Annotated in this window: 50 protein-coding genes and 1 riboswitch (2 of these 51 running past the window's edge); of the genes, 32 read left to right on the forward strand and 18 right to left on the reverse strand. The window is 46.6% G+C overall.

The window, feature by feature from the left end:
- The 5 genes from LEPBO_RS0134900 to LEPBO_RS39515 form a co-directional block, all read left to right on the forward strand.
- Positions 1 to 1,571, forward strand: partial view of an efflux RND transporter permease subunit gene (locus tag LEPBO_RS0134900; RefSeq protein ID WP_017292234.1) — the 3' portion only. It extends 1,558 nt beyond the left edge of the window; only the last 1,571 of its 3,129 coding nucleotides appear in the window; the start codon falls outside the window, past its left edge; its stop codon occupies positions 1,569 to 1,571.
- 15 nt (positions 1,572 to 1,586) lie between these two features.
- The gene (locus tag LEPBO_RS0134905; protein WP_017292235.1) at positions 1,587 to 2,069 is read left to right on the forward strand and encodes a hypothetical protein; all 483 of its coding nucleotides are present in this window, start codon (positions 1,587 to 1,589) and stop codon (positions 2,067 to 2,069) included.
- 109 nt (positions 2,070 to 2,178) lie between these two features.
- Positions 2,179 to 2,994: a C39 family peptidase gene (locus tag LEPBO_RS0134910; RefSeq protein WP_017292236.1), complete on the forward strand. Its 816-nt coding sequence runs from the start codon at positions 2,179 to 2,181 to the stop codon at positions 2,992 to 2,994.
- 138 nt (positions 2,995 to 3,132) lie between these two features.
- Complete coding sequence (locus LEPBO_RS0134915; RefSeq protein ID WP_017292237.1) at positions 3,133 to 4,056, forward strand: hypothetical protein; 924 nt, start codon at positions 3,133 to 3,135, stop codon at positions 4,054 to 4,056.
- Positions 4,057 to 4,188: 132 nt separating this feature from the next.
- Entirely contained in the window at positions 4,189 to 4,989 is an 801-nt protein-coding gene (locus LEPBO_RS39515) for a hypothetical protein (protein ID WP_017292238.1), read from the forward strand.
- A 10-nt stretch (positions 4,990 to 4,999) separates the two neighbouring features.
- On the opposite strand, the gene LEPBO_RS0134925 is transcribed toward LEPBO_RS39515, so the two are convergent.
- Positions 5,000 to 6,244 carry a hypothetical protein gene (locus tag LEPBO_RS0134925; protein ID WP_017292239.1) on the reverse strand — a complete coding sequence of 415 codons (1,245 nt, stop codon included), beginning with the start codon at positions 6,242 to 6,244 and terminating at the stop codon, positions 5,000 to 5,002.
- A gap of 142 nt (positions 6,245 to 6,386) precedes the next feature.
- On the reverse strand, positions 6,387 to 8,516 hold the full coding sequence (locus LEPBO_RS0134930; protein WP_017292240.1) for a heavy metal translocating P-type ATPase: 2,130 nt from the start codon (positions 8,514 to 8,516) through the stop codon (positions 6,387 to 6,389).
- Positions 8,517 to 8,871: 355 nt separating this feature from the next.
- Between LEPBO_RS0134930 and LEPBO_RS0134935 the strand changes: the two genes are divergently transcribed.
- The 5 genes from LEPBO_RS0134935 to LEPBO_RS0134955 all read left to right on the forward strand — a co-directional run bounded on the left by LEPBO_RS0134935 (position 8,872) and on the right by LEPBO_RS0134955 (position 15,934).
- The gene (locus LEPBO_RS0134935) at positions 8,872 to 9,855 is read left to right on the forward strand and encodes a helix-turn-helix transcriptional regulator (protein ID WP_071596277.1); all 984 of its coding nucleotides are present in this window, start codon (positions 8,872 to 8,874) and stop codon (positions 9,853 to 9,855) included.
- Positions 9,856 to 9,995: 140 nt separating this feature from the next.
- Complete coding sequence (locus LEPBO_RS0134940; RefSeq protein ID WP_017292242.1) at positions 9,996 to 12,533, forward strand: TonB-dependent receptor; 2,538 nt, start codon at positions 9,996 to 9,998, stop codon at positions 12,531 to 12,533.
- An 18-nt stretch (positions 12,534 to 12,551) separates the two neighbouring features.
- Positions 12,552 to 13,655 carry a PepSY-associated TM helix domain-containing protein gene (locus tag LEPBO_RS0134945; protein ID WP_026149154.1) on the forward strand — a complete coding sequence of 368 codons (1,104 nt, stop codon included), beginning with the start codon at positions 12,552 to 12,554 and terminating at the stop codon, positions 13,653 to 13,655.
- A 105-nt stretch (positions 13,656 to 13,760) separates the two neighbouring features.
- The gene (locus tag LEPBO_RS39520; protein ID WP_017292244.1) at positions 13,761 to 14,540 is read left to right on the forward strand and encodes an alpha/beta fold hydrolase; all 780 of its coding nucleotides are present in this window, start codon (positions 13,761 to 13,763) and stop codon (positions 14,538 to 14,540) included.
- Positions 14,483 to 15,934, forward strand: a complete 1,452-nt coding sequence (locus tag LEPBO_RS0134955; protein ID WP_017292245.1) for an IS1182 family transposase — start codon at positions 14,483 to 14,485, stop codon at positions 15,932 to 15,934. The genes LEPBO_RS39520 and LEPBO_RS0134955 overlap by 58 nt, the downstream gene beginning before the upstream one ends.
- A 352-nt stretch (positions 15,935 to 16,286) precedes the next feature.
- Here the strand turns inward: LEPBO_RS0134955 and LEPBO_RS39525 are convergent, their stop codons facing one another.
- The 3 genes from LEPBO_RS39525 to LEPBO_RS0134970 form a co-directional block, all read right to left on the reverse strand.
- The gene (locus LEPBO_RS39525) at positions 16,287 to 16,532 is read right to left on the reverse strand and encodes a hypothetical protein (protein WP_051077917.1); all 246 of its coding nucleotides are present in this window, start codon (positions 16,530 to 16,532) and stop codon (positions 16,287 to 16,289) included.
- 190 nt (positions 16,533 to 16,722) lie between these two features.
- Positions 16,723 to 18,072 (reverse strand): hypothetical protein, encoded by a 1,350-nt coding sequence (locus LEPBO_RS0134965; protein WP_017292246.1) that lies wholly within the window; start codon positions 18,070 to 18,072, stop codon positions 16,723 to 16,725.
- A complete protein-coding gene (locus tag LEPBO_RS0134970) occupies positions 18,069 to 19,187 on the reverse strand; it encodes a cysteine synthase family protein (RefSeq protein WP_144056479.1) in 1,119 nt (372 codons plus the stop codon). The genes LEPBO_RS0134965 and LEPBO_RS0134970 overlap by 4 nt, the downstream gene beginning before the upstream one ends.
- Before the next feature lie 550 nt (positions 19,188 to 19,737).
- Between LEPBO_RS0134970 and LEPBO_RS43810 the strand changes: the two genes are divergently transcribed.
- Together LEPBO_RS43810 and LEPBO_RS0134990 are read left to right on the forward strand one after the other, a co-directional pair.
- The gene (locus LEPBO_RS43810) at positions 19,738 to 19,836 is read left to right on the forward strand and encodes a helix-turn-helix domain-containing protein (RefSeq protein ID WP_199326377.1); all 99 of its coding nucleotides are present in this window, start codon (positions 19,738 to 19,740) and stop codon (positions 19,834 to 19,836) included.
- Between the two features lie 184 nt (positions 19,837 to 20,020).
- Entirely contained in the window at positions 20,021 to 20,521 is a 501-nt protein-coding gene (locus LEPBO_RS0134990; protein ID WP_017292250.1) for a transposase, read from the forward strand.
- Positions 20,522 to 20,573: 52 nt separating this feature from the next.
- Here the strand turns inward: LEPBO_RS0134990 and LEPBO_RS0134995 are convergent, their stop codons facing one another.
- From LEPBO_RS0134995 to LEPBO_RS0135005, 3 genes are all read right to left on the reverse strand, one after another.
- Positions 20,574 to 21,032 carry a hypothetical protein gene (locus LEPBO_RS0134995; RefSeq protein ID WP_017292251.1) on the reverse strand — a complete coding sequence of 153 codons (459 nt, stop codon included), beginning with the start codon at positions 21,030 to 21,032 and terminating at the stop codon, positions 20,574 to 20,576.
- A 76-nt stretch (positions 21,033 to 21,108) separates the two neighbouring features.
- Positions 21,109 to 22,137, reverse strand: coding sequence for a F510_1955 family glycosylhydrolase (locus LEPBO_RS0135000; RefSeq protein ID WP_026149155.1), 1,029 nt, complete (start codon positions 22,135 to 22,137; stop codon positions 21,109 to 21,111).
- Between the two features lie 30 nt (positions 22,138 to 22,167).
- Entirely contained in the window at positions 22,168 to 22,512 is a 345-nt protein-coding gene (locus LEPBO_RS0135005) for a hypothetical protein (RefSeq protein ID WP_017292253.1), read from the reverse strand.
- Between the two features lie 376 nt (positions 22,513 to 22,888).
- Between LEPBO_RS0135005 and LEPBO_RS0135015 the strand changes: the two genes are divergently transcribed.
- The 5 genes from LEPBO_RS0135015 (at position 22,889) to LEPBO_RS39540 (ending at position 26,376) form a co-directional block, all read left to right on the forward strand.
- Positions 22,889 to 23,212: a hypothetical protein gene (locus LEPBO_RS0135015; protein ID WP_036047179.1), complete on the forward strand. Its 324-nt coding sequence runs from the start codon at positions 22,889 to 22,891 to the stop codon at positions 23,210 to 23,212.
- 223 nt (positions 23,213 to 23,435) lie between these two features.
- The gene (locus LEPBO_RS0135020) at positions 23,436 to 23,918 is read left to right on the forward strand and encodes a DUF2808 domain-containing protein (protein ID WP_017292256.1); all 483 of its coding nucleotides are present in this window, start codon (positions 23,436 to 23,438) and stop codon (positions 23,916 to 23,918) included.
- Between the two features lie 273 nt (positions 23,919 to 24,191).
- Complete coding sequence (locus LEPBO_RS40680; RefSeq protein ID WP_017292258.1) at positions 24,192 to 24,671, forward strand: DUF2808 domain-containing protein; 480 nt, start codon at positions 24,192 to 24,194, stop codon at positions 24,669 to 24,671.
- An 8-nt stretch (positions 24,672 to 24,679) separates the two neighbouring features.
- On the forward strand, positions 24,680 to 25,375 hold the full coding sequence (gene rppA / locus LEPBO_RS0135035; RefSeq protein ID WP_017292259.1) for a two-component system response regulator RppA: 696 nt from the start codon (positions 24,680 to 24,682) through the stop codon (positions 25,373 to 25,375).
- 137 nt (positions 25,376 to 25,512) lie between these two features.
- The gene (locus LEPBO_RS39540; protein WP_190711076.1) at positions 25,513 to 26,376 is read left to right on the forward strand and encodes an FkbM family methyltransferase; all 864 of its coding nucleotides are present in this window, start codon (positions 25,513 to 25,515) and stop codon (positions 26,374 to 26,376) included.
- Between the two features lie 266 nt (positions 26,377 to 26,642).
- On the opposite strand, the gene LEPBO_RS0135045 is transcribed toward LEPBO_RS39540, so the two are convergent.
- Positions 26,643 to 27,578: an RNA polymerase sigma factor, RpoD/SigA family gene (locus LEPBO_RS0135045; RefSeq protein WP_017292261.1), complete on the reverse strand. Its 936-nt coding sequence runs from the start codon at positions 27,576 to 27,578 to the stop codon at positions 26,643 to 26,645.
- Between the two features lie 394 nt (positions 27,579 to 27,972).
- On the opposite strand from LEPBO_RS0135045, the gene LEPBO_RS0135050 reads away from it, so the two are divergent.
- The 4 genes from LEPBO_RS0135050 to LEPBO_RS0135065 all read left to right on the forward strand — a co-directional run bounded on the left by LEPBO_RS0135050 (position 27,973) and on the right by LEPBO_RS0135065 (position 32,413).
- Positions 27,973 to 28,911 (forward strand): NAD-dependent epimerase/dehydratase family protein, encoded by a 939-nt coding sequence (locus tag LEPBO_RS0135050; protein ID WP_144056480.1) that lies wholly within the window; start codon positions 27,973 to 27,975, stop codon positions 28,909 to 28,911.
- Positions 28,912 to 29,028: 117 nt separating this feature from the next.
- Entirely contained in the window at positions 29,029 to 30,546 is a 1,518-nt protein-coding gene (gene rppB, locus LEPBO_RS0135055; protein ID WP_242049424.1) for a two-component system sensor histidine kinase RppB, read from the forward strand.
- A 311-nt stretch (positions 30,547 to 30,857) separates the two neighbouring features.
- Positions 30,858 to 31,008, forward strand: a riboswitch (cobalamin riboswitch).
- Between the two features lie 21 nt (positions 31,009 to 31,029).
- Complete coding sequence (locus tag LEPBO_RS41470; protein ID WP_071596271.1) at positions 31,030 to 31,221, forward strand: CbtB-domain containing protein; 192 nt, start codon at positions 31,030 to 31,032, stop codon at positions 31,219 to 31,221.
- Positions 31,222 to 31,240: 19 nt separating this feature from the next.
- Positions 31,241 to 32,413 (forward strand): hypothetical protein, encoded by a 1,173-nt coding sequence (locus LEPBO_RS0135065; RefSeq protein WP_026149158.1) that lies wholly within the window; start codon positions 31,241 to 31,243, stop codon positions 32,411 to 32,413.
- 193 nt (positions 32,414 to 32,606) lie between these two features.
- On the opposite strand, the gene LEPBO_RS0135070 is transcribed toward LEPBO_RS0135065, so the two are convergent.
- Entirely contained in the window at positions 32,607 to 35,045 is a 2,439-nt protein-coding gene (locus LEPBO_RS0135070) for a heavy metal translocating P-type ATPase (protein ID WP_017292266.1), read from the reverse strand.
- Positions 35,046 to 35,189: 144 nt separating this feature from the next.
- Here LEPBO_RS0135070 and LEPBO_RS39545 point away from each other — a divergent pair, with 144 nt between their 5' ends.
- The 3 genes from LEPBO_RS39545 to LEPBO_RS0135090 all read left to right on the forward strand — a co-directional run bounded on the left by LEPBO_RS39545 (position 35,190) and on the right by LEPBO_RS0135090 (position 38,222).
- Complete coding sequence (locus LEPBO_RS39545) at positions 35,190 to 35,552, forward strand: ArsR/SmtB family transcription factor (RefSeq protein WP_017292267.1); 363 nt, start codon at positions 35,190 to 35,192, stop codon at positions 35,550 to 35,552.
- A 430-nt stretch (positions 35,553 to 35,982) separates the two neighbouring features.
- Positions 35,983 to 37,071, forward strand: coding sequence for a multicopper oxidase domain-containing protein (locus LEPBO_RS0135085; RefSeq protein ID WP_017292269.1), 1,089 nt, complete (start codon positions 35,983 to 35,985; stop codon positions 37,069 to 37,071).
- Positions 37,068 to 38,222: a ZIP family metal transporter gene (locus LEPBO_RS0135090; protein WP_017292270.1), complete on the forward strand. Its 1,155-nt coding sequence runs from the start codon at positions 37,068 to 37,070 to the stop codon at positions 38,220 to 38,222. Before LEPBO_RS0135085 ends, LEPBO_RS0135090 begins: the two co-directional genes overlap by 4 nt.
- A 324-nt stretch (positions 38,223 to 38,546) precedes the next feature.
- On the opposite strand, the gene mrdA is transcribed toward LEPBO_RS0135090, so the two are convergent.
- From mrdA to LEPBO_RS0135120, 6 genes are all read right to left on the reverse strand, one after another.
- A complete protein-coding gene (gene mrdA / locus LEPBO_RS0135095) occupies positions 38,547 to 40,373 on the reverse strand; it encodes a penicillin-binding protein 2 (RefSeq protein ID WP_017292271.1) in 1,827 nt (608 codons plus the stop codon).
- 77 nt (positions 40,374 to 40,450) lie between these two features.
- Positions 40,451 to 41,278, reverse strand: coding sequence for a CPBP family intramembrane glutamic endopeptidase (locus LEPBO_RS0135100; protein WP_017292272.1), 828 nt, complete (start codon positions 41,276 to 41,278; stop codon positions 40,451 to 40,453).
- 23 nt (positions 41,279 to 41,301) lie between these two features.
- Positions 41,302 to 41,946, reverse strand: coding sequence for a cation diffusion facilitator family transporter (locus LEPBO_RS0135105; RefSeq protein ID WP_017292273.1), 645 nt, complete (start codon positions 41,944 to 41,946; stop codon positions 41,302 to 41,304).
- 8 nt (positions 41,947 to 41,954) lie between these two features.
- Positions 41,955 to 42,887 (reverse strand): vitamin K epoxide reductase family protein, encoded by a 933-nt coding sequence (locus LEPBO_RS0135110; RefSeq protein ID WP_017292274.1) that lies wholly within the window; start codon positions 42,885 to 42,887, stop codon positions 41,955 to 41,957.
- A 75-nt stretch (positions 42,888 to 42,962) separates the two neighbouring features.
- Entirely contained in the window at positions 42,963 to 44,987 is a 2,025-nt protein-coding gene (locus tag LEPBO_RS0135115; RefSeq protein ID WP_017292275.1) for a heavy metal translocating P-type ATPase, read from the reverse strand.
- A 72-nt stretch (positions 44,988 to 45,059) separates the two neighbouring features.
- Positions 45,060 to 45,440, reverse strand: a complete 381-nt coding sequence (locus LEPBO_RS0135120) for an ArsR/SmtB family transcription factor (protein ID WP_017292276.1) — start codon at positions 45,438 to 45,440, stop codon at positions 45,060 to 45,062.
- A 382-nt stretch (positions 45,441 to 45,822) separates the two neighbouring features.
- Here LEPBO_RS0135120 and LEPBO_RS0135125 point away from each other — a divergent pair, with 382 nt between their 5' ends.
- Positions 45,823 to 46,551 (forward strand): ZIP family metal transporter, encoded by a 729-nt coding sequence (locus LEPBO_RS0135125; protein WP_026149160.1) that lies wholly within the window; start codon positions 45,823 to 45,825, stop codon positions 46,549 to 46,551.
- Between the two features lie 20 nt (positions 46,552 to 46,571).
- Here LEPBO_RS0135125 and LEPBO_RS39550 read toward each other — a convergent pair whose 3' ends face one another.
- Both LEPBO_RS39550 and LEPBO_RS0135135 read right to left on the reverse strand, forming a co-directional pair.
- Entirely contained in the window at positions 46,572 to 47,390 is an 819-nt protein-coding gene (locus LEPBO_RS39550; RefSeq protein WP_017292278.1) for a C39 family peptidase, read from the reverse strand.
- A gap of 14 nt (positions 47,391 to 47,404) precedes the next feature.
- Positions 47,405 to 48,226 carry a C39 family peptidase gene (locus LEPBO_RS0135135; RefSeq protein WP_036047277.1) on the reverse strand — a complete coding sequence of 274 codons (822 nt, stop codon included), beginning with the start codon at positions 48,224 to 48,226 and terminating at the stop codon, positions 47,405 to 47,407.
- A gap of 204 nt (positions 48,227 to 48,430) precedes the next feature.
- Between LEPBO_RS0135135 and LEPBO_RS0135140 the strand changes: the two genes are divergently transcribed.
- The 7 genes from LEPBO_RS0135140 to LEPBO_RS0135170 all read left to right on the forward strand — a co-directional run.
- Positions 48,431 to 49,333: a cation diffusion facilitator family transporter gene (locus tag LEPBO_RS0135140; RefSeq protein WP_026149162.1), complete on the forward strand. Its 903-nt coding sequence runs from the start codon at positions 48,431 to 48,433 to the stop codon at positions 49,331 to 49,333.
- A 248-nt stretch (positions 49,334 to 49,581) separates the two neighbouring features.
- Positions 49,582 to 49,911, forward strand: a complete 330-nt coding sequence (locus tag LEPBO_RS0135145) for a hypothetical protein (RefSeq protein WP_144056481.1) — start codon at positions 49,582 to 49,584, stop codon at positions 49,909 to 49,911.
- 55 nt (positions 49,912 to 49,966) lie between these two features.
- The gene (locus tag LEPBO_RS0135150; protein WP_026149163.1) at positions 49,967 to 50,440 is read left to right on the forward strand and encodes a DUF2808 domain-containing protein; all 474 of its coding nucleotides are present in this window, start codon (positions 49,967 to 49,969) and stop codon (positions 50,438 to 50,440) included.
- 174 nt (positions 50,441 to 50,614) lie between these two features.
- A complete protein-coding gene (locus tag LEPBO_RS0135155) occupies positions 50,615 to 51,568 on the forward strand; it encodes a sigma-70 family RNA polymerase sigma factor (protein WP_017292283.1) in 954 nt (317 codons plus the stop codon).
- A 162-nt stretch (positions 51,569 to 51,730) separates the two neighbouring features.
- Positions 51,731 to 53,392, forward strand: a complete 1,662-nt coding sequence (locus tag LEPBO_RS39555; RefSeq protein ID WP_144056482.1) for an efflux RND transporter periplasmic adaptor subunit — start codon at positions 51,731 to 51,733, stop codon at positions 53,390 to 53,392.
- Positions 53,393 to 53,427: 35 nt separating this feature from the next.
- Positions 53,428 to 56,565: an efflux RND transporter permease subunit gene (locus LEPBO_RS0135165; RefSeq protein ID WP_017292285.1), complete on the forward strand. Its 3,138-nt coding sequence runs from the start codon at positions 53,428 to 53,430 to the stop codon at positions 56,563 to 56,565.
- On the forward strand, positions 56,558 to 57,671 hold the beginning of the coding sequence (locus LEPBO_RS0135170) for a CusA/CzcA family heavy metal efflux RND transporter (protein WP_017292286.1). Its footprint extends 2,027 nt past the window's final position; only the first 1,114 of its 3,141 coding nucleotides appear in the window; it begins with the start codon at positions 56,558 to 56,560; its stop codon lies off the right edge, out of view. Before LEPBO_RS0135165 ends, LEPBO_RS0135170 begins: the two co-directional genes overlap by 8 nt.

The following is a 57,671-nucleotide window of genomic DNA, read 5'->3' on the forward strand; positions in this document are numbered from 1 at the left end:
CTTTAAGATTTTCGATTCGTCGTCCTAAAGTCGTTTTAACGGCTGCGATCGCAGGTTTCATCGCGTCTCTGATCATCCTGCCGACTTTGGGCAGCGTCTTTTTACCTGAATTTCAAGATCGTCAGTTAGTCAATGCGGTGATTCTATTTCCGGGAGAGTCGCTAGAAGCAACCAATCAAGCGGCTCTCGACTTTGAGGAGGTATTTAAAGACGATAAGCGAATTGAGTCAATCCAGTTTCGGTCTGGCTTTGCTCAGGGTGATCCGGATGTTGCAGGCGTGAACTTTGGCGAATTAGACGTTGAAATCAGTGAAGAAGGCGCGAAAGAACGAGAAAAAGTGATTGAGGCATTGCGAAAAGAAGGTGAGAAGATTCCGGGCGTTGTGATTAACATTGGTGGATTTATTTCTCACCGGATGGATGAGATTTTGTCAGGAGTAAGAAGCGCGATCGCCGTCAAAATCTACGGGGCTGAACTCGATCAGCTTCGGACGGTCGGGCAGGAAGTTCAATCTGCCATGAGCAGCATTCCAGGCTTGGTCGATTTACAGCTTGAACCTCAAGTTCCAGTCAAACAGGTGCAAATTCAATTTGATCGTGAAGCGGCAGCCCGATACGGACTCAGCATTGGAGAACTTGCAGAAACGATCGAAACTGGACTGAATGGGCGGACTGTTTCACAAGTCTTAGAGAAGCAACAAACCTTTAACCTGGTGGTCTGGTTGCAAGAGCAATATCGGAATAACTTGGATGTGATTGGCAATTTGCTAATTGATACGCCGAATAACCAAAAGATTCCGCTTTCTCAAGTGGCAAAAGTTGTCTATGGCGAAGGACCCAGTACAATCAATCGAGAAAACGTCTCGCGCTTAATTGTCGTTTCTGCGAATGTGTCAGGGCGAGATTTAGGATCAGTGATCAAAGATGTACGTGATCGTGTGAAACAAGTCAAACTCCCTAGCGGCTACTATGTCGAATTTGGGGGACAGTTCCAGGCACAAGAACAAGCCACTCAAACCCTAATCATTGCTGGGCTTGCCGCATTTGCGATCATTTCAGTCCTGCTCTACTTCGCTGTGAAATCAATTCCAGCAACCTTGATGATTATGATCAACTTGCCATTAGCATTGATTGGAGGTGTGATTTCTGTTGCGGTCAGTGGCGGAATTATCTCGGTCGCATCAATGGTCGGATTTATTACGCTGTTTGGGGTCGCAACTCGAAATGGTTTACTGTTAGTCGATAACTACAACCAGCAATTAGCTCAAGGCATTCCGCTTAAGCAAGTGATTGTGGAAGGCTCAATGGAGCGATTAGTTGCTATCCTATTAACCGCACTTGCATCAGCATTAGGCATGGTTCCACTGGTCATTGGATCGGGTGCAGGCAAAGAGATTTTGCAGCCGCTCGCCGTAGTTGTTCTAGGAGGACTATTCACGTCTACTGCATTAACACTGCTGGTGCTTCCCGCTTTGTATTCGCTCTTTGGAAAGTTTATGATGCCAAAACAGTCCGACGCGATCGCTGAAAATGACGATCGTGTTTCTCATCTCAATGTTGCAGAATCTTAAATTCAGGAGATAACCATGAAAACGCTGAAATCCTTTTTGATTGTTGCTGGTAGCGCAGGTCTACTGTTTCTCGGTGCGTGTAGCAGTGGTGGCAACCAAGCGAGTGCGCCAGCCAATAGTCCTGCTGTAAGTAATAGTCCTGCTGCAAGCTCTTCTCCTTCAGCCAATCATGATGCTGACCATAAAGCGGGGGGCGGAATTGTGGTTGAGTCTGGTGCTTACCATTTGGAACTCAAGCCTGAAAAGGAAGGAAATGAAACTCACCTAGATTTATTTGTGCAGAAAGGCGACAATCACGAAACGATTCCAAACGCGAAAGTCACTGCACAGGTACAACTTCCCGATGGAAGCCAACAATCCGTTCCCATGACTTACGACGCAGATGGAAAGCACTATACAGCTAAACTACCTAGTGCTGCGGCAGGAGAATATAAAGTCGCTGTGCAGTCTGAGATTGGTAGCGAGAAAGTGAATGCTCGGTATGCCTTCAAGCTGTAAGGCTGACAGCTTGAATCCCGCTATTTAGAAACATCTGTAAAGCAAGCGCGTTGTTAGAGGCTGGCTTTACAGATGTTTTTGATGCAACATTGCATGATTTGGAGTATCTATGAAACTAAAAGTTAGCCAAACAACCTTTTTTAAGCAATCTACCTTGGATTCATCGAAGCTGTCTGCTCAAGACAAAGTAAGCGTGAATGCAGGGAGAGTCTTTGAAATTCATTCTTGGAAAGAGATCGACAAAAATCATCTTAAGGTTGCACTATTCAACGACTTCTTGGGCAATCCACCGCGAAATACTTGGTACGTTTATCAGCCTCATATTCAATTGATTAACAGTCAGGGTCAGATAACACAACCTGAGTCACCTAAAATCACCCTTCCTTCAATCTTTTATCGATTACCAAAAACAAAAAGGCTAAATATTCCGCACAAGAGTCAGATGGATAATGCGTTGAATCCTAGAGGAGCCTGCAACGTCACATCTTACGCAATGGTGATGGATTATTTTAAGATTCCACAACGCACTAACGCAGTTCAGTTTGAAGATGAACTGTATCGGTTTTTAGAAAATAAGGGTTTGTCTCGCTGGGACCCTTACGATCTAGCGCAAATGGGTGAGGCTTATGGGCTAAAGGTAGACTTTACCACACGAGCAAGATTATGGGACATTCGCAAAGCGATCGCAGAAGGCTATGCCTGTATTATTCACGGTTACTTTACGAGCTTTGGTCATATTATGGTCGTTCGAGGCTATGATTCGGCTGGATTTTTTGTGAACGATCCGTTTGGTGAGTGGTTTGAGTCGGGTTATCGCAATGATTTTTCAGGTGAGAATTTGCATTACTCGAACGAACTCATCAAAGCGAAGTGTTCGCCTGAAGGTGAAAACTACTTGTGGCTGCATCGCATTACAAAGGCATGACTTTTTTGCACTTCGTAGCTTATTTCATTCTGTTTTCATGTTCATTGTTTAATCTAAGAAATAGTTCGTCTCACACACGAGCAGCAGTGGGTGACTTTGTTCACCCACAGCGATTGATTTGATTAGTGGTACTCTCTCATGACTCAGCGATCGATGAGCAAGAAAATGCGTCGTTACGGTGTGATTGGTCTTATGACTGCCGCAACAGTTGCCACAATTGCAGTAACACGTAATTCAGTAGGAAACCAACCTGCTACCGCAGATAGTGAGCATTCCTCTCATGCTCAGATGAACGGAATGGAGCATTCATCAATGCCGGGAATGTCTCATGACGATGCTCACGGTGAACACGGATCGAATGCAAACGCAGTTACAACCCAAGCCACGCTTACAACAAGCGGAAACTTGACCGTTAATCAACCAAGCAGACTGACGATCGCAGTTCAAGATGCTCAAGGCAAAGCAATCTCAAAATTCGACACGTTCCAAGAAAAGCTGATGCACTTGATCGTCGTCAGCAACGATTTACAGGTCTTTCAACACCTTCATCCGACGTACAAAGGCAACGGGCTGTTTGAAGTCGAAACCGCCTTACCGCAAGCAGGTAGCTACACGCTGATTAGTGACTATAAACCTGCTGGAAAAGCCGAAGCCGTTTCGGTGATGAAGACTCAAGTTCCCGGAACACCACCCGCAACACCAGCAATTAATCTAGAGCGCAGTAAAACGATCGATACGACCAAAGTTGATCTCTCGCTCTCGACTCCAACCGTTAAAGCAGGGCAGGAGGTGACGCTCGCATTTAATCTTCAAGACAAAAACAATCAGCCGATTCAAGACCTCCAGCCCTATTTAGGTGAGCAGGGACATCTGGTGATTCTCAAGCAGTCTCAAGACCTCAGCAGAGCAGATTATATTCATGCTCATGCAATGAAGAGAGCACCGCAAGGACAAGTAGCATTTATGACCACGTTTCCGCAGCCTGGAAAGTATAAGCTATGGGGACAATTTAATCGGGGTGGCAAAATCGTTGTCTCGGATTTCTGGATTGACGTTCAGTAACTTCAGCAAAGCCGCGATCGTAAGAGTTAACGCGATCGCATCTTTACCTGATCTCCAGCAACATAACCAGAGTTCATGAGAGCGGTTGTCTTCTCCAGAACTCTTAGGAAAGGTTAGCAACGCAGTAATACGATGAAGAAATCAGGGGACACTTCCCGAAAACAAGAGAAGCGAAATTTTTGGAGTAAACTACAACAATTTAATTTCAGCAGCGAATCAAAAGTTACAGCAGCATTTCAAGTATCTCGGAATCAAACAATTTCTGCTCTTCGCTACATTTTATTGCTGTTGCTGATTCCATTACTTGTGAACCAAGCGACCAAAACGCTAGTCGTTGAACCATTGTCTCAATATTTCGAGAACTATCAACAAGTAGAATCTCGACTTGAAGGATTTCAAGAAGAGCGAATTCTTCAAGAACTGCAAAACTATAAAAACCGTCTCCGCTTTGAGTCGCTTTTGCAAGGTGTGTCAGAAAACTCTACATCGATTATGGAAGCAAAACTGCAAAATAAAGTAGTGGATTTAGCAGAAGAGTACCGTAAAGGAAACACAGAAGTTATTAAGAATCTTACGGCGGATTTTCTAGCTTTGACTGTTTTTCTTATTCTCATCCTGAAAAGTCAATCTCAGCTTAAAAATTTGAAGCGATTCTTAGGTCAATTACTTGCTGGCTTGAGCGATTCTGCAAAAGCGTTTTTGATTATTTTATTTACAGATATTTTTGTAGGTTTTCATTCATCTTACGGTTGGGATGTAGCTCTAAACAGCGTTTTAAGCCACTATGGGCTACCTGAGAATAAGCAGTTTGTTGGGATATTCATTGCTACGTTTCCAGTGACGCTTGATGCGATCGGCAAGTATTGGATTTTTCGCTATCTCAATCGACTATCACCTTCTGCTGTAGTCACCTATCGCACGATGAATGAATAGCATAGATGCTTCATGCAACCTTGGCAATTTTGGTCATCGCGTTGTGATCTGTACCAAACTTACAAATTGCATCGCAATGCTGGCGAAGCTCCGAGAAGAGAATGTATTGAATCGGTACGTTTTGCTGTTTAATTGACGGGCGTTTAAGCTGAAGAATGACTTCTTTCTCGCGCTGATTCGGAACGACTAAAAAGAGCGTTCTCAAATTGTGTGGAAATGAGACAGCAAGATCACTCAGTCTTAGGATTCCAGAGTAGATTGAGGTACTTTTCTCAACTTCAAACGCGCTCACAACCCGGTTTGTTCCTTTTTCTAGCCACAACACATCAATTAAACCAATGGTGTTAAATGTGTCTTGATCTGCCTCCATTTTTGGTAAACAAGGAATGCAGAGAAATGAAAACTTGCTGTCCTGATAGGCTTTAGAACGATCGTTACTGGCAACAACCACGTCATACCCCAAAGCATGACCAATTTTCACAAGATGGTACTGCATTTCTGTGTGTAAATCCTCTTCCTGCTGCTCTGACAAAACCTCTGCATGTCGCTTTTTGAGCAACTTCTCAACCTTAGTTTTTTGTGTATCGTCTAGTGCTGCGCTACTTTCAATCAGAAGTTTATTTGCGCCAATCTCGAAGAGTAAACCTGCGATCGCACCTAAATCCGTTGATAGCTCGGTTCGATACTGAGCATTTGTGTGCAAAATCACTTCTCGCATTTTCAAATAACTTGTCCACGAACCAAGTTTCTGCTTTTCGTTGAAGAGTAGATTAAATCCGTTGACGATCGCAGTATTGAAAGGCGGAATCAGGGTCGGGTGCAGAAAATAGAGGATACTAGCAACCGCAGGACCTAACCCCTTAATATTTCTCTCTGATAATTTGATGATTTGCTTAACAAGCTGCTCTTCTTTAGTTGCACTTAAACAAGTTTCAAGAAACTGACCAAAGGCAACTTTATTAGCTTCATTCTCGTAGATGTCAGGAATGCGAAGTTTCGGCTTCCAATAGAACGGATGGGCTGCTCCTTCAAAAACTTGCTTTTGCTCGGTAATGCAGGTCAACACAAATTCTAGTGAGGAGCCTTTGAAATCATTCCCGAAGCTTCCAGTTTTGATATCCTGAACCACAGTCAGAACGCCACGACGAATCGATCGAAACGCTTTCAATCGATCCTCGTTGTTGATAAACCAAGTGCTGTAAACAGATTCCGGGTCTTGTTTATACTGACGAACGACATTCAACAATTCAGTCATCAATTTTGCAACCTTGCATAAAGAAGCAGAATGCTCAATCTACTAGAGGCATTCTTGCTCTTATTATGACTCAGAAAATTTCAGGAGATAAACCTAATTCCGAGTAACTTATGCTACCTAGTTTAGTGGTATTCTACTCTATTCAATCATCCAAACGAAGACGGCGTAACAGCATTGCATTAATCGAAACAACAACGGTCGAAACACTCATGAAGATTGCGCCGACTGCTGGCGATAATAGAATGCCAAACGGAGCCGCAATCCCTGCCGCTAAGGGAATGCCGATCACATTATATCCGGTCGCCCAAAACAAGTTCTGAGTCATTTTGTTATAGGTCGCTTTTGCAAGCTTCAGCGCGTAAGTTGCATCAAGCGGATCGCTTTTCACTAAGACTAGATCAGCCGACTCGATCGCGACATTGGTTCCGGCTCCGATCGCAAGTCCCAAATCTGCTTCAAACAAAGCAGGGGCATCATTGATCCCATCACCAACAAACGCTGTGGGCTTCTCAGCTTTTAATCGTCGAATCAGCGCAGCTTTGTCTTGCGGTAGCACACGAGCATAGTAGCGATCGATATTTAATTCCGCTGCAACCGTTTTTGCAACTGCTTCCGCATCTCCGGTGATCATCACCGTCTCAACTTCCATCTCATGCAAGCGTTGTATCGCCTGTTTTGCTCGTTCTCGCACCTGATCTGCTAACCCAAATAGTGCAAGAACTTGTTGATCATTCAGGAGGACGATCGCGCTTTCACCACGAGATTCGCTCTCTTGCAGTGCTTTTTGTAGTGTTGAAGGAAATCGCAGTTTTAACTCCTCAACCCATTCTGGTCTTCCAACCCGATAACGCTGACCGTTCACAATGCCTTCAACTCCCTGACCGGGTACTGCTTTAAAATCATTCGTTTTAGCAAGCTGCATCTTGCGGTTGTTTGCTTCTTGCACGATCGATTGTCCGAGCGGATGTTCTGACAAGGATTCTAAAGAGGCAGCAATTAACAAAGCTTGTAGCTCATCAATGCCATCAGCATAGACTCTTTGTACTCCAAACCGCCCTTCTGTCAAGGTTCCCGTCTTATCGAAAGCGATCCTCTGAATGCCTCGCGCTCGTTCAAACGCTTCTCGGTTTCGCACTAAAATACCGTTCTTAGCAGACATCGCTGTTGCGTTGACGATCACCAAAGGAATTGCTAATCCCAAGGCATGAGGACAGGCAATGACTAACACTGTCACTGCTCGATTAATCGCAAATGTTAATCCTCCTGTTCCGATCGATAACCAAAGAACGAATGTTAGCGTTGCAACTGCGATCGCAATCAAAGTCAGCCAGTAAGCAAGCTGGTCGGCGAGTGTTTGATATCGACTTTTAGATGCCTGTGCTTCCTCAACTAAGCGCATAATCTGGCTCAGCGTTGTTTTATCTCCGGTGCGAGTGACTGTAATCGTCAAAGCTCCTTCTCCATTGACGGCTCCAGCGACAACCTCATCATTCGCTTTTTTAACGACTGGGCGCGATTCTCCGGTTAAAAACGCTTCGTTGACGCTAGAGTTTCCGTCTATAACTTCACCATCGATCGGCACTTGTTCACCGGGACGAATCAGAATTTGATCTCCCTCAGTTAGTGAGCTAACGGGTACATCTTGTATACGTCCGTCTACCTGTTTGTGAGCGACAGACGGAACTAGATTTGCGAGATGCTCTAGAGCGCGGCTGGCTCCTTGAACAGAAGCCATTTCAATCCAGTGACCGAGTAGCATGATGTCAACTAAGGTTGCGAGTTCCCAGTAGAAAGAATCTCCGGGCAATCCAAGAGATACTGCCACACTGTAAACATACGCGACGGTGATGGCTAGAGCGATCAGCGTCATCATGCCAATTTTGCTGCGGAGTTCATACCAAGCTCCACGCAGAAAAACCCAGCCACCGTAAAAATAGATAATTGTCGAAAGAACGGGCGTAACCCAATTTACACCTGGAAACTGAAGCGCTTGATAGTTAAACCAATCCTGAAACATTGGCGCAAAATAGAGAACAGGCAACGTTAGCACCAGGCAAATGAAGAAGCGGCGCTTAAAGATTTCTGGGCTATGTCCAGCGTGTTTATCGTGCGCTCCGTGTTGATCATGGCTAGGATGCTTACCGTGACCTCCCTGGTCGCCCTGTGGGTCGGGATCAGGCAGGTTTCTTTCTAATTGCTTTTCGTGTTCAAAGTGCCCAACATACCCTGGATCGGGTTGGTTTGGTTCCTGATGACGATGATCGTGGTTCACAGATGATCCTCCTGGTTTGCGTGATGCTTTGATGAGCGAAACTGGAGTGCAATGTTAGAGACTTGCTAAGCTGCTACGACGCAGAATGCTCACGAAGTTGGGCGTAGTGTTAGCAGTATGGGAGCTTATAATAGGGTAAGCGATCGCAATCCTGAATCAACCTTTCTGAATACTTTTATTCAAGTTTTTCGATTCTACTAACTGCTAACGCCATTGGTTTTACGTTCACTCATTTCGCTCAAAGTAAATGCGATGAATGCCTTTGAAGAGAGCTGCGTCATCGATTCTGTTCAATCCCTTACTGATACAATTTTTTAATGCTGATCCAGAGTTTTTGCGGTCAGGAGTTGCAGATATGAAAATTTCTGAACAAGACTACATTGCATTATTTCAGGATGTAGAGCAAAATCAGACAACTGATACTCAAAGTGGTTATTCTGAAACTGTGTTTCGGTATCCAGCAGTATTGGCTGAAGGGCAAGAAATTGACATTGAACTCCGTCAAGGATTCTTACTTCAGATTGCTAATTATCAATTTCATCGACCTGTTAGCCTTGCGTTATCTGAGTGCGAGCATCCCTTAGAGTTTGGCTTTCAGCTTGCTGGGAGTGGGCAAACTCAATATAAATCGTTTCATCCAGGTGAAACGATCATCTGTGGGTGCGGTATGGCTCCGAGTTTGCTATGTGAACCTGCGCCCGATGAACAACAGCAAGAAGTTGTGGTGCATATTGAGCCAGAAGTTTTCAAGGCATTCGTTGGAATTCATTCTGATGAAATTCCAAGCTCAATGCAGCACTTGTTTAGAAGATACGATCAAAAATACTTTACTCGCGCTGGGATCATCACATCACAAATGCAAACGGCATTGCAACAGATTTTGCAATGTCCGTTTGAAGGCTTAATTAAGCGGATGTATTTAGAAAGCAAAGTCCTGGAACTGATGGCGCTGCAATTGCAACAGGGAGTTGAAGCAGAGTCATTTCCTAAACCCATCAATGGATTAGAACGAGAGATTCGCGATCGCGTTCAGCAAGCGAAAGAAATCCTAGAGAAGCAGCTTGATCATCCCCCTTCAGAACTGATGCTCGCAGAACTGGTTGGATTGAGTCATTACCAATTAAAACAAGGATTTCGTAAAGCGTTTGGCGTAACGCCCTTTCAATATCTGCATCAATATCGGATGGAACAGGCAAGGTTGTTGCTCAGTGATGGCAAAAAGCGGGTGTCGGAGGTCGCGATTGCGGTGGGCTATTCGCATTTTGGGCAGTTTGCGGCGACGTTCAAGCGACGGTTTGGGATTACACCGAGCGAGTGTTTGAAAGGAAAAAAGCCGTAAATTGAATCGTGATTCGCCGTTTTGGGATAGTCTACCTTCATTTTTAGATAGTTTTTGGTGTCAAAACTACTTAAACTCTTCACACAGATGTTGAGATTAATTCTCAGCAAGACGTTCTACAAGAGATGTGTGGGGAGAGAATGGATCGATTTTTTGGAGTTCTAGTCGTTACGTCTAGTTTGCTGATTGCGATTCCTGGATGGGCAGAAGAGCGCGATCGAACGGAACCGATTCGAGGAATTCGAGAAATCCCGCGAGCAGCAACTTCGGTCAAAGAATGGTTAGGGCAAGTTCCTGATACAACTTCCCCGATTGCACCGATTCAAATTACAAGTGTTCGACTAAATCGAACCACTTCTGGAACCGAAGTAATTTTAGAGACTGCAACAGGTGCAACCCTGCAAGCAGAAACTCAGGAAGATGGGAAAACGCTCGTTGCTGCCATTGAGAATGCAGTGTTGGCACTCCCAAACGCCAACTCATTTGCGAGTAAAGACCCGATCGCGGGGATTACCAGCATCACGGTCACTCAGCAGCCTGAAAATCGAGTCGAAATCAGAGTGACAGGCGATCGAGAAGTTCCGACTATTAGCGTCAAACCTAGCTCCAATGGAGCCGTGCTAGCCGTAACCGCCTCGGATTCAGGAGATGAAGAAGAAATTACCGTGACGGGTCGATCGAGTCCTTACCGGGTTCCGAGCGCCTCAACTGCAACGCGAACCGATACTCCTCTGCGCGACATTCCTCAATCGATTCAGGTGGTTCCACAACAGGTTTTAGAAGACCAGAAAACGGTGCGACTAAACGATGCACTGCGGAATGTGAGTGGCGTATTTACGGGGAATCTCTTTGGTGGAACGCAGGAAAACTTTAACATTCGTGGGTTTAATGATGCGACAACGCTGACCGATGGAATCAGAGACAGCTATGCAGGAAGTGGGCTAACGTTGCGGGACTTTGCCAATATTGAGCAACTTGAAGTTTTGAAGGGTCCAGCTTCAGTTCTCTACGGCAATGTTGAGCCGGGAGGCGTGATCAATATTGTGACGAAGCAACCGTTGTCAACGCCTTTCTACAGTGCAGATCTATTAATCGGCAGCTACAGTTTTTACCGTCCTAGCTTTGATTTTTCTGGTCCGCTAACCCCAGATAAAGCGGTGCGCTATCGCTTGAATGCTGCCTATGAAAATGCAGGTAGCTTTCGTGATTTCGTCAATAGTGAGCATGTTTTCGTCGCTCCGGTTCTGAGTTGGAAGATTGGCGATCGTACCGATCTATCAATCAATTCTAGCTACCTCTACGATCGTCGCACCTTCGATCGTGGCATTCCTGCCTTTGGAGCAGGCGTTGCAGATATTCCAATTAACCGTTTTTTGGGCGAACGGGGCGACTTTCGAGATGTGAACCAGTTCAGAATTGGCTATCAGTTACAGCATCGGTTTAACGACAACCTCAGAATTCGGAATGCCTTTAGATTTTTAGACACCTACGAAGTTGTGAAAAGTGCAACTGCGATCGGGCTAGATGAAACAACCGGAGAACTATCACGGGCTTATTTCGACAATGCCAACCGATTTAAAGTCTTTTTGATGCAAACCGATCTAGTCAGTAACTTCAAAACTGGCTCGATCAATCATCAGCTATTGTTAGGATTTGATTTGCAGCGCGACACATTGGAAGGATTATTTGCCACACCGCCCGATGCCTTTGATGCTACGTTTGTCGATCGCTTCACGCCCAACATCAACATTTTCAACCCAATTTACAACACACGTCCTCGTCCGTCCCGCTCAGAGCTAGAGTTGCGACGAGACGATGCGACGACAACCGATGGACTCGGAATTTTTCTGCAAGATCAGATTGCTTTAACCGATAATCTCAAACTGCTAGTAGGTGGACGATTTGACACAATTTCTCAACGATTGCGAGACAAATTAACAAATAGTGAAACAAGGCAAGCAGACCAAGCCTTTAGTCCTCGAATTGGGCTTGTCTATCAACCGATTCGACCGATATCGCTTTACGCAAGCTACAGTCGATCGTTTGCACCCAACAGCGGTGTTCAAGCAGATGGCTCACTCCTCGAATCCACACGCGGAACGCAATATGAAGTTGGTGTTCGAGCCGAACTCAATCAGCAATTTACCGCAACGCTTGCAGCTTACCAAATCACTAAAACAAATGTAGCAACCACTGATCCAAACGATCAAGCCTTCAGTCTTGCGATCGGAGAACAGCGCAGTCGAGGAATTGAGTTAGATGTTGCAGGCACGCTGATCCCTGGCTGGAACGTGATTGCATCTTATAGCTATACCAATGCCGAAATTACAAGAAGCAATGATCTACCCGTTGGCAACACGATCAACAATGTTCCACGCCACAAAGCCAGTTTATGGACAACCTATGAACTCCAAAGTAGTGGATTGAAGGGACTAGGATTCGGACTCGGCTTGTTTTATGTTGGCGATCGAGCAGGTGATTTAGACAACAGCTTTGAATTGCCCAGCTACCTCCGCACAGATGCTGCAATCTTCTATCGACAAAGAAACTGGCGGGCTGGAATTAACTTCCAGAATTTATTCAATACTCGCTATTTTGAAACCAGTGAAATTGGCAGAACCACTGTTACTCCTGGTGCACCGCTTACGGTTGTCGGTTCGTTCTCGCTCACTTTTTGATTCTAGAAGATCATCAATATGCAGCCTATACGTCTCCGCAAATTAGTGTTTACTCTGCATCGCTATGTTGGGCTTGCCGTTGGATTGATTCTAGTTGTAATTGGGCTAACGGGCAGCTTGCTCGTCTTTGAACCTGAACTCGATCGCGCTTTGATTCATGCTCAGTTTGGCAACATTGTGCCGCAGTCGCAGCAGGTTTCGATTCCATCGGTCGTAGATAAAATCAAATCTGCTAAACCCGATTGGGCGGTTCGTGGCATCGACACCCCCATCACACCTGATGACGCAATGCGAGTCACAATCGAGTCCCCCAACAAACCCGATCTAGAAGTGCTAGTCAATCCTTACACTGGACAGATTATCGGAGAGCGAATTCGCGATCGCACGCTGACCGGGTTTCTTTTGATGTTTCACTATACTTTAGCGGCAGGAGATGCAGGAATCGCGATCGCGGGCATTGCTGCATTGTTGTTGTTTATTCTGAGCCTGACTGGAATCTGCTTGTGGTCGGGTTGGCGCAAACTGATTTCAGGCTTCAAGATTAAATGGAATGGGCATATCAAGCGCGTCAACTTTGATATTCACAAAGTTATCGGAATAGTTGCGGCAATCTTTTTAGCTTTGACTGGAATTACAGGCTTTGGATGGAACTTCTATCCTCAAGTCGATCCACTCATTTATGCCGCTACTTTTACCCCTCAACCAATCGAGGCAACATCTAAATTCATCCCCAATACCCCGACCGTAACGCTAACGCAGGTTCTACAGCGTGCAGATGCTGCACTCCCCGGAACTAAAACTACCTACGTCAACTTACCCGCTACTTCCGATGGTGTGTTTCAAATCAACAAACAATTTCCAGAGGAGCGCGACTTATTTCGTAGCCGAGTGTACATCGATCGCTATACAGGCGAAGTAGTACAAGTGAGAGATTCGCGCCATCTTCGCCTCGGCGATCAGGTTGTAGACGCTTTCACACCTCTCCATTTCGGCACTTTTGGTGGGCTACCCACTCGGATTATTTATGTTTTTGTTGGCTTAGCTCCCACTATTCTATTAGCCACAGGTTTCGTTATGTGGAGATGTCGTAAGCCTCGGTACAAAACAAAAGCTTGCAAGTGAGAGAAGGAAAGAGTTTCATAAAAATGCTTGGTGTACGATAAAACTCGATGTCTGAAATTATCTATCGCTTAAAATTTAGTGGCACACAAACGAATTGCTAATGTAATGATCGAACCTAGTCGTGATCTCTATTTCCTGGCTCCTCATCCCTCAAACTCAAAGCATCCATTGCTGGTTTTTTTACCTGGAATGGATGAAACAGGCAAAGAGTTGCTTTCTCTTGAAACCAAAAGTTTGGCAGCGGGCTTCGATGTTCGTTGTCTTGTGATTCCACCTGAAAATTTTATGCCCTGGGAGGAACTGACAGAAAGCACGATCGCATTGATTCAAGCAGAGTTAGAAACAGTATCGCGACAGTCCGTTTATCTATGTGGTGAATCATTAGGAGGCTGTCTTGCCTTGAAATTGATCGAACGCGCTCCGCATTTAGTGAAACGCTTGATTCTGGTTAACTGTGCTTCTTCGTTTCATCGGGTTGCTTGGCTGAAGCAAAGTCCACGCCTGATGGCTTGGACACCACCACTGCTTTACAGGTTGTCTCCGATCGTCATCCTATGGTTAACCTCCGCGCTCATCCGCATTCCACTGGCAAGGCTGCGAATCCTTTGGAAAGCTGCCCAAGTTGCACCGAAAAAAACGGCTGAGTATCGACTATCACAGTTAATTGAGTTTCGGATTGATCAAACTCTCCTCGATCGCTTCACCCAGCCTGTTTTACTGATTGCGAGTCAGGCGGATCGACTGCTGCCATCAGTTAGACTGTGTGAAAACTCTAGAAAAAGTACAAATGAGCTACCTTGGAACAGTGTTTTCGACGAGTCAACCCGATGCCTCATATTCAAGGGCAAAATCGGCACAGCGAAGTGCAATTTCCGCCGACTTTAGATGAATACATCGATGCTGAAAATCCCGTGCGCTTTCTCGATGCGTTCGTGGATCAACTGGACTTAGCCGCCTTAGGGTTTGAACGAGCCACAGCAGCGGTGGAAGGGAGACCCGGTTATCATCCTGGCGATCTGCTCAAGCTCTACCTGTATGGCTACCTCAATCGCATCCGCTCGAGTCGAGGCTTGGAGCGAGAAACGCATCGGAACGTGGAATTGATGTGGCTGCTGAAGCAATTGCGCCCCGACCACAAAACGATTGCAGATTTCCGCAAAGTTCACAGCGATGCCCTGCGCGGAGTGTGCCGGGAGTTTACGAAGCTATGCAAAGAATTGGAATTGTTCGGGGGTGAGTTGGTTGCCATCGATGGCAGCAAGTTTGTGGCAGTCAACAGTCGAGACCGCAACTTTGGTATGGCAAAACTTCAAGCCATTCTCAAGGGCGTAGATGAAGAGATTGAGCGCTACTTGAAAGATCTGGAGCAACAGGATGCCGAAATGGCAGCCGTACAGCCTGAAAAAACGGAGCGACTCCACCACAAACTCGAGCGACTCAGAAAACGCAAAGCGACGCACGAAGCGATTCAAGCCGAGATGATTGCACAAGGAGAGACCCAAATCTCGCTCACCGACTCGGACAGCCGTTACATGGTCGGAGGAACGGGTACAGTGGTCGGGTATAACGTGCAGACCGTCGTGGATGCAAAGCACAAGCTGATTGTGGCGCATGAGGTAACGAATGATGTGACGGATCAATTGTGGCTTGCAGCTATGGCATTGCAAGCTCAGGAAGCGATGGAGGTTGAGGAAATCGAAGCCGTCGCAGATCGGGGCTACTATGATGCTCAGAATGTGAAGCAATGCGTCGATGCTGGGATGACTCCCTATGTTGCCAAGCCTCCGACCTCGAAGAATGGTCCGCTCGGACGCTTTACCAAAGAAGCCTTTACCTATCATGCTCAAGCAGACGAGTATGAGTGTCCCGCAGGCGAACGATTGACCTTTCGGTATGAGTCGGTCGAAAAAGGGCGACTGAAGCGACACTACAAGCGGTCGGCTTCAGTATGCCGAGCCTGCGAACTGAGAGAACACTGCACAGCGAACCCAGCAGGACGCAAGATTTCGCGTTGGATAGATGAGCATTTACTGGAGGAGATGCGGGAGCGATTGAAAGCGAATCCGCAAATCATGCGACAGCGACGGGAGATGAGTGAACATCCGTTTGGAACGCTGAAACGAGGAATGAATCAGGGCTACTTCTTGTGTCGTGGGCTAACCAAGGTTAGGGGCGAGATGAGTTTATCGATTTTGAGCTACAACTTGAAACGAGTGTTCAACATTTTAGGAGTTGAAGCGATGCTTGCCGGGTTAGCAAGAAAAAAGAACGGTAAATGAGTAGGATTCGTAATGGGAGATCCCTGATCTCAGACCGCTAGGAATAATTGTTGATGGGGAAATGTCATCGAGTCTCACCAAGAAAAGAAAAATTCCGATTGGCGCAGCTTTCTGAGTTTTCACACAGTCTGATCAGTTGCAGAAGCTCAACGTCTAAACAAAATTTTTCCTGCTGCTCAAGTGGTTGTCTTGCCGCGCAGTGGACATACCTGCTTGGTTGAGCCAAAGGTTAATTTGTACCAGATTCTACAAGCCGAACGCTTTACGACTTAGGCAATGAGACAAAGCTAGGTAAAAATTTTACTCGTGCTCCTCTGTTTAAGCTCAGACAGTTGACGCTTGACGAACCAAATCACGATCGGCGGCAGCACTTCCACTGAAGTAGCGGCAACAGCCCAGTTCCCAGAAATGGAAGTGTTGGCATTGAAGTACCATATTTCCATCTGTTGAGCGCTCCGGTTGCCAAAGCTTCAAAGATAATTGCAATCACAATGCCGACTAGGATAAAGCTGCTAATTTGCCAGCGATTCGGTTGATGGAACACGAGATTTTGAAATTCCCACGACTGTCCAAAAAGCCGCGATCGAAATGCCGACATCGTCAACGGTCGCAAGCGTACAGTTTCTAATGATATCTAAGTGGGAGAACTCAGCCGGAATTCGATAAGATAGAGGATGGAATTAGGTAATATGAAGGCTCTCATTTGAATGAAAAAGCCTGAAAATAGTTAATCTCAGAAATTTCAGGCTTTTTACTCTGTTATTAGTCGTACTCAGCGTTCAGTGCGACTAAATTAGCTGCTTCCGCTTGAGTAGAAGGCAAGAGACTTCGATCAGCATTGCGACCACCATTGCGATCGCAGCTGCCATTGCTCCACCCATGCCCGACTGCACTGCAACTGTTGCAACTGCTAACAATGCTCCTGTTCCGATCCAAGTCACGAGGTTCAGCGTCCCAGTGCGCCCTTCTCCCACCAGAAAACCTTGTGTGGCATTTTGCAATGCAACGAGGAGTGGAATTCCAGAACAAAACAGTAATACAGGCTTGATGCGATCCACGAGCGCGCGATCGCTGCCAATAAAGCTTTGAATCATTTGATCACCGATGGCTGTTGTACTCATCAACAGCAACACGCCCGAACAGACTCCACCCACAGTCAGCGCAAAGGTCAAGAGACGACGATCACTCACTTTTCCCCGATGTTTAATGATCATTTGCTGTACCATTCGAGTTGAATTCGCAATCACCAACACCAATCCCCAAGCGGCAGACCAGGCTGCGATCGCGAGAGTCGAATCCTGAGCACGGGCGATGATACTAATTAACAAAGCCCGCCCACCCCAAACCACAAGCATCGAATTCGCCAGTGGATAGTAGAATTTCCAAACTTGCGGCAAAGTCGCTGGTAACGCAATAGGTCTTGTTACAGGTTCATTGTTTGGTGGTCGCAGCACACCACGCCGCTTTGCCGCAACGGTCACTGAAATCGCTTCGACAATCACGCCCAGCATTAACGCTGACCCTGCTAATACTGCTCCAGGCAATTTCAGCATGAATCCAGTAACCAAGATTAAGCCGACTGCTCCCAGACGCAGTAAGCTTGCCTGTGCTACTGCTTGAGTGTGTCCTGCGTGGATGAGCAAACCTTGGAAATAGCGTCGCCACGCGATCGCGAAAGCCCATCCCCCCATGAGTAATAAAACTTGGCGAACTAATGGAGAGAGTTCACTGGGTACTCCTAAGAGGCGATCGCCTACTGCCTCAAATACGATCGGCACTCCCAGCAGGGTTAACAACACGCTCAATCCGCCGCCAGACACCAAAACAAATTGCCACAATGCCCTGCGAGAGGCTTGAGTCGGCGCTAAGACGTTGGAGGCATGGAGGATCATGATGATGGGACTTTCAAAAAACACCGCTAGGGCTTTTGCAATTCCCACAGCCGCTAGATTATTCCGAGCATCCGGCAAGTGAGCCAGCGTGGTTGTAATCAGCGGATCGCCACATGCCATAGTCACATCACTGAGCGAAAGCGGCAAAAACTCCCGCCAGAGTTGAGCCATCGTGATTTCAGAATGACTTGAAGCCTGTGAACTGGCAGGATTCAAAAATTTGCTAAACCGTAACCGAGACTTCATGCAACCTCGCTCCGGCGCACAACTGTTAAAGGAATCGACTGGAGGGACTGAATGGTTTGAGTGAGTTCAGTTCCCTGTAAGAGTGTAATGCTTTGTTGCATTAACCAATCTGTGTTGTACATCGTTTCTAAGTAGCGATCGCCTCGATCCGGATTGAGCAGTAGCATCCGTTGTGGAGTCGCAAACTGTTGAGCATCGGCTAATGCTGCTGCAACAATGGCTCCGGTTGAAGCACCGAGTAATAAGCCCTCTTGCCGAGCTAAGGTATGACACACTGAAAAAGCAATTTGATCGGTGATGCAGTAAGCCGCATCAAGCATCTGTGGGTCAAAGTTCGGTGGGATGAAGGATAGCCCCAACCCCGTCATTTTGTAAGGATGACGGGGTGTACCAAAGATTGCTGATCCAGCAACATCTACCCCAATCACGCGCGTTTTAGGATAGCGCTGCTTAAAGAATCGTCCGATGCCGCTGAGTTGTCCGGCTGTGCTGATACCAATGACGATCGCATCCGGCGCACCCTGGAATGCAGCTTCAATTTCTCGTGCGGTGAAGCAGGCATGAGCATTTGGGTTAGTCGGGTTTTGATGCTGGCAGGGATACCAAGCACCCGGAATCTCAGAAGCCAGTGCTTGCGCCTTTTGCATTCGTGCGACTTGCATCGATCCTTGAGCATCGGCTGCACTTAACGGAACCTCGACTAATTCTGCTCCATAAGCTTGCAGCATTCGCCGAATTGTGGGTGACGTTTTGGTATCAATCACAATCATGACGCGATAGCCACGAGCAGCGCCAACGATCGCGAGTCCAATCCCAAAATTGCCCGAACTCGATTCAACGATCGTCCCGCCAGGATGCAGCAGTCCTTGCTGTTCTGCGTCACGAATTAAGTAAGCTGCATTTTTCTCTTTGATGCTGCCGCCAGGATTACAAGACTCCAGTTTGAGATAGAAATCATGCTGCTGGCACAAAGAATGCATCCGATTCAAACGAACAATGGGAACCATACCGAGGGCATCTGTCACATCTGGAAAGAGAGGAGATGGAACAAGAAAAGAACGGTTAGGTGGCAAGGTCTTTGAGGGTTGAGAAGTAAAGAGATGTGTCTGAGTCATCAGCATTTCGTAACGTTGTAACGTTTCCTTTTGCTATCTTGACAAACGAAAATGAAATGGTGATGAAAAAGTTAGAGCAATTAACCCTGAAGATATTTCCCTTTCTTTGGTAACTTAGTACAATACTTCGGACAGTTTTCGAGGCGCTCGACAAAAAAACTATTCGTCCGTTAAGATGCTAGTGCAGAAAAGCGAAAAGAAATCCTCAGTTTTGTGAGTTGTTTTTGACGTTTTGGTAGTGTGAAAAGGTCAGTCTCAATTGATCTACCATGCTAACCCAAAAGCCAGTGTGATTGTTCTAAGTACGATGCAACAGCAAGTGTTAGTACAAATCGTGCGACAAACGACAAATCCCTATCGGTTAGTGCGCCGAGCGCAACTGGTTCTCTCGGCAGCGCGGGGCTGAACGAACAGTGAGAGCACTCAGCTATTGAACTTAGATCGTGGCAAGTGCGCCACTGGCGACAGCGCTGGCTTGAGCACCAAGCTCAGATAAGTAAAACCGAAGTCTTCAGAGGACGCAGAACCAGCCCTGCGAGCCGTCATTCTTGTGATGTTTCAGGACGAAGCCCGACCTGGAACCCCTGCTCAATTTAATCTGGAGCAGGTGGTGCAAATTGTGGCTTTAGCATGTGAAGACCCGCAATAGGTCAAAGCAGTCTGCCAGTTGTATGAACACGCTTCAGGATTCGCGGCACACGGCAATCATCTGGTGAGTACTGATGAGATGACTGGGATTCAAGCCTTGGAGCGCTCAGTCCCCACTCAACCGATGCGTCAAGCGAAAACTGAAACTCCGAGAGTTTGATTACACTCAACATGGAACCCTGAGTTTGATTACAAATTGGCAGAATGCTCAGGGCGGCATTAGACAAGTTTCAATCGGAGCAACTCGCAATGAATTCGACTTTGCCAACCATCTTGCCAACACGATTGAGATAAACCCAGAAGCCAGTTGGATTTTTGTCCTGGATCAACTCAACACCCATCAATCCGCTTCATTAGTCCGACTGGTGGCAGCCTGTTGCCAGTTAGACCTGGATTTGGGCATCAAGGGCAAGTCTGGCATTCTGCACTCGATGGCTTCGCAATCTGCTTTCTTGAGCGATTCAACTTATCGCATTCGCTTGGTCTATGTGCCTAAACATATCTCTTGGCTGAATCAAATTGAATGTTGGTTTAGCATCTTAGTCAGACGGCTCATTCGACGTGGCAACTTTACCTCAACCGAGGATCTCAAGCATCAGATTCAAGCCTTCATTCGTTACTTCAATTGCACGATGGCAAAGCCGTTCAACTGGAAGTTTCGGGGCTTTGCGCCTCAGCCACATTAAGTTGCTGCCTTATTTTTGCCAGACTACACCAGTTTTAAACCACGCCCTAGCTTCAGTGACTATGTTTAGGCTCAGAGAGTTGACGCTTGATAAACCAGACTACAAGCGGCGGCAGCAGCACCCACTGAAATAGCGGCAGCAGTCCAGTTCCGAGGAATGGAAGTGTTGGCATCGAAGTACCATATTTCCATCTGTTAAGCACTCCGGTCGCTAGAGCTTCAAAGATAATTGTGATCACAACGCCAACTAGAATGAAGCTGCTAATTTGCCAGCGCCTTGATCGATGAACCCACTGGCGCGATTTTGAGATTCCTGCCACTGTCCAAAAAGCCACGATCGAAATGCCGACATCGCCAACGGTCGCAAGCGTACATCCGTTGATCATATCTAAATGAGAGAACTCAGCCGGAATCTGATAAAACGGCATTTGTTGAATCTCCCAAACAAAATTCAGCAGAAATGAGAAGATACCAACATTCCACTCTGGTAAGTTGAACCAACGATTTAGCATACGACAATTAATGGCAATCTAGCATTTTGACCGTCGTTGAGAACTTGCCTCTGATCCTGTGTTTTCACAAACGATACTAGCCTAATCGTGTCCACGTTTTAGCACCATCCTGGGATTGAAACACTACGTTATTTTCATTAACAGCATAAATGATTTGGGAATTACTAGGCGCGATCGCCACCTGCAATATTAGTCCTTCAGTGCCCGCTCCTAATTTCTCCCAGGTTTTGCCATTATCGTTACTTCGGTACAAACCCGGATCGGATTGAACTACACGATAGCCGATCATCACGGTGTTGTTTGAATTTAACAGCGCTAACCCTGCGATCGGCGCATTTTGAGTACTAGCGATCGCGCTCCAAGTCTCACCGCGATCGCGACTTTCATACAAACCTGCGCGAGTAGTTGCAAACACATGGTCAGCGTTACGCGGATCAACGTGTAAACCAAAAGGAGCCGCTTCTAGCCCTTTCATCTGGGTCTGTACCCAAGTTTTGCCACCATCGGTTGAGTGGTGTATTCCTTCGGCACCAGAAGCGGGAAATCCATAAAAGACATTGGGGTTACTGGGAGCAATGGCTAAAGCATGAAAGTCTACGCCGGGCAGAGCAATTTGTTGCCAATCTTCCCCTTGATTGTCACTGAGTTGAAATCCTAAATTGCCTCCGGTTGGAGGATGCCCACTGGAGTAAAAACGGTTCTCGTTGGTTGGGTCAGCCGTAAAGCCCATGTAGTCTGCCCGTTGCTTGCCCATCCAGAACCATTGCCCTGCTTCGGAGCGCTGCAACAATCCATTATGTGTAGCAACATAGAGAATTTTGGGATTCTTCGGATTCACTGCTAAACCATGAACATGATTGTCCGCTTGCCAATTCTCTGCGGGTTGCAGGGACACACCTGATTTTGTCGTACTCGGTTGAGATTGAGGCGGATTTTGTGCTGAATTCGTGGAGATTGGAGAAGTCGATTGCTGAGTAGAACGACCGAGGAGTACGCCCAACCCGCCACCGAGAGACAGCGCGATCGCAATCGGAATCGCGCAACAAGCAATCATTGCGATCGTCATCCACTTCATGGAGCGTTCCGGGGATTTTGGCTGGCTCATTGTCTTAACTTCTCCTAACCTTACTTTCAACTAAAACTGCTGTTCCTGATGATGAATTCTCGCCTGCATCATCGAGCCGCAATGACCTTTGACAAAGGGCACATAGCCCGCCGACAGCGTCCCAAAACCCAGCACAACACCGAGACCAATCAACCCCGCTTTCAGCCCTTGCTGCCACTGACAAGTTTGAGTCTGTTTCGCTTGAATCTGCTGCACTGCCTGTTGAATAAACTCTGGCTGAATGTTTGCTTCTGCGCCAATTTGGGTTAGCTCTGACAAAGAATACTGCTGCTGCCGCTGCGCCTGTAGCCGAGCCGCCAACGCAAACACTTCTGGAAACTGGTCTGGAGAAATTTGGGGTTCTAAGTCTTTCATTGTAGGACTCCAGTTGAAATTAGCTTCCCTTTACGTTAACGATTTTTCAGTGTCTCTGCTCATGCTAAAGCTTCAAGTTAACTTTAGAGTCAAGAACTTTGTTGCACTTTGTAATATCCCTGACAATACTGGGCTTGATGGCGGAATGAGCGACCTGCAAAAAACATACAAGTACTCTCAGCAACTCTATCCTGTCGCAATGCTAACGCGGTTTGATAAAGCCTGTAAAAATTCGTTCCATCTTCTGGATGCTCCTTTTCATCACAATTTCACAATCGCCTGTCAGGATGTTAATAGGACTCAAACGAGAAGTAGCAAAGTGACGAGCACTACCTAAGCACTGCTACTTCAGACACGATTATTTAGGAGAATGGTGATGAAGACATTAGTTTTTGGATCTGCATTTATGCTGACGATCGCTTCGATTGGTTCTGCTGCTTATGCGAAAGAACCTGTTCCAGCAAATGGGACAACAGGAGAATCAGCAACGCGGCGCTTGGAAGTGATTCAGCAGCACAACCGAGGCGGAGAGCAACCTGCGCCACAACCCCCTACCTCTAACAATTCGCAGGGTTTGATCGAACAGCGATCGACCTCAGAATTCACTCGCTCAACCTGTCTGTTGAAACCTGTTACTGCTGGTGCAATGGCGCAAAGAGCATTTGCAGAGCAACAAATTTGTGAGGGAGGAATGCGGTAGTCGATCGTTCAACGAACTATAGGTAGCATAAAGTAACGCTTCAGCTTAGCAAGTGTTTCATTGGCGATGTCACAAGCATCGCTTTTTTGTCTTTTTTCTATAAAACTACTGATTTTTTTAGTATTAATTATCTTTTCATCATGTTTTCATTTTCACTTGCCAAACTGTAAACAGATGAATCACTTACCAACGATTCTAAAGGCTTTAAACTAGGAGAACACTCATGAAAAAACTGATGTATGCTGGCGCTCTGGTATTAGCGTCTGTTGCATTTGCCCCCACTGCTCAAGCCGCAGGAATTGCCGGAAACACCAGAGTTCCCCACGTCGTTAGCGCGGCAGGAAGCATGAACAATGCAAGATTTCAGCCTAAAAGCTATGCTCTCAAACTTCACGTTATGGGTCGAGCATTGTCGGCGCTAACAATCGATGCACCTGAACAGTTGCGCCTTAGTCAGCAAATCACTGTGAAAGACCAAGCAGGCAAACCATTAGATGTAACTCTCACGATGAATGGGCAGAAAGCGACGATCGCGTTTGCTCAACCTGTTGAACCCGATACGACAATTCAAATCAACATGAGCAATGTTCATGCCCTGACTGATTCCCGAATTTGGCTATTTGGGCTAGAGAGTAGACTTGTCGGACTCAATGCAGATATTCCACTCGGCGTGATTCGGATTGATGACTTTGGCACCCGACTTTAGCAACTGATTCTCAAAGGTAGACATCACTGAAGTCCTTTCATACTGGCTTCACTTTCGGCTGATATTTTTAGCTTTAGTGGCACTGATTACTTCAGGGAACAGAATCACGTTAGTAACACACCATAGACAATGTGCCTGAAGTCACCCCTAGATGCAGGGGCTTCAGGCTTTTCTTTCAAATCAGCATCGTCATATTTCATCCTCGTTTCATTTTCGAGTGCCATTCTAGAAAATAGAAACAGTTAAGTTTCTACGATCGCTTGGAGAGCACAAATGCAACGACTCACCTTGACCGCAGCAGTCACAGTACTGCTTACCGCCACCATTTCCTCTGCACTCGCGCAGATGCCAATCTCAAAAGAAAAGACCGTGATTCACAGCGTTGCGTATCCAAATCGCGTCAAAGTCACTCGTGCAATTTATCATATCGGTGTTCAAGTCGGAGCCATTCCATTATCTGAGATTCGTGTCAAGGTTCCTGAGAATGCACCTGCACAAATTCGATTTGGTCAAGCAACAGTCACTGATACAACTGGAAAAACGCTGAATGCGAATACCTCATTGAGTGAGAAAGAGGTTGCGATCGCATTTGCACCATCCATCGCCGCTGGAGAAACGATCGAAATTGATCTAAACAACGTTAGAACTTCTGATTTAATCGGACGTACTTGGCTATTTCCAATCTATGGTAAAACGATTGGGTCTGCTCAAGAAATTCCTCTCGGAACAGCACGAATTCAAACTTACCAATAATCAAGGCGATGCGGATTTTGCTTGTCGAAGATGAACCCGATTTAGGCAGGGCGATCGAGAAAACGCTCACTCGCAATCGCTACATCGTCGATTGGACACAAGACGGTAGAGAGGCTTGGAGCTATCTAACACAGCCCCAAATGCAGTATACAGTAGCAGTGATTGACTGGATGCTACCGGGACTGTCTGGAATCGAGCTATGTAAACGGCTCCGCGCTCAAGGCAGTTCGCTTCCTGTGTTGATGTTAACGGCACGAGATAGTTTGAACGATCGCGTCACCGGACTCGATGCGGGAGCCGATGACTATCTGGTCAAACCCTTCGGTATGGTTGAACTGCTTGCCCGATTACGAGCATTACAACGTCGATCGCCCCAGATTCAACCGCAAAATCTGCAAGTCGGTTCGCTGATGCTCGATTATGGTTCATCAACCTTAGTACTACAGTCACAAGAAACTGCAACGAGAGTGATTTTGACTGCGAAGGAATTTCAGTTGCTGGAATATCTGATGAAACACGCGAATCAGATTGTCAGCACCGAGCAGATTCGTAATCATCTATGGACAGTGAACTCAGAATCTTCCAGTAACGTGGTCGCAGCCCAAATGCGATTACTGCGACGTAAGCTGGCAGATCAAGGCGTGAATGGTGCGATCGAGACCGTCTATGGACTCGGCTACCGTTTGAATGCTGAGAGCAATTAACGACCTAGACGGGAAATCCGGTGATGTTCTAGACCGATAAAGGCAACAGATTTTGTCGATCTTGTCAAAATACGGTTGCATACTGCCTTGATCTGTGTATCCGCTCAATTCTAATGACTAATCAGGAGGAAGCAGCAATGTTGACACACGAAGCTCGAATGAGAGCATATAAACTGCTAGAACAAGGTTCAAGCTCATGGCTAGACAGTTTTTTGCGTAAGATTGACATATTTTACTGTGTCTTTAAATTAACAGGACTACGTGGATTGCTGTTGTACAAGCCTCTGCCTGCACCAATACTAACCTTACTTAAGCGACTTGGATTAAATCTCAAAGACAAGTTCGCAAAATTGCACCTGAGAGGCTACTCTGCTCCCGTTTTTCTGAGATACGGATCAACTGATCATCAAGTGTTTCACCAGATTTTCCTCCTAGAGGAATATGCTTGTTTAACAGAGATTGATCCACCCGCTTTGATTTTTGATTGTGGCGCGAATGTCGGCTATTCATCACTTTATTTGCTTAATCAGTATCCAAACGCTCGTATTGTCGCAGTCGAACCAGATTCAGAAAATTTTCGACTCTGTAAGAAGAATCTTGCACCTTACAAGGGATCAGTCTCGCTAATTCAATCGGGGGTCTGGTCTCATGCGACGGGTCTAAAAGTTTGTCCCAGTCCAGAAGGCGAATGGGCTGTGCAGGTCGAGGAGTGTCAAGCTGATCAATTGCCAGATTTATATGCGGTCAGCATTGAAGATCTTTTACATCAATCTGGAGCGAGTCAAATTGATCTGCTTAAAGTAGACATCGAAGGATCAGAGGCAGTTGTGTTCTCAACGAACACAGAGGGCTGGCTACCAACTGTCAAGAATATTGTAATTGAGTTGCATGGCGAGGCGTGTGAAGCTGAATTTTTCAGAGCGATGGAAAACTATCGTTATTTACAATCTACATTCGGAGAGTTAACGGTCTGCAGATCCATCACCTCACGAATGAAGTAGAATTTGGAACGTTGAATCGAAAAAAGCTAGGCGTAGATTCAACCCAGTCAAAAGACTGATTCAATAGTTTAACCCAAGCAGTTCAAGAGCTTGCGACCAGAACATAGTTTGGACAGTAGACAGGCTCAAGCACTGTACAAACAAGAGTAGCGAACAATCACTTTTGTTCTTGCATGAAATACACAGGTCTAGAACATGCCTTTTTGCTGTCCCCGGAACCCTTTGCAATAGAACTTATTGACTCCACTATTTTGTTTAATGTCTCACTAAGGTTGAGAACTTACACACTGTCGTAAGACTACCAGCGCTTGACGTTCTAGTTGTCGAACACGCTCTTTGCTCAACTGCAAACGCAGACCAACTTGAGACAAAGAGAGTGCTTGACCATCCTCTAATCCGAATCGTAAGCTTAGAATTTTACGCTGTTGTAGAGGTAGTTGCTTTAACAGATCAATGACTTCCTCACACAGCGCTATTTCAGTCACGTAGTCATCGGGTGAGATTCTCTCGTCAGGCAATAGTTCTTGTCGCTCGACCTCCTTTGCTTCTCCGACTCCAATTACCTGATTGAGCGAGGCAGGTTGACGGGCAAATGCCAGATATTCTCGAATTTGAGCGGAAGATAAACCCACAACCTGAGCAATTTCAAGCAGAGTTGCTGTTCGTCCCAGTTGCTGACCTAATTCGTGTTGTGCCTTCTTAATTTTGTTGAGTTTTTCAGTTACATGACTGGGTAAGCGAATCGTTCGTGACTGAGATGCGATCGCCCGTGTAATTCCCTGACGAATCCACCAGTACGCATAAGTAGAAAACTTATAGCCTCGACTCGGATCGAACTTAATTACGCCGCGCTCTAGACCGAGCGTTCCTTCTTGAATCAAGTCAAGCAAATCCATGTGACGCTTCTGGTAGCGTTTTGCAACAGCAACCACTAATCGAAGATTCGCCTCAATCATTTTTCGCTTGGCAGATTCACCTTCGATCAGAATCTGGTCTAACTGTTGGCTGCTAGAAAGTTGAGCAGCACGTATCCATTCCTCCATAGTAGGATTTCGGTGAAGACGCTGTATGAAATCTTCTCGAACTTGCTGAAGCTTGACAAGCAGTTGCACTTGTTTCCCATATTCCACTTCCTGTGTAGGTGTCAGCAGGGGAACACGACCAATTTCTTGTAGATAAAGGTCAATTGAATTCAGAGCCATCTTACTCATAAAAACTTCACTCGAACTAGCCGTCTAAATCAGCAATGCAATTAACTTTCAGTCCATATTCTGATAGATCGAGATGAAACGAGGATGAAAAACCCGATCGTGCTTTAGAAGAGAACCATTCACTTTGAGTGCCAATTTTGTTTTCTCTATTTCATCCAAGATCAAGAACAGTAAATTAGGCGCAAGCTCTTTTTCCTCCTATATTTCATCTTATTTTCATTTTGATCTTCTAAGCTAAGACTTAGTGGGGTAGCTCAGAAACAGACTACTTCGTTACGATCGCATCTCAAAGCTTTTAAATTTAGCTGTGTTGCAGTCTACTTTTTTGGGCTGCTCACTGGCTCTAACAGCGAAATTTCAAGCTCCTCTTTCTTTGAATCCTTCTATGTTTAATTCATCAATCCCTCTCTCAGGCGCAAAGGTTTTAGTAACTGGGGCAAGTGGCTTTATTGGTCGGCATCTCTGTCAGAGACTTCAGGCGTATCAAGTAGAAGTTTACGGTGTCTCTCGCGTTGAACAATCTTCCAGTTCTGCAATTCGGTGGTTACAGGGAGATGTCGCGAACTTCGAGGATATGCGGCGAATTATTACCCAGGTAAAACCGGATGCTATTTTTCATTTAGCAGGTCATGTCACTGGCGCACGCGGAGTTGATGCGGTCGTTTCTACATTGCAAAGCCATCTTGTTAGTACAGTAAACTTGTTGACGCTAATGGCTGAATTTAGCGGACGGAGAATTGTGTTAGCAGGATCGTTAGAAGAACCCGATGCAGGGGAAGATCCGATTCCGTCCTCGCCTTATGCTGCTGCAAAATGGTCAAGCAGTGCTTATGCTCAAATGTTTCAGCATTTGTATCAGTTACCGATCGTCAGAACGCGCGTGTTTCTAGTGTATGGACCTGCACAAATGAATTTTGACAAGTTAATTCCCTATGTTACACTCTCTTTGCTAAAAGGAGAAGCCCCGAAGCTCAGTAGCGGTCAACGCCAGATCGATTGGATTTACGTCGAGGATGTAGTTGAAGGTCTGATTGCAGCAGCACAAGCGCCAGGGGTAGAAGGCGATATGTTTGATCTTGGCTCTGGAACATTAACGCCGATCTCTAGTGTTGTGCATCACATCAATCAACTGGTCAATCCTAGCATTCAGCCTTTATTTGGAGCCTTACCTGAGCGACCGATGGAACAAGTCCGCATTGCTAACATAGAGTCTTCAGTTACAAAGCTTGGCTGGCAGCCTAAAGTCTCTCTAGAAGAGGGGTTAGCGAAAACGGTCGAGTGGTATTCCAATTACTACAACAATCCTGCTTGTTGTACAAGTTGAATGATGTCTTTGTCGTTCGTTCTAAACAAAGAGCGTTTCACACCGATTTTATTTTGCATTGATAGCGCCAATATTGAGAATCGCTAGGCTGTTTCAGGTGCTTGTGCAGTGCTAGCAATGTATTATAGCAGCGTGAAGTTTAATGGTTTAGGGTATCACGCTTCTCTTCCAGCGTTAGCTTTAGAGTTGGATTCATCTTCGCGCATCATGTTAGCAAACTTCAACGATACGGTCACTCAATTTATTCTTAAAATCAAGCTATCATTTGGTCAGCACTCATTCAATTCCATGCACCAAAGCCAACTGTTTAATCGAACTCGTCTGAAACTCGCAGCCTGGTATGCAGGCGTGATGGGATTAATTTTAAGCGGTTGTGGAATTGCTATCTATCTTCATTTAGCACAGGTGCATTGGACTGCGATCGACGATGAAATCGAAACTCTCGCAGGAACATTACACGATAGCTTAGAGCCGATCCTAGACAAACCGGGAGAACTGAGTGATCGCGTTGAGCAGGTTTTACCCGGTCTCTGCCGCAGTCAGACTGCATGTAAAACGCCGCCACCGTCGTCACATATTCACGTCTTAGGAGTCAGTACTCAAGATTTGTACTACATTCAGTTTCTTAATCTCTCTTTGCAGCGCATAGGAACAGTGAATACCCCTCCACAAGCCACACCTCAAGTTCAAACGCAACCTTGGCGAACGATTGTTGACAATCAAGGACAACGCTACCACCAGGTTTCATTACAATTAAAAACTTCAACCGGACAGTCTTGGGGATATTTACAGGTAGGACGAACGCTCGAAAGCTATGATGATCATCTACAATCCCTGAAAATCTTCTTTTTGTTAGGAACGCCGATCGCGATTCTAGTAATCGGTGCAGCAAGTTGGGGACTGGCAGGAATCGCGATGCGTCCAGTGTATGACTCTTATCAACAGATTCAACAGTTTACTGCTGATGCTGCTCACGAACTGAGAACGCCGCTTGCAGCAATTCAAGCCACGGTTGAGGCAACATTAGAGACAACGCCACTGAGCTTATCTGAAGCACAAGGGACATTGCAAACGATCGAACGACAAAATGCAAGGCTTTCTCAACTCGTGCAAGATTTACTCATGTTGTCCCGCATGGATCTCAAAGTTTTTCCGATCAAGCGTCAGGTGGTTTGCCTCAATGATGTTGTGCAAGATTTAGTCGAAGAGTTAGCAGCATTTGCGCTTTCTGCTCACATTACACTGAAGCTACAACTAACCGTTCATCAACCCGTGAATATCATCGGCGATGAAGAGCAACTTTACCGACTGGTTACCAATCTCATCACAAACGCAATTCAATACACCCCTTCTGAAGGGACAGTGACTGTTCGATTGTCGGTTGAAGATCAAACCGCACTGATTCAGGTGCAAGATACAGGGGTCGGAATTGCCGCAGAAGATCAACCGCGTGTGTTCGATCGCTTTTATCGTGTCAGTTCAGATCGCTCTCGACACACAGGCGGTGCAGGACTTGGACTTGCAATTGCTCAAGCCATTGTAGATGCACATCACGGAAAGATTCAAGTTCAGAGCCAACTAGGAAAAGGAAGTCAGTTTACAGTTCAGCTTCCACTAAAAAATTCACGCAGCTAGTCAGGAAAATCGCGCTTTCTCAAATCTTCGTGAAATTCCGGGCATTTGGTCAATTGAATTTTGAGCATTGCTTTGATTCAATTTCATCAGCATCAAAACTGGCTGATGCCGATGAAATTGGTCGGTTAGACAATTTCCATCAGTAATTGCTTCATCGTTTTTGTCGCGACTCGCCAGTTTAGACGAGTTTCATGCTTCTAAAGAGTTGGATGATCAAAACCGTTGCCTTGCCATTCGAGAGAGGTAGGAGCGATTGCACTTGTTAAACCGAAGAAAAATTAAAAAATCAAAGCGATCGCCAAAATCGCGCTAAACTAACAGACACGATCGGTTCTGATGGGGAGCAGCCGTCAGAAGTAAAGGGGAAAGTTTGGTGCAAGTCCAACGCTGTCCCGCAACTGTAAATCAGTCATGAATTCGAGATTGATCAGCCAGGATGCCCGCCGATTTACTTCACGTTCCAATTCATCTGCGAGGTACAGAATGATTACTCGATCGCATTCGTCTTTTTCTCAACGAGCCGTTTGCTTCACGCTGTCTAAGCCCGTACAAGCAACGCTCTATGTTTCGCTTTGTGCTTTAATTCTCTGGACAGTCTACTTCACTACATATCCAGCGGCTCATGACAAGGTGCATTCTCTTCGACATCGCACGCTGATGGTTTCTTGTCATTAACAATACTTGTGAGGTCGTAATGCCAAAATTAAAGCTTTCTGCGTTCATTAGCGCGACTTGCCTAATGAGCTTGATGTTCTATGGAGTGACGGGATTCTCTCAGACTCCACGATCAACGATTCGCCTAACAACTGATCCGTCCATTTCCCAACTCGCTCCATTTGAGGCAGAAGCGGAAACCCATAAACCGCCTGCCCGTCTCACACTCGAAGCGATCGATGCAAACGGTCAACCTTTGACCAATGCCAAAATCCGTATACAGATTCTCACACCGTCTAAAACTCCCTGGTTTACGACAGACTTTCCGATTGTTGAAGGTACAAAGCTATTAGATATCGATGCGATCGCGCCCCAAGGCAAAGTGCAGCTTCAGCAGACCTTCCCGATTCGCGGCACTTACCAGCTATTAGTTAATGTGACTCCACAGACCGCCAATGCTTTTACACCTTTTCAGCAAACTCTAACGCTCTCGATTCCTGAGAACTGGATTAAGTATCGCAATTTCGCCATTTTAGCCGCTGTCCTACTCATCGTTGGATTAGTGGGCGGCTGGATCATCGGCGGACGGCAATTGATTCAGCCTGGAGAAATTGCGCCACAACGGGTTCGATTGTTGCTGAGTGGGGCAGTAATTGTTGCGATCGCAGCGCTTCTCTATGTCAACGTCAGTGCAGAAATGGCACAGTCCGGGATGTCGATGCCAATGTCGCACATGGCTGAAACTGCTCCGAAATCAGATGCTTCAGCCGTCAGACAAGTTCAAGGACTTGAGATGCGATTAACCGGAGACAAAAGCGCGATCGTCGGTCAGCCTGCTCGCTTGCAAGTGAACGTGATTGATTCCCAAACCAAGCAGCCTGTCTCAGATGTCCAGCTAAAAGTAACAACAACTCAGCTTGAAAACAACTGGAATGCCTTTGCTTATGAAGGGCTAAATGATACGACCGGACAATTTAGCTGGCAGCAGCAGTTTTTTGATGGTGCGCCACATAGAATTGAGGTAGAAGTTTTCCCTAGTTCTAACGCGATTCGGAAGTTTCAGCCCTTCCAAGTTGAGCAAACGATCGAAGTTGAAGGGGTAACACCTCCGCTTCAGGTTCGCTTGACTGGATTAGTCTATTTCACAGGGTTGATTGTTGTAGGTCTACTGGCTGGATTCGGCATTCGACGTAGACAGCAACTTCCATATTGACTACGTTGTTGGGGTTGGATTTGTGCTGGGATTCAAACTAAGAAGACAACGCACCCAACTCACAACACAGGTTTGAAGTCACTACCGCATCCTAAAATCATCCGATCGCCACTCATACAATCAAGCATTAAGTCCAGCAATCAGAACCGCAAAAAGAATTACGGACATCGTTTCTTTGCCGGAGCAGGAACGTCTAGGCTTCGTTGATTTTAATCTTGAATAAACGCATGGCATTGAGTGTTACTAGCAAGGAAGATCCCATGTCTTCAAAGACTGCGATCGGGAGTCCAATCACACCCAAAACTCCCAGAATGATGAATGTAGCGTTCAGAACTAGGGCAATAGCAATACTTTGTTGAATTACTAATAGGGTGCGACGGCTAAGGTTAATAGCATCACCTAAACGTCTTAAATCATTTCCAACCAATACGACATCAGCCGCCTCCAGCGCCACGTCAATCTTACCAACTGCAAAACTAACATCGGCAGCAGAAAGAGCAGGCGTATCATTGATGCCGTCTCCAACCATGCCCACAACACCAGAGCGACGTAGCTTGTAAATAGCTTGCAATTTATCTTCAGGCAGCAATTCAGCCTGGTACTCCTCAATGCCAACTTCATGAGCAACCTGTCTTGCTACCGCAGAGCGATCGCCTGTAAGCATTACCAGTCGTTTGAGTCCAATGCGTTTGAGTAGACGTACTGCTTCTGCGGATTCAAGTCGGATTCCATCTGCCAAGGCGATCGCCCCAACTAATCCTTGTTGTGTTCCGATTAACACTGGAGTCTGACCTTGAGATTCAATTTCAGCTAACAGCGATTTAGCGGCTGCTGAAAGCTCAATGTTCTGCTCCTCAAACAATCGGCGATTGCCTACAAAATAAACAGCCTGTCCAAACTTCGCCCAAATTCCTTTACCAGGAACAGCAGTAAACGATTCTGGAGCTTCCAGATCTAATCCTTGCGCCATTGCCGCAACAACGATCGCTTTTGCCAGCGGATGCTCTGACTGTTGCTCCAGTGAGGCAGCAATGAGCAACACCATGTTGGCACTCATAGAACCTAGATGCTGCACCTTCTGCACCACTGGTAGCCCTTGAGTAATCGTGCCTGTTTTATCAAAGGCTAATGTTGTGAGCCGTCCGGCAGTCTCTAGTGCATTTCCACTCTTAAACAGTACGCCTTGACGAGTGGCGGCTCCGATCGCGCTAATGAGTGAAACAGGCGTGGCAATCACTAAAGCACAGGGGCAGGCAATGACAAGCAACACCAGCGCTTTGTAGAACCAGGGCTGAAATGGTTGGGCAAATAGAAGCGGCGGAATCAGTGTGATGCCAGCCGCGAGAGCCAAAACGATTGGGGTGTAGATGGCAGAGAAGCGATCGACCCATTGCTGAATGGGCGCACGACTTTCTTGAGCCTCTTCAACCAAATGAACAATCCGAGCAACAGTTGTATCGCTAGCCGTATGCGTGACTTCAACTTCTAAAAACCTGGTCTGATTCAACGTTCCTGCAAACACTTGATCCCCTTTCTCCTTATTTTCTGGCAGGGATTCTCCAGTAATCGGAGACTGATCAACTGCACTCAGACCAGATATGACAACACCATCAAGCGCAATGCGCTGACCAGGGCGAATGGTTAAAATTTCCCCAATCTGAATCCTTGCAACTGGAACAGAGACCTCTTGCCCACTCCGCCTCACTGTTGCGGTTGCAGGAGTCAGATCCATTAAGTCTCGAATGGCGTTGCGGGTCCGACCGAGTGTGAAATTTTGCAGCGTCGTTCCGAGCGCAAAAAGAAAAATGACGAGTGCGCCCTGCAACCACTGATTCAAAATTGCTGCCCCGATTGCTGCTAAAGTCATGAGCAGGTTCATATCGGCTCGACGCAGTTTGAGCGCAATCCAGGCTGCTCGGAGAATAGGCACGATCGCAATCATCAAACTAATCGCATAAAATCCCTGAGCAACTAACGGGAGTGACAGTAGCCGTTCTGCAATCCATCCTAGTAGCAATCCAATACCACTCAAAACAACTGTTTGTCCTCGGCGAGTTTTGAGCCAGAATTGCCACCCACCCAAATCAGAGTTGCGAGATGGCAAACAATCAGCCGAGTTTACGATTGTACCGTCCGCATCAGCAGATGAATTTGCTGTCCGATCTATTTCGACTGTGTAGCCTAAATCTGTAACGCGCTTAGTGATGTCGATTTCACTGACTTGTTGCGGGTCGTAAATTACATTTAACCGTTCTGAAGCGAAGTTAACCGTTGCTTCAGTGACTCCTGACAACTGTTGTAAATTTGCGGCAATGGTTCTAGCACAACCACCGCAGTCCATGCCGCTGACCTGTGCTTGTAGCGTTTGAGTCGATGGTACTTGAACTTGCGTGGTCTGATTTGGAATAGGTTCAATGGTGTAACCCAATGCAGTAACACGATCACGAATAGCGGTTTCATTCACCTGCTGCGAGTCGTAAGTGACGCTGAGCCGTTCTGTGGCAAAGCTGACTTTCGCTTCAGTGACTCCGGGAAGTTGCTGCAACGTCGCTTCGATCGTCTTAGCGCAACCGCCACAGTCCATGCCACCGATCTGTGCCTGTAGAGTTTTCAGTACTGAAGCTGAGTTCATCTTGGCAGCCCTTCAAAATCGTGTTTTTATTGAGGTCAAACGTATCAGCAGATGCTGATATGTAATATATTATCAGTCAGTGATACATTGATGATGTATCACTGACTGATAATATGTCATGGTCTAAACTGCGCCAGTAAGCAAATGACTACCTGCACTCGAACGGCAGATCTGAAGGCGAAACTCTTTCGAGGATTCTCTGATCCCTCTCGTCTGTCCATCCTGAACACCCTGCGGAGCGGTCCGCTGACAGTGAGCGAAATCGTTCACCAGACGGGACTTAGCCAATCCAATGTGTCTAATCATCTCAGTTGCCTGCGCTGCTGTGATCTAGTTATACGCGAGCAGCAAGGACGGTTTATGTACTACGAGCTTGCCGATGTGCGAATTGCGAAGCTTTTAGACTTAGCGGATGAATTGCTGGCAGACGTAGCGAAAGGCGTTCGTCAATGCTCTCACTATGAATCTTCATCAGCAAATAAATTGAGTCGGTGCTCAAGCGATTGAAGTTAACTGCTCAACGCCTACTTCATTTTTTCTTCCCTAACGATGAGATGTAAATGTTCTACATCCTAAATTCATTGCTGGTTATGTCCTTTGATAGCAGGAATCGCGTCGATTGGGGCAGTGATGACGGCTTGTGTCAGCATGACTATTTTTGCGATCGCTCCCCTACTCATGCGATTGCTGGAGCAAAAGCAACTCCATTTTTAGGTCTTTTCCAAAAGGACTTAAGTGGTCAAAGCAGCCTAATTACAAAATCGAGTGAATCTTAATACTGAGTCAAGAGATAGAGGTATACCGCCTGGTCGATGGCTATAAGTTTCATAAAACCTGAGCATCTGCTAATCCACTCCACTTACAAACTTTAATGGCTGAAACTAATCAAAGTGCGTTAATTTGTGGAATTATGAAAGAAATATGAAAAGAAGGAATTATGGATTTGAGCCTCAAGCGGCGATCACTCATTGGAGGTAGTGTATTGGGTGTTGGGGCATTACTGGGTAAGCTTCTGCCCGATAGTGTCTTTGCCCAAACTCCCACTTCTGCGGACACTAGTACACCTTCAGGTCATTCTGCCCCTGTGCATGGAGGCAGTATGACGATGGGAGATGTGGACAATTCCCGTAATGGGTTTGAACCACAAGCTATTTTGACAGATTGGGAGGTAGGAAAAGTCTCGCGATTGCCTGATGGCAGAACGTTGCGAGAGTTTGAAATATCAGTTGCAGAACGGGAAGTTGAGATTGCCCCTGGAGTCATTTATCCTGCCTGGACATATAATGGGCGTGTTCCAGGTCCAACCCTGCGAGTGACAGAGGGCGATCGCGTCCGGATTCGCTTCAAAAATCCAGGTGTTCATCCACACACGCTTCATTTTCACGGCATTCACTCAGCACGGCAAGATGGTATTCCTGGTACGCTCGAAGCATATCCTAATCAGGAAGTAGTTTATGAGTTTGATGCCAAACCCTTTGGTTGTCATCTCTATCATTGTCACTCTGCTCCGTTCAAACGGCACTTACACAAGGGACTCTACGGCGCGTTTATTATCGATCCTGACCCTAAACGACATCCTGACCAACCAGAAAAAGCTCAGTCTCGGTTACTTGGCAGCCCACAAAATGCGAAGTGGCAGGAGTTTCTGATGGTGATGAATGCGTTTGATACCAATTTTGATGACGAAAACGAATTCTATGCTATCAACACGATTCCCCATGAATTCATGAAACGCCCGATTCGGATTGAGCGCGATCGCCCAGTACGAGTGTATTTGATCAATGTCACTGAGTTTGACCCGATCAACTCTTTCCATCTCCACGGAAACTTTTTTGATTACTACGACCACGGCACTACGTTAACACCAACGCTGCGAACAGTTGATACGGTCATGCAATGCCAAGCCCAGCGAGGCATTCTGGAATTTACTTTTCAGGAGCATGAACCAGGTATTTATATGTTCCACGCCCACCAGTCAGAATTTTTGGAACTCGGTTGGATGAGCGCGTTTGAGGTGGTGGCATGAAAAAGACGTTGCTTTGGATCGTCTTGCCGCTCGTTGCACTGGCGATCGCGATCGGAGTATTTCTCTCTAGCAATCCACTTGAACCCTTGGGAGTTTCAGCCCCTCCGATTGAGAAGCTTACCGTAGAGCGAACGCTGCTCGATGATAATGGCATTTCTTTATTCGTGAGAGCTAGTGGTTCAGAACCGATGCAAATTGCCCAAGTTCAGGTTGACGGAGCTTATCGGAACTTTACCCAAACGCCACCAGGAGAATTACCTCGATTGCAAACAGCTTGGATTAAATTGCCCTACCCTTGGGTGCGCGATGAAACGCATCATATCCGGTTCATCACCAATACGGGAATAGGATTCGATCATGAGATTGCCGTTGCTGTACCAACGCCGCAAATTTCGTTGAGTCGCATTTTGGCGTACGCACTGCTGGGGATATATGTAGGAGTCATGCCTGTCGCTCTGGGAATGCTGTTCTACCCAGCCTTGAAGCAGTTGGGCGGACAGGGAATGAAGTTCATTTTGGCACTGACCGTTGGCATGTTGGCATTTCTTCTCGTAGACACGCTGGAAGAAGGATTAGAACTTGCAACAAAGTCGGCGAGTGCTTTCTCCGCCAGTGCGCTTGTTTGGCTGGTTGCTATCATCTCGTTCCTTGCAATTTTGGCGATCGGCAGACGAAGTGGCAATTCTCCAGAAGGAAAGGCACTTGCAAGTTATCTAGCATTGGGAATTGGCTGGCATAACTTGGGGGAGGGATTGGCAGTTGGCACTGCCTTTGCATCCGGAGAAGCGGCACTTGGTTCGCTGCTCGTCGTTGGGTTCACCCTGCACAACATTACAGAGGGAATCGGAATTGCTGCGCCTCTAGTTGATACACGTCCTAAATTCACGACATTCCTCAGTTTAATCGCCTTAGCAGGACTGCCTGCTGTGATTGGTACTTGGATTGGAGCCTTCACCTTTTCGCCTCACTGGGCAGCCGTTTTCTTAGGAATTGGAGTCGGAGCGATCCTGCAAGTGATGGTGGAGGTTGGAGCATATCTGATGCGGACGGCTCATCGATCCGGTAGCCATTGGCTCTCAACCGTCAGCCTGATTGGATTTATTTTAGGTCTAGCAATTATGTATGGAACTGCTCTTCTCGTTAATTTCTAATATCTGAATCGCGACGCTTCTTTCAGATAATAGAACTGCATTGCTACTAAACCAAGATTGGATGGCTTTGTCACAAACGGCAGAGTGTCTGAGTTAACAGAACAACATGAGAATAGATTAAAGGATGCTACTTAGCTTGGGTTAATAGAAAAGAATTTCAGCCGCGAAACACGCGCTCCCAGTTAACGAAAGGGCGGTCAAACAAGGTTTCCAAAAGACCTCGTTCCTCTGCTGTAATGCTTGACTGGCGAAGGATCTAAAAACTTATCGATCTACTGAGTCTATTTCTTTCTCCAGTTAGGCAATCTTCAAAGCGTCAAGCATTTATTCCGACCGCTCCATTCCGGTGTCAGACTGCTTTGTTTTGAAATAGGTTTCCATCACTTGACGAACCATCGGTGCAGCGATCGCGCCACCTCCACCCCCCGCATTTTCGGCAAAGGCGACGACGACGATTTCAGGTTTATCGCTCGGTGCATAAGCTCCAAACCAGGCGTGAGTAGGACGTGGCGGGTCTTCGGCTGTGCCACTTTTACCCGAAACGGGTGGCAGCCTCGTTTCGTTCAGTGCTTGTCCTGTTCCTTTACTGACGACACTTCGCAATCCTGCTTGTAAAACCCGAAGCGTCTCAGGCTTGAGGTTGAGTGATTTTTTTTGCTGTCGTACTGAAATTGCCGGATTCTTTTTAACCAGAAAAGGTTGAACGCGGTAGCCTCCATTGCCTACGGCTGCGAACATGATAGCAGCCTGAAGCGGCGTTACCTGCATCATTCCTTGACCGATCGAGGTATTGATCGTGTCCCCGGCATACCATCTTTCTTTCAGTTGCTTTTGTTTCCAATCTGGGTCAGGCACGAACCCATGTGCTTCTTCTGCTGATAGTTCAACTCCTGTATTCTGTCCCATTCCAAATCGTCTTGCCCAGTCAAGAATGGGTGAAGCTCCTATTCCGACGGCTACCTGACTGAAAAAGGTGTTGCTGCTCCAAGCCAGTGCATCTACAAATCCTACTCGCCCAAATCCCGATCGATTCGATTCCCAAATCTGGCTACCGCCGATCGAAAGATAAGGATAGGTATCCAGAACGGTATTCGCACTATATTTGCCGGACTCCAATGCCGCGATCGCGGTGATCACTTTGAAGGTGCTGGCAGGCGGATAGGCTTGCAATGCCCGGTTGACGAAGGGAAACTGTTTTGCTTGAAGTTGTTGCCACGCTTGCGGGCTAATCCGCTTAGTAAATAGATTGGGATCAAAATCAGGACGGCTCGCCATTGCTAACACTTCACCAGTGTTAGGGTTGAGTGCAACAATCGCACCAACGCGATCGCCTAATGCCGTCTCTGCTGCTTTCTGCAACTCTAAATCCAGCGTGAGTTGAATTTCTTGACCCGGTTGAGCAGGTTTATCAGCCAACTTCTTAATAATTTGCCCAACTCCATTCACTTCAACTTGCTGCCCTCCCTGTTGCCCCCGAAGTTGTAATTCATAAGCCGCTTCAATGCCTGCTTTACCAATCAGATCGCCAAAATGATAGTCCTGATTCTGACGAGCTTTCATCGTCTCAGCATCAATTTCACCCACATATCCCAAGACATGAGCCGCTAATGTTCCATTTGGATAGACGCGCATCAAATCCTGCCGCACCTCAACGCCTTGAAAATTGCTGAGTTGTTCCTTAATTCGAGTCACTTCAGCGGCATTAATTCCTCGTTTCACCACAACAGCCCATTGAGAACGATTTGCCGCTTGCTTTAAGTGTTGCTGAAGGGTATCTGTCGTAATGTCCAGAACTTTAGAGAGGCGACTCAGAATCGTATTCCATTCGGCTGGCTTGTGAGCAGACGGTTGAAGCGCTACTAAATAGGAAAGCTTGCTTCCTGCTAAAATTCGACCTTTACGATCTAAGATTCTTCCTCGTTCTTCTCGTGTAGAAATTAGTCGAACCCGATTCTGTTGGGCAAGTTGAGCATAGTACTTTCCTTGAACAATCTGTACATAGAATAAGCGACCGCCTAAACCGCCCAACAGAATGAGTGCTGTCAGCAACATTAGAATCACTGCCTTGCGTTTGCGTCGGATAGCAGTCTTTTGGACTCGTGAATGAACCCAATCAAATCGACGAGTCGAAGACGATAGAAACTTAGTCATACAAACTTGCTGAGATTAAATCACGATCCTATAAGCAGCGATGCTGAAATCATCTTGGTTGTGTAAATACGTATGCTTTAAGTCCAGTACTTGAGGCGCAAGCTTAGTGCGATCGCACTGAGAAACAATAGCCCCATGCCCCCCGCGAGTGGATTACGATCGATCCCTGTCACCCAAACAGGAACTCGATCCAAGTATCGCACCCAATTCCCCACATTGATGATGTAGTAGCCCCAGACCAAACCTGCATGAAGCCCGATCGCATATCCCAAGCGTCCCTGATGAAATTGCCTCGCCCAGCCGAGCGTTAGACCCAGTAGCAACAATCCCGGAAAGCTAGGCAGCGTTCGCAGAATTTCTGACCAGGGTTTAATGAAGTGAAAGGAAGCATAAGCTGTACTGCTCATCCATATCGCAAGTTGTGGGCGATAGTTCCATCGCAATTCATTGACCAGCCAACCGCGAAAAAGTAGCTCCTCTGCCAGTCCTACACCGAATGCGACGAGTAACCCTTCTAAGATGATTCTGAGTAAGTTTTGCGGAATTGGTTGCCATTCAATCCAGCCGATTGCGCCTTCTACTAAGAACAAGCAAAACAGGCTCACGACTCCAATAACTATCCCTTTCAATAGCTCTCGCCAATTCTGCCGAGTTCTCAGTAATCCGTGCTGCTGAAGCGGGCGAGTATCTTGATGAACCGTTCGCCCCCAGATCCAGAGCAATCCGACAAATTCGGCATAGAGTGCCAGAACTGTAATGATGCTGATGGTGTTGTTTGTGCCCCAAATCCAGTAGATGGGCAGCGCGATCGGCAACCATAGCCCTAGCAATGTGATGACAAAAATTGCTAACCTTGCAGATACGGGATAACGAGCAATACGGGGCGACAGGTATAATACGGACATTCGGTTAATGCTCTATACATTGCCTAAGCAGATTGATGCCGCAAAATTCGCAAGCTATCTTTAATCAGTGAAATTGTACTAAAACAAATCAGCAAGGCGACGAGTAAACCGATTGCCGCATCCACCCAGACCCAATTCAAGAAATAAACCGCTAAAGCTGCAACCATTACCCCAATTGAACTCGCGGCATCTGCAACGCCATGCAAAAACACGCCGCGCAGATTCAAATCATGATGATGGTCGTTTTGTAGAAGATAGAGACTCAAACCGTTGATGATCAAACTTAGCGCTGCTGCACCCAGTAAGGGTAAGCCCAATACAGGTTCAGGCGCTTGGAGATGTTCGATCGCTTCCCAGCCGAGAAGCATTGCAACGATCGCTAAACTGACTCCATTCAGCAAAGCAATCCAAGCCTCGATCCGTCTATTTTGATTGACTACGGTTTGAGTTGTCGATCGACGTTTTGTGAGCCAGGTTGCAAGTAGCGTCAGCCCTAGCGTAATTAGGTCTGAGAATAAATGCCCTGATCCTGCTAGCAGCGATAGGCTATGGCTCCAAAGTCCGGCTCCTAGTTCAACTAGAAAAAGCCCACTGCGTAAACCAAACACCCACCAGAGGCGTTTTACCTTTTGCTGCTGTTGATTTTCAGTTGTATTTAGAGTATTCAAGGGTCTAATTAAGGCGAGGGCTTTACGTTCTGAAAATTACGTGCGCCTTGGTAGCCCGACAGTCGAGCGAGTTCCTCTAAAGATTGTGTTCCAGAAACTGTCTGACCGTTTACTTTCCAAGTCGGATATCCTTTCACACCTTCTGCTTGACAGACATCAGGCTGAGGATTCTTCCCTTTCGGATCACATTCAACGTAATTAATCTGGTTAAATGCTTCTTTGCCAAAAAGCTGTTTTTGGTCATGGCAGTGAGGACACCAAAACGCGCCATACATCTTGGCTCCTACCTGTTTAAGATGAGCCGCTAAAGCCAGTTCAGCCGCACCGGATGAAGTCGTGATTGGTGAACCTGCTTCTCCTGGAATGGCGCGATCGGCAATTTCAGGATTCTTCACTCCTGCATAAACGCCCATTGTTCCAATTAAAACAACCATTGCGACAACAATTCCACTGAAAAAGAGTTGTCCTACATCCTGCCAATCGCGACCGATGATCGACACCACAAACAAACTAAATGATAGGAAAGCAGAACCCACGCAGTACACACAAACGGCTTTGATCTCGAATGCAATCAAGTACATTAAGTAGCCGCTAAAAATTGTCATTGCCGTTGCACCCATAAACAGGAATAACCCTGTCCAGTTTTCGAGTTTCGAGCGCAAGGTCTTATCTTTTTCGGGATTGATTAACAAAGGCGCGATCGCAAACCCGATCATGCTGACATACGCTAAGAACCCGTACAACGCTAACGGTAATCCAAACACAGTTGCATAGGGACTGGATAGAACAATGTCACATCCATTCGTCGGGCAAGCCGTCGAACTTTGAGAGAATTTGACGATCGTTAAATAACCCGTCACGACGGCTCCGATCGTTGCCAGTCCTGCCATGATGAAGCGTGACCAGCGATAAATCCAAGGGGTCGATCGTTTACGCGGCATAAAGCTTTAAACCTCCTGATGTCAATAAGTTTGGGATGAAAAGAAAAGCTTTTCGTCCCAGTAAAGCAAACTGTGTTATCTCACAACCCGGTTCGCATTGAGAACGGCAAGTAGCGCCACGCCCACATCGGCAAATACCGCTTCCCAGAGGCTTGCGAGTCCAAATGCACCCAGAATGATAAAGAAGCCCTTCACTGCCATCGCTAACACAATGTTCTGAATTACAATTCGGTGAGTCTTGCGTCCGATTTGAATGGCTTCAGCAATTTTGGATGGAGCATCGGTCATGATTACCACATCCGCCGTTTCGATCGCGGCATCTGAGCCAAGTCCACCCATTGCCATCCCCACATCTGCCCGCGCAATCACTGGAGCATCATTGATCCCATCTCCCACAAAAGCGACTTTTCCTTTACCAGATTCACGTAAGATTTGCTCGATCGCTTCGACTTTCCCTTCAGGTAAAAGTTCCGCTCGATAGCCGCTCAAGCCTAGTTGTCTCGCCACACCATCGGCAACGCTTTGATTGTCGCCTGTCAGCATAATTGTTTTTTCAACGCCGATTTTTCTCAGCGATCGAATTGCCTCGACTGCATCTTCTTTTAGCTCATCTGCAATAATGATACGACCTGCATAAGTACCGTTAGCAGCTAGATGCACAACTGTTCCATCAACTTGACAGACATCGTGAGCAATGTTTTCACGGTGTAGTAGACGATCGTTGCCTGCAATCACAAGCTGATTGCCAACTTTTGCTTGGATTCCATGCCCTGCAATTTCTTTGTAGTCTTGAACTTGAGACTCACCGATCGCTCGACCATAAGCTGTCCGAATCGACTGAGCTACCGGATGATTTGAATGGGATTCTACTTGGGCTGCAAGGGCTAGTAACTTCTCTTCGGTAAAGCCATTCTTTGGAATAATTTGAGTGACTTTAAACACACCTTGAGTCAAAGTCCCTGTCTTGTCAAACACAACCGTATTCACGGCTGCAAGTGTGTCTAGATAAGTGGAGCCTTTGACTAGCACACCTCGTTTTGCTGCACCCCCAACGCCGCCAAAATAGCCGAGTGGAATACTAATTACCAATCCACATGGGCAGGAAATCACCAGCAAAACCAAAGCATTGTAGACCCAACGGAAGCGATCTGCATCAGTTGGATTGTTCATAAACAATGGCGGAAGGATTGCCACTGCCAATGACAAGAACACTACGATCGGTGTGTAGATTTTGGCAAACTTACGGATAAATTTCTCGGTTTCGGCTTTCTTGCTGCTGGCGTTCTCGACTAGCTCTAAAATTCGAGCGATCGACGATTCGCCAAACAGCTTTGTCGTTCTGATCGTGAGTACACCCGATTGGTTAATCATGCCTGCTAGAACCGTTTCGCCAGGTTTAACAGTACGTGGAACCGATTCACCTGTCAGCGCAGAGGTATCAACCTGCGAATTGCCGTCTAAAATTTCACCATCAAGCGGAACCTTCTCTCCAGGCTTGACCAGAATCATATCGCCAACTTTGACGGATTCTGGAGAAACTTGTCTCACTTCTCCGTTGATCTTCAAATTTGCGGTATCAGGACGGACTTCTAACAACGCGCTAATTGATTTGCGCGATCGACCCACCGCAGATTCTTGAAACAGTTCCCCAATGCGGAAGAATAGCATCACCGCAACCGCCTCCGGCAATAGATGAATCGCGATCGCGCCTAGCGTTGCGATCGTCATCAGGAAATTCTCATCAAAGACTTTCCCTTTCAGAATATTGCGTCCAGCACTACTCAAAACGCCCCAACCGCTCAAGAGATACGCCGGAATCAAGACAGCATATTCCGCAATTGAATAGGGCGTATTGTGCAATTGTTGCTCGAAGATAAAGCCAATTAAGAACAGAACAACCACGATCGCAGTAACGATGATTTCCTGCTTGAGATCCCCACCGCCATGACTATGATCATGGTCATCATCGTCGTGACTGTGGCTATGACGGTCGTCGTGGCTATGTCCTGCGGTGTGGTCATGAGCCGTTTTGCGCGGCTGATGATCGTGGTGGTCGTCGTGACCGCAGCAGCTTGACTGAGTTGGTTTTCTTGCTTTCATTGAGTCTCCTTGGTGAGTGTGTTTTTGAATGTCTGAACAAAAATTCAGATGTTTCGTAAAAAAATCAACGGGTTAGGCTTCAGAGTGAGAAAGATGCGCGTGAACCTCTTGATAAAGATTCAGAACATGATGATCTGCCAAACTGTAGTAAACGTTGCGTCCTTCTTTGCGATAGTTCACCAGGCGGGTTGCCCTGAGAACTCGCAGTTGATGGGATACCGCCGACTCACTCATCTTCAGCACTGCTGCCAAATCACAAACGCACAGTTCTTGCTTTGCTAAAGCTGACAGCAATCTCAATCGATTCGGATCGGCTAACACACCGAAAAATTCCGCCATATGTTGCGCTTGGGTCATGGTTAGTAAACCCGGCTGAACTTGACGAACCTGATCGAGATGTACGACTGGAACTTCGCAATTCAGAAGCTCGGAAGATTGAGAAAGGTTACTCACGGCGGCTGACCTAGAATCAATTTAATATCTGAATAAATATTCAGATATTGGTTTAATAATATAGTCCAGATTACGATCGCAGATCAAGCTTTTTACGCAATTTCTGAACTCGATTCTGTTGCCATAATTTCTCTGCTCAAGTTAGACAAAAATTTCATCAGCGTTTCATCCCTACTGATTAAAGTAGAAATATCGCTGCACTGATTCAGGCTATCGCCTCAGCGCAGTTGTCACTCCTCACACACCCTACTGAGAAAGCCTGAGCTTGTAGTTTCTAGCCTTCAGGCTTTCTTCATTCATCGACTTCTTTGAAGGTAGCAAGCGGAAGCAAGAATTTCTGGTAGTCTATCCACCTAACGCTCTAAAGCCTGACTGGAGAACAATGGATCTATTGTGGAAGCTTGTTAACTTCTCATTTATCCCTGCCGTCATCATGCTTCTCGCGGGTGGTATAGCTACGGTTCGCATTCCGGGACAAAATCTACGGAGCGCAGTCTTACATTTTGCAGCAGGGGTTGTTTTTGCGGTCGTCTCAGCGGAATTTATTCCGGATTTAGTTCATGAGCATAAAATCGCAACGACCGCGATCGGGTTTACGCTTGGAACCGCTTTGATGTTAACCATTCGCTCTTGGACAAGTCGAGCCGAATCCGCCGAAAAAGGGCAAGCCGGACGGCTACCAAGTGGTTTTTTGATGGCAACTGGAATCGATTTAGCGATCGATGGGTTAATGTTGGGCATCGGGTTTGTCGCAGGCGCAAAAGAAGGCATTCTGCTTACGGTTGCACTGACGATCGAGTTACTGTCACTGGGAATTGCAACAACTGCAAATTTAACTGGAAAACGCATCCCACAGCGAAAGACGCTGATCGTACTTGCGGGTTTGAGCCTGCTGTTTGTGCTGAGTGCAGTGACCGGAGGATTGTTATCTCAAGCGTTTACCGGGGTAGCATTAGCAGGCTTAATTGCGTTCGGAACCGCAGCGCTGTTGTTTCTCGTGACAGAAGAGTTACTGACTGAGGCACACGAAATCGAAGAGTCACCGTTATTAACCGCAACCTTCTTTGCTGGCTTTCTGATGATCTTCTTACTGGAAATGCTAACGAAGTAATATTTGCTATCTACAGGAAATCAGGCTTTTGAAATTCGATGCAACCAGATAAAATCTTCGCCTTCTGGAGAACATTTCGACTGAATCAACTCGTTTGAGTAGTGCAAGTTTTCTCCACTGAGATCGTTGCGATATCCCGATTCTGTCCATTCTCCATAGGGGTCATTTACCCAAAATCCGGTTTCGTCATAGCCCCGAATCACAATAATGTGACCGAAACTCGTGAAATAGCCATGAACGATGCAAGGTTTACCTTCCGCGATCGCTTTACGAATATCGTACAAGCTGCCGCGACTGGTATAATCAACTTTCAGCCTATACGCTTCACCCAGTTTGATCAAATCTAACGGCTCATGACGCGATAGATTGTGATCTTCCATGTACTGATACAGTTCGTCTTCGAGCTGTACAAAACTGTCGCTCTGTCCTTTTCGCTGCCAGTATACCATTGCCATCGCATAACAGGTCACATTGCAAGCTCCCATCGGGTTTAGCTCATTGTCAATCTGACTTTTGTACAGCACATTCAACGTTTTCCGCGTCGGCAGTTTTACTCGCTCTGGCTGAGGCTTGGGCGTTTCAATTTGAATCGGAATGAGCGTCCCCTGATTATCAATCAGTTGCGCGTGTTCGACAAATACATACCATTCGTTACTAGCAGGGTTGCCGATCGCTTGTTCCAAAATCGCAATCTTTAAATGTTTCGGATCGACTGGCTTCCAAGAATGCAGTTCAAAGGTTTGACCTGCGGGGACAGAAACTTTCTTAGTGTCGGGGAGTTGACTAGAACTTGCAGTGGATTGCTTAAGAATTGTATTCTGTAGAATTTTGAGTTTCATTGTTTTATCTCGATTTACGCTTTTGAAATTCGATGTAGCCAGAGGTAGTTCGATCCTTCCGATGAGCATTTCGATTGAATCAATTGATTCGAGTAGTGCAAGTTTTCGCCCGATAAATCGTTGCGATAGCCCGATTCAAACCATTCCCCAAATGGGTCATTCACAAAGAAGCCTTTTTGGTCATAGCCCCGCACCACAATAATGTGACCGAAACTGGTGAGGTAGCCGTGAACGATGCAAGGCTTTCCTTGCGCGATCGCTCGTCGAATGTCCATCAAACTACCCCGCAGCGTGAGATCGACATTCAATCCATACTCACGCCCCATTTCCGCTAAATCTCCTGGATCATGACGTGAAAGATTACGGCTTTCTAAGTAACGATACAGTTCATCTTCAAATTGCACCGCATTGGTACGCTTTGGAATCTTAAAATAACGCATCACCATCGCATAACAAGTGACGTTACAAGCTCCCATTGGATTGAGTGCATTGTTAAGCTGAGTGTGATAAGGCACATTCAATAACTTTGTTTTCGGTAGTCCAAGTCCTAAATCTGGAATTCTAGGAAGCTGGTTTGCTGTCTGGGGTGTAACAATCGTGCCGCGTGAATTTATAAGCTGGACGTGCGGTGTGTATACTGTCCAAGTATTTTGAGGCGGATTTCCTAGAAATTCATCCAGAAGCGCAATCCGAAGATGATTTTTCTCGATCGCTTTCCAAGAATGAATTTCAAACTCAGTTCCGGCTGCGACAGCACCTTTCGATTGGGCTGGAAGTTGAGCCGAATTTGCGGTCGATTGCTTAAAGAAGGTGTTTTGGAGAACTTTGAGTTTCATGGTTCGATGCTTGACTGCCTGAATAGATACCAACTGACTAATCCAGATTTCCCAAACATTGCTGTACTTTCTCGATCGCAATTTCTTTTTACTAAAGCTAGCAAAACTTGGAAAATTTCATCCTATTTTCATTGGTGCTTGCTATCTTCCCGCCTGTAGTAAGCTTTGAACAAGGCTCTAATCTACGTTTGTAAAAGAATTACGATGTCACACAACCACTCTCACAGCGTCACGAGCTACAATCGCGCTTTCATGATCAGTGTTGCCTTAAACACTACCTTTGTCATCATTGAAGCTGTCTATGGCATTATTGCGAATTCATTAGCACTCTTAGCAGATGCAGGGCACAATCTCAGCGATGTTTTAGGATTACTCCTAGCTTGGGGAGCAAGTCTTTTAGCTCAACGGCAACCGAGTACACGATATACGTTTGGATTACGTCGATCGTCAATTCTGGCAGCGTTCGCGAATGCAGTCTTTCTCTTTATCGTGTCAGGTGGAGTCGGGTGGGAAGCAATTCAGCGATTTCGTGATCCGGCTCCAGTTGAGGGAGATACAGTGATTATCGTAGCAGCGATCGGAATTGCGATTAATACAATTAGTGCCTTGATGTTTTTGTCAGGGCGAGAGCGCGATTTGAATATTCGCGGCGCTTTTTTGCATTTAGCGGCGGATGCGGGCGTGTCGCTGGGAGTTGTACTAGCAGGAATTGCGATCGTATTGACAGGACAGCAACGGTTTGATCCAGCCACGAGCTTGATTGTGACGATCGTCATTGTCGTCAGCACTTGGCAACTCTTTCGCGATGCCTTGAGTTTGATGACCGATGCAGTTCCCGCAGGCATTGAACCTTTAGCCGTGCGAACCTATCTTTTAGAGCGTCCGGGCGTTACCGGAGTACACGATCTGCACATCTGGGCAATGAGTACGACAGAAACAGCATTGATGGCTCATTTAGTCATACCAAATGGTCATCCAGGCGATGCCTTCTTAGCTGAAATTTATCATGACCTGCATGAAAATTTCAGCATCGAACACGCAACGATTCAAATTGAGTTGGGAGATTCAGGACAGCCCTGTGCGCTCGCGCCAGAGAATGTAGTTTAGTCAAAATTGGAATGGAGATCGCATCATCGCACTCAACTAAACACTCTTACCGCTCAGTCGTTTCACCTCATTAGTTCACAGTTAACCTGAATTTGCTTCATTTTTTCATTATTATTTCATTCCCAACCGTCATTATTGAAGATATAGAACATGACATTAACACCTGTTCTATTTTATTTGCGCTGTGAATCAAACAAGTGATTCCCCCGCTTATTCTTTGGTGATTTAGTCAGGACACTAGGAGCTTTATGATGAAGAGATTTGTTTTTGGTGCTGCTCTAGCGATCGGCATCGTATCCTTCGGTGCAGTTGCATCTGCGAATCCGCGCGGTGTTTCGGCTGGAACTACCGGACAGTCAGTAATGCGATCCTTCGAGACTAAGCAGCGTGACCAATCTAGTCAACAAGTCAACCCACAAAGCAACGCTAATCCAGATCAACCCTCATCTGTTTCTGCTGTTTCAACTCAACAGTTCGCTAAAGCCAGCCGTAGAGGTTCTTGCACACTGCGACCTGTAACCGCAGGAGGACAAGCAAAAGAGGCATTAGCCGCTGTGCAGGCTTGTCCGAATCAGTAGACAGATTCTCTCAAACGCTCACCCTTAAACTCTTTTACAACTTAGGAGAATGTTCATGAAACGGTTTCTTTCAGTTGCAACCGCCACGATCGTCCTGCTTGCTTTTGGTACTGCCGCTCAAGCTTCTAGCAATGCGAAAGTTCCTCATCTTGCGGGCAGCTCTTCTGATCTCAACAATGCTAAGTTTCAACCTGGAAACTACTCGCTGAAAGTTCATGTGATGGGACAAGAAGTTTCAGCTTTGATGGTTGAAGCACAAGACTCTGTTCGACTCAGCAAAAACATTCAAGTCTTTGACCAATTCAACAAGCCCATCGCTGCAACTGTTTCTATGAATGGACAAATGGCAACGATCACATTTGCTCAACCCGTTAAACCCGATACGAGTCTCAGAGTTGAATTGCGAAATGTTCAAAACCCCAATGCACTGCCGACGGCTTTCTTTTCAGTCAGTAGTCAGGTGGTTGGACTCGGTTCTGAAATCGCTTTAGGAACCACCCAAGTCACAACGCGCTATGGTCGCATCTAAAACGATCGTAAATTTCACAGTGTTTTCATCGTGATCGATCATAATGATTCCTTGAGACTGAGACTTGAACGAATCGAGGCTTAGGTCTCACACCAATTTTTATCTGAAGTTTCCAGCTTGGAGGCTTCAGATTTTTTGAATGTTTTTTGTCAGGTTGCTGCTTTGAGGCATTTTATGGAGACAGACCACACGATTTCTGATTCAATGCAGCTTTACTTGCGCGATATTGGTCGATTTCCCCTGCTCAGCGCGGCTGAAGAATTGCAATACGGTCAGCAAGTTCAAACTTTCATGCAACTTCAGCAGTTGAAAGCCACGATCGCGGATCAGTTACAACGAGAGCCGTCGATCGCAGAATGGGCAACCGCAGCAAAGCGAACTGAAACCGACCTCACTGAAGCGATCACGGTTGGAAATCAAGCAAAACGGAAACTACTTGAGTCAAACTTGCGATTTGTGGTGTCGATCGCGAAGCGCTACCAAAAGCGAAACGTTGACTTACTCGATCTGATTCAAGAAGGCTCACTTGGGCTAGAACGGGCGATCGAGAAGTTTGACCCAGCGAAGCAATATCGATTTTCAACCTATTCGTACTGGTGGATTCGACAGTCAATTACTCGCTATTTGGCTCTTCACTCGCGCACTCTGCGGCTTCCCACTCATGTGACCGAAAAGCTGAACAAAGTCAAAAAGGCTCAACGAACTTTATCACAGCAACTTAGACGGACTGCTACAGCTTCAGAAATTGCCCAGGAAACCAACTTATCACCGGAACAGATTCGAGAATACTTCATTGTTGCAAAGTATCCTCGTTCGCTTGATCAGCCGATTTCTAAGGCTCAGGAAGCAGTCTTACAAGATTTGCTCGAATCTGAATACGCTTCACCAGAGGAGGATTTAACCCGATCAATGCTGCAACAGGATATTCAATCTGCGCTCGATCGTCTATCTGAAAGAGAGCGAAAAATTCTCACCCTGCGATTTGGGCTGGTCGATGGAAAGGCTTTATCTCTTTCTCAAATCGGCATTCAGCTACATCTCAGCAAAGAGCGAGTTCGACAATTGGAGCGGCAAGCGCTTGGAGATTTGCGTCAGAGAGGGCACTTACAGCTTTACCTCATGTCTTGAATGTCAAGCGTATTTTTGCAGCACTTCTTTCAGAGGATTGGAACGAATTCCTTATATAACGACATCAAACTTCAAGTTTTTTCATCCTACTTTCATCGCACTGTGAAAAATTAGTTAAGTGAGGCTGCTTTTCCTTTGACCTTATCTGAGCGAGGACTCTCCATGAAATCGATTCGCCGTTCTAAATCCGTATTGTCGAGCGTAATTTTCAGCTTGCTCCTGGCAACGACACCCACAATGGTTCTAGCAGGTCCAGGACATGATCACGGCGCTGGTAGCTTCAAAGAAGACGCAACTCAGACGGGCGGAGCCGTGAAGGTGGATGGCGAAACGGCGAAGCGAATGGGATTAAAAGTAGAGCCAGTCACTCGTCAGCGATTACCGTTTGGCGTGCAAACGACTGGACAAATCGAGACATTGCCGAACAAGCGGGTTCAGGTGACAAATCCGACCGGGGGAACCGTGATTCGGATGTTCGCTCAGCCTGGAGACAAGGTACAAGCGGGACAAGCGATCGCACTCATTTCGAGTCCTGATTTAGCAACGTTGCGAACCGAAGCTCAGGACCGCAGAACTTCAGCCGTTGGGAGTGTGCAGCAAGCAGAGGCTGATCTGAGACTGGCGCAAAAGAATCTCGATCGACAAAGAGCGATCGCAGAAAAAGAAATTCAACAAGCCAGATCTTCGCTAGACTTTGCGCGAGAAAGTTACACCAAAGACCAAGAACTCGCGAAACAAGGTGCATTGCCGCAACGAAACGCGCGCGAATCTCAAACGAAATTGACGCAAGCACAGGCAGAATATTCGAGAGCCGAAAGTCGATTAGAGGTTTCAGAAGCACAAGCACAGTTAGAACGCGCTCAAGCAGCATTGGAAACAGCACGATCGCAAGTTGAACTGAGTGGTCAAACCTACGAGACTCGCTTACGTCAACTTGGTGCAAATGCGAATCCTGACGGCACGATTACGGTTACGGCTCCAATTTCAGGAACAGTTGCCAGTCGCGAAACGACACCTGGAGAATCCGCTCAAGACGCGGGGAAAGTCTTGATGACGATCGTGGATAGTCAAGCAGTGATGGCGAGTGCCAATGTCTACGAGAAGGACTTAGAGAAAATCTCCGAAGGTCAGCAGGTGCGGGTCACAGTAGCAAGTTTGCCGAACAAATCATTTACCGGACGGATCAAAACCATCGGCTCAACGGTTGAGGGTGAAACTCGTGTCGTCCCAGTTCGAGCAGAACTCGATAACTCCAGTGGAATGCTCAAGCCTGGAATGTTTGCTCAGATCGAAGTATTAACCGACAAAACTCCAGTTGCAGTGTTAGCGGTTCCCCGTTCTGCGATCGTCGAAGTCAACAAGAAAAACATGGTTTATGTTCAAAACGGCAATGACTTCAAAGCCGTTGATGTTGAGCTAGGACGAACCTCCGGCGATTGGGTCGAAATTACTAAAGGATTGTTTGACGGTGATATGGTTGTGACCCAACGAGCGAATCAGCTTCAAGCTCAATCGCTTCGGGGTGGCGGCGAAGCAGAAGGCGGACATAGCGACGAGAAAGCTCCTGAAACAACCAATTCTGCACTGCCGATTCCAGGTTGGGCAATGGCAGCAGGCGGCGGAGCCATTATGCTTGGAACCTTTTTGGGTGGAATGTATGTTGCAAGACGACGAATGCAGTCTATGATCGCTCAAACGCAACTTGCCAATACTCACGGCTGGGAGCATCCACAAATTATCGATGGAGAAGGTGGACATCCTGTGATTCCATTCAGAAAAATTGTTCACGATTCCGACGACAAGAATCAGCGAGAAGAAGCTTAATCCTTCATCCCTAACCCTTCAAAGATAGTCCTGATATGTTAAATGCCATTGTCAAATGGGCGATCGCACAGCGCTGGCTCGTTGTGATTGGCGCGATCGTCGTTGTGTTCTGGATTGGGCGCACTGTGACTCAGATGCCGCTTGATGTGCTGCCGTCATTCGCTCCGCCGCAAATCGAAATTCAAACTGAAGCACCAGGACTCGCTCCCGAAGAAGTCGAATCGCTGATTAGTTTGCCGCTCGAAAGCTCGATCAATGGAACGCCTGGAGTCACAACTGTAAGATCGTCGTCTGCGGCTGGAATTTCCGTAGTTAGAGTGGTCTTTAGTTGGGGCACTGACATCTACAAAGCGCGGCAGTTAGTGACAGAACGATTGCAGCTTGCTCAAAGTAAGCTACCGGAAGGAGCCGCAGCCCCGCAAATATCGCCGCCGACTTCGCCGATCGGAACCGTGGTGAAATATGCTTTCACGACTGACGGGCAGACCTCAATGATGGAGCTACGACGGGCGATCGATTGGCAAGTCACAAATCGATTAATGTCAGTTCCAGGTGTAAGTCAGGTGCTTGCATTTGGTGGGGATGAGCGACAGTTTCAAGTGTTAGTTGATCCTCAGAAGCTTAAAGCATTTAATGTATCGCTGAACCAAATTTCTGAGGCAGTTAGAAGCTCAAATAGTAATGCTTCCGGTGGCTACTTAATTACATCCGATCAAGAAACTTTAGTGCGAGGCATTGGACGGGTTGAGAATTTAGACGATTTAAAGCAATCTGTGATTACCTCTCGTCAAGGCACTCCGGTTCGATTGATGGATGTGGCGGAAGTTCAGATTGGATCGGGGATTAAGCGCGGTGATGGTAGTCTCAACGGTCAGCCTGCCATCATTTTGATGGTGAACAAGCAGCCAATGGCAGATACGCCAAGTGTTGCTCGTGGAGTTGAAGCGGCAATCAAAGATTTAGAGCCTGGATTGCCTAAAGGAACGAAAGTGACACGCACGTTTCGGCAGGAAGAATACATTCAAACTTCTGTGGATAATGTGCGATCGGCATTAGTCGAAGGCGGCATCATTGTAGCGATTATTTTGATTCCCTTCTTGATGAATTGGCGCATTCTCGCTGTCTGTATTTCTGCCCTAACTTTATCGTTGTTGCTGGGATTGTTAGCACTGAGTCTACTCGGTCAAAGTTTGAATACAATGACATTAGGGGGATTGGCAGTCGCGATCGGATCTGCGGTTGATGATGCGATCGTCTACGCCGAAAATGCGTTTCGTTGCCTGCGCGAAAATCGTCAATCTCCAAATCCTCGCTCTGCTTTGGAAGTGGTCTATCAGGGTTGTGCAGATTTAACCGATTCTGTCTTTGGAGCGACGTTAATTACAGTCGTTGTCTTTGCTCCGATTTTTGCACTGACAGGTGTTGAAGGCAGCATCTTCTCACCGATGGGAATCGGTTATCTAGTCACCGTTCTTGCTTCAAGTTTGACTGCGGTAACGATCACGCCTGCACTATGTGCATTGTTATTACCTAGTGGGCGTTTACCGGATAACGAGACTTGGACAGCCCGATTTTTCAAACGCTTGTATGAGCCGCTGTTAATTTTCTCAATGCGGAAATCGACTTTGATCATTGCCACTGCATTAGGGGTAACAGTAGCTTCATTCGCAATCATTCCTGGATTGGGGCGAATTTTCTTACCTGAATTCCAAGAGCAAACGCTCGTCAATACACTAATGCTTTATCCAGGTTCTTCGCTTGATGCAACGAATAAAGCTGGTTTTGTCGTTGAAGAATCGCTGAAAGATGATCCGCGCTATAGCTATGTGCAATTGCGTTCTGGTCGAGCATTGGGGGATGGAGATGCAGCGGGTGTGAATTTAGCTCACTTAGATATCGGCTTGAGCGAAGAAGGGATGAAAAATCGTGCTGCCAGTATGGAGAAAATGCGCGAAGAGTTTAGCAAAATTCCTGGCGCGGCTCCGAACATTGGCGGCTTCATTTCACACCGAATGGATGAGGTACTGTCTGGGGTACGAAGCGCGATCGCAGTTAAAATCTTTGGCGCAGATCTCGATCAGCTTCGCACGATCGGACAACAGATCGAAGCTCAAATGAAGTCAATTGATGGCATTCTCGATTTGCAGCTTGAACCTCAAGTCCCCATTCCACAAGTTCAAATCAAGTTTGACCGAGCGGCTGCTAGTCGATATGGTTTATCGGTTGGGGCATTGTCTGAAACGATCGAGACGGCTCTAAATGGGCGCGTTGTCTCTCAGGTTTTGGAGAATCAGCAGACCTTTGATTTAGTCGTTTGGTTGAAACCAGAAGCACGGAATAGTTTAGAAACGATCGAGAATTTGTTGGTAGATACGGCAAATGGTCAGAAGATTCCACTCGCGCAAGTTGCCCGTGTTGTGAAGGGAACAGGACCGAATACAATCAACCGCGAGAATGTTTCTCGTCTGATTGTGGTCTCTGCCAATGTCAAAGGGCGAGATTTAAGATCGGTTGTCAACGACATTCAAGCAAAAGTGCAACAGAATGTCCAATTGCCTGCGGGATACTTCGTGCAGTACGGCGGACAGTTTGAAGCGGAAGAACGTGCAAGCCAAAACATTCTGCTCTTTAGCGCCATTGCATTTGTAGTGATTACGGTGCTGATGTACTTTTCAGTGAAATCAATTCCTTCCACATTGATGATCATGGTGAATTTGCCCATTGGTTTAGTTGGGGGTGTGATTGCAGTTGCGTTGTCTGGAGGAATTTTGTCGATCGCTTCGCTTGTCGGATTCGTGACGTTGTTTGGAGTTGCAACCCGCAATGGATTGCTGCTGGTCGATAATTACAATGCTAAATTTGCAGAAGGAATGCCGCTAAAAGAGGTGATCATCAAAGGTTCTCAAGAGCGACTGAATGCAATTCTGATGACAGCGTTTACCTCAGCATTGGGACTGTTCCCACTCATTGCTGAGGGCGGACCTGGAAAAGAAATTTTGCAGCCTTTATCGATCGTCGTTCTCGGTGGGTTGTTTACTTCAACAGCACTCACGTTACTAATGCTGCCTGCTTTGTACGCCAAGTTTGGTAAAGTATTGTTCCCAAAGTCATCCGCCTCTATTGATCAGGCTGATACTCCTGGCATGTTGAAAGAGATAAACAGTAATGCTTAACTCAATCGTTAAATGGTCGATCGCACAACGCTGGTTGGTAGTGCTGGCATCTATTCTAGTCAGCGTGTGGGGATTTCTCAACTTATCCCAGATGCCGCTAGATGTATTTCCAAGCTTTGCGCCTCCTCAGGTTGAAATTCAAGCGGAAGCGCCCGGACTCGCCCCGGAAGAGGTAGAAGCTCTAGTAACACGCCCGATCGAAAGTGCAATCAATGGAACACCCGGACTGGATAGCCTACGATCGTCCTCAGCCGTTGGACTGTCTGCGGTTCGAGCAACATTCAAGTGGGACACTGAAATTTACCGGGCACGTCAGCTTGTAGCGGAACGTTTGCAGCAAGTACGCGGACAATTACCTCAAGGCGTAAACGATCCTGAGATTCTACCCATCAGTTCTCCACTGGCATGGACAGTCAAATATGCGTTTACCTCTGAAGCAACTCCGCTGATGGAGGTTTGGCGGATCGTAAATTGGCAGGTGAAAAATCGGTTACTAGCAGTTCCGGGTGTGAGTAATGTAGTGATTTTTGGCGGCGATGAGCGGCAATACCAAGTGCTGATCAATCCTGACAAACTCAAAGCCTTCAATGTGACGCTTGATGATGTCGTCAAAGCAACTTCCGCCGCAAACAGTAACGCACCCGGAGGATTCTTAATTACACGCGACGAAGAAACTGTGGTGCGCGGTGTTGGACGAGTAGAATCGGTCGAGCAACTGAAGCGATCGGTGATCAAAGCCAAAGACGGTAAGCCTATCCTGCTAGAGCAAGTTGCTGATGTTCAAATCGGTTCTGCACTGAAGCGCGGAGATGGAAGTTTTGCAGGCAAGAAAGCCGTCGTTTTGACTGTCAATAAACAGCCGACTGCGGACACTCCAGCAGTCACAAAAGCAGTAGAAGCGGCGCTCGAAGAATTGAAGGAAAGCTTACCAAAAGATGTCAAAATCGCAACTACATTCCGACAGGAAGACTTTATTGAAGCGTCGCTAAAAAACGTTGAAGAAGCACTGCGAGACGGAACGATTATTGTCTCTGTTGTGCTGATTCTGTTTCTAATGAACTGGCGTACTGTTGTGATTAGTCTGAGTGCGCTTCCGGTGTCCTTGC

Origin of the sequence: Leptolyngbya boryana PCC 6306 (genome assembly GCF_000353285.1) — a bacterium.
GTDB classification, from domain to species: Bacteria; Cyanobacteriota; Cyanobacteriia; order Leptolyngbyales; family Leptolyngbyaceae; genus Leptolyngbya; species Leptolyngbya boryana.

What these genes read in the sequence shown, in the direction of transcription:
- LEPBO_RS39515 (WP_017292238.1), top strand. Translation starts at nt 4,189, where the DNA reads ATGAAGAAATCAGGGGACACTTCCCGAAAACAAGAGAAGCGAAATTTT.
- mrdA (WP_017292271.1), bottom strand. Translation starts at nt 40,373, where the DNA reads ATGACTAAGTTTCTATCGTCTTCGACTCGTCGATTTGATTGGGTTCAT.
- LEPBO_RS0134970 (WP_144056479.1), bottom strand. Translation starts at nt 19,187, where the DNA reads ATGACTCAGACACATCTCTTTACTTCTCAACCCTCAAAGACCTTGCCA.
- LEPBO_RS0135000 (WP_026149155.1), bottom strand. Translation starts at nt 22,137, where the DNA reads ATGAGCCAGCCAAAATCCCCGGAACGCTCCATGAAGTGGATGACGATC.
- LEPBO_RS0134965 (WP_017292246.1), bottom strand. Translation starts at nt 18,072, where the DNA reads ATGAAGTCTCGGTTACGGTTTAGCAAATTTTTGAATCCTGCCAGTTCA.
- LEPBO_RS0134925 (WP_017292239.1), bottom strand. Translation starts at nt 6,244, where the DNA reads ATGACTGAATTGTTGAATGTCGTTCGTCAGTATAAACAAGACCCGGAA.
- LEPBO_RS0135145 (WP_144056481.1), top strand. Translation starts at nt 49,582, where the DNA reads ATGATGAAGAGATTTGTTTTTGGTGCTGCTCTAGCGATCGGCATCGTA.
- LEPBO_RS0135165 (WP_017292285.1), top strand. Translation starts at nt 53,428, where the DNA reads ATGTTAAATGCCATTGTCAAATGGGCGATCGCACAGCGCTGGCTCGTT.
- rppB (WP_242049424.1), top strand. Translation starts at nt 29,029, where the DNA reads ATGTATTATAGCAGCGTGAAGTTTAATGGTTTAGGGTATCACGCTTCT.
- LEPBO_RS0135070 (WP_017292266.1), bottom strand. Translation starts at nt 35,045, where the DNA reads ATGAACTCAGCTTCAGTACTGAAAACTCTACAGGCACAGATCGGTGGC.
- LEPBO_RS0134945 (WP_026149154.1), top strand. Translation starts at nt 12,552, where the DNA reads ATGCAGCCTATACGTCTCCGCAAATTAGTGTTTACTCTGCATCGCTAT.
- LEPBO_RS0135140 (WP_026149162.1), top strand. Translation starts at nt 48,431, where the DNA reads ATGTCACACAACCACTCTCACAGCGTCACGAGCTACAATCGCGCTTTC.
- LEPBO_RS0135050 (WP_144056480.1), top strand. Translation starts at nt 27,973, where the DNA reads ATGTTTAATTCATCAATCCCTCTCTCAGGCGCAAAGGTTTTAGTAACT.
- LEPBO_RS0135135 (WP_036047277.1), bottom strand. Translation starts at nt 48,226, where the DNA reads ATGAAACTCAAAGTTCTCCAAAACACCTTCTTTAAGCAATCGACCGCA.
- LEPBO_RS0135020 (WP_017292256.1), top strand. Translation starts at nt 23,436, where the DNA reads ATGAAAAAACTGATGTATGCTGGCGCTCTGGTATTAGCGTCTGTTGCA.
- LEPBO_RS0134955 (WP_017292245.1), top strand. Translation starts at nt 14,483, where the DNA reads ATGCCTCATATTCAAGGGCAAAATCGGCACAGCGAAGTGCAATTTCCG.
- LEPBO_RS0135065 (WP_026149158.1), top strand. Translation starts at nt 31,241, where the DNA reads ATGCCAAAATTAAAGCTTTCTGCGTTCATTAGCGCGACTTGCCTAATG.
- LEPBO_RS0134910 (WP_017292236.1), top strand. Translation starts at nt 2,179, where the DNA reads ATGAAACTAAAAGTTAGCCAAACAACCTTTTTTAAGCAATCTACCTTG.
- LEPBO_RS0134915 (WP_017292237.1), top strand. Translation starts at nt 3,133, where the DNA reads ATGACTCAGCGATCGATGAGCAAGAAAATGCGTCGTTACGGTGTGATT.
- LEPBO_RS39555 (WP_144056482.1), top strand. Translation starts at nt 51,731, where the DNA reads ATGAAATCGATTCGCCGTTCTAAATCCGTATTGTCGAGCGTAATTTTC.
- LEPBO_RS39520 (WP_017292244.1), top strand. Translation starts at nt 13,761, where the DNA reads ATGATCGAACCTAGTCGTGATCTCTATTTCCTGGCTCCTCATCCCTCA.
- LEPBO_RS39550 (WP_017292278.1), bottom strand. Translation starts at nt 47,390, where the DNA reads ATGAAACTCAAAATTCTACAGAATACAATTCTTAAGCAATCCACTGCA.
- LEPBO_RS0135015 (WP_036047179.1), top strand. Translation starts at nt 22,889, where the DNA reads ATGAAGACATTAGTTTTTGGATCTGCATTTATGCTGACGATCGCTTCG.
- LEPBO_RS0135155 (WP_017292283.1), top strand. Translation starts at nt 50,615, where the DNA reads ATGGAGACAGACCACACGATTTCTGATTCAATGCAGCTTTACTTGCGC.
- LEPBO_RS39540 (WP_190711076.1), top strand. Translation starts at nt 25,513, where the DNA reads ATGTTGACACACGAAGCTCGAATGAGAGCATATAAACTGCTAGAACAA.
- LEPBO_RS0134940 (WP_017292242.1), top strand. Translation starts at nt 9,996, where the DNA reads ATGGATCGATTTTTTGGAGTTCTAGTCGTTACGTCTAGTTTGCTGATT.
- LEPBO_RS0135005 (WP_017292253.1), bottom strand. Translation starts at nt 22,512, where the DNA reads ATGAAAGACTTAGAACCCCAAATTTCTCCAGACCAGTTTCCAGAAGTG.
- LEPBO_RS0135090 (WP_017292270.1), top strand. Translation starts at nt 37,068, where the DNA reads ATGAAAAAGACGTTGCTTTGGATCGTCTTGCCGCTCGTTGCACTGGCG.
- LEPBO_RS0135125 (WP_026149160.1), top strand. Translation starts at nt 45,823, where the DNA reads ATGGATCTATTGTGGAAGCTTGTTAACTTCTCATTTATCCCTGCCGTC.
- LEPBO_RS0135085 (WP_017292269.1), top strand. Translation starts at nt 35,983, where the DNA reads ATGGATTTGAGCCTCAAGCGGCGATCACTCATTGGAGGTAGTGTATTG.
- LEPBO_RS0135150 (WP_026149163.1), top strand. Translation starts at nt 49,967, where the DNA reads ATGAAACGGTTTCTTTCAGTTGCAACCGCCACGATCGTCCTGCTTGCT.
- LEPBO_RS39545 (WP_017292267.1), top strand. Translation starts at nt 35,190, where the DNA reads ATGACTACCTGCACTCGAACGGCAGATCTGAAGGCGAAACTCTTTCGA.
- LEPBO_RS41470 (WP_071596271.1), top strand. Translation starts at nt 31,030, where the DNA reads ATGATTACTCGATCGCATTCGTCTTTTTCTCAACGAGCCGTTTGCTTC.
- LEPBO_RS0134905 (WP_017292235.1), top strand. Translation starts at nt 1,587, where the DNA reads ATGAAAACGCTGAAATCCTTTTTGATTGTTGCTGGTAGCGCAGGTCTA.
- LEPBO_RS40680 (WP_017292258.1), top strand. Translation starts at nt 24,192, where the DNA reads ATGCAACGACTCACCTTGACCGCAGCAGTCACAGTACTGCTTACCGCC.
- LEPBO_RS0135115 (WP_017292275.1), bottom strand. Translation starts at nt 44,987, where the DNA reads ATGAAAGCAAGAAAACCAACTCAGTCAAGCTGCTGCGGTCACGACGAC.
- LEPBO_RS0134995 (WP_017292251.1), bottom strand. Translation starts at nt 21,032, where the DNA reads ATGCTAAATCGTTGGTTCAACTTACCAGAGTGGAATGTTGGTATCTTC.
- LEPBO_RS39525 (WP_051077917.1), bottom strand. Translation starts at nt 16,532, where the DNA reads ATGTCGGCATTTCGATCGCGGCTTTTTGGACAGTCGTGGGAATTTCAA.
- rppA (WP_017292259.1), top strand. Translation starts at nt 24,680, where the DNA reads ATGCGGATTTTGCTTGTCGAAGATGAACCCGATTTAGGCAGGGCGATC.
- LEPBO_RS0135100 (WP_017292272.1), bottom strand. Translation starts at nt 41,278, where the DNA reads ATGTCCGTATTATACCTGTCGCCCCGTATTGCTCGTTATCCCGTATCT.
- LEPBO_RS0135045 (WP_017292261.1), bottom strand. Translation starts at nt 27,578, where the DNA reads ATGGCTCTGAATTCAATTGACCTTTATCTACAAGAAATTGGTCGTGTT.
- LEPBO_RS0134935 (WP_071596277.1), top strand. Translation starts at nt 8,872, where the DNA reads ATGAAAATTTCTGAACAAGACTACATTGCATTATTTCAGGATGTAGAG.
- LEPBO_RS0135110 (WP_017292274.1), bottom strand. Translation starts at nt 42,887, where the DNA reads ATGCCGCGTAAACGATCGACCCCTTGGATTTATCGCTGGTCACGCTTC.